The 56,629-nt window shown below is 63.3% G+C and carries 53 protein-coding genes and 7 tRNA genes (2 of these 60 only partly in view); 12 read left to right on the top strand and 48 right to left on the bottom strand.

Translation table 11 applies throughout. The features are described 5' to 3' along the window. From nusB to aspS, 15 genes are all read right to left on the bottom strand, one after another. A protein-coding gene (gene nusB, locus JQ46_RS10085; RefSeq protein WP_034987930.1) for a transcription antitermination factor NusB crosses the window boundary here: on the bottom strand, positions 1-515 show its 5' portion. 94 nt of this gene lie to the left of the window's left edge; the window shows 515 of its 609 coding nt (coding positions 1-515); its start codon is at positions 513-515; its stop codon lies off the left edge, out of view. A gap of 21 nt (positions 516-536) precedes the next feature. Further along, positions 537-1,100 carry an elongation factor P gene (gene efp, locus JQ46_RS10080; protein WP_034987927.1) on the bottom strand — a complete coding sequence of 188 codons (564 nt, stop codon included), beginning with the start codon at positions 1,098-1,100 and terminating at the stop codon, positions 537-539. Positions 1,101-1,175: 75 nt separating this feature from the next. Next, complete coding sequence (locus tag JQ46_RS10075; RefSeq protein WP_034987925.1) at positions 1,176-2,252, bottom strand: M24 family metallopeptidase; 1,077 nt, start codon at positions 2,250-2,252, stop codon at positions 1,176-1,178. A 28-nt stretch (positions 2,253-2,280) separates the two neighbouring features. Next, a complete protein-coding gene (gene aroQ, locus JQ46_RS10070; protein WP_034987923.1) occupies positions 2,281-2,733 on the bottom strand; it encodes a type II 3-dehydroquinate dehydratase in 453 nt (150 codons plus the stop codon). A 60-nt stretch (positions 2,734-2,793) separates the two neighbouring features. After that, positions 2,794-3,900: a 3-dehydroquinate synthase gene (gene aroB, locus JQ46_RS10065; RefSeq protein ID WP_051876328.1), complete on the bottom strand. Its 1,107-nt coding sequence runs from the start codon at positions 3,898-3,900 to the stop codon at positions 2,794-2,796. A 44-nt stretch (positions 3,901-3,944) separates the two neighbouring features. Continuing rightward, positions 3,945-4,502 carry a shikimate kinase gene (locus tag JQ46_RS10060; RefSeq protein WP_034987920.1) on the bottom strand — a complete coding sequence of 186 codons (558 nt, stop codon included), beginning with the start codon at positions 4,500-4,502 and terminating at the stop codon, positions 3,945-3,947. After that, complete coding sequence (gene aroC, locus JQ46_RS10055) at positions 4,499-5,758, bottom strand: chorismate synthase (RefSeq protein WP_034988041.1); 1,260 nt, start codon at positions 5,756-5,758, stop codon at positions 4,499-4,501. Before aroC ends, JQ46_RS10060 begins: the two co-directional genes overlap by 4 nt. Positions 5,759-5,812: 54 nt before the next feature. Then, positions 5,813-6,268, bottom strand: a complete 456-nt coding sequence (locus JQ46_RS10050) for a prepilin peptidase (protein WP_034987917.1) — start codon at positions 6,266-6,268, stop codon at positions 5,813-5,815. Between the two features lie 101 nt (positions 6,269-6,369). Next, positions 6,370-7,254: a shikimate dehydrogenase gene (locus tag JQ46_RS10045; RefSeq protein WP_034987915.1), complete on the bottom strand. Its 885-nt coding sequence runs from the start codon at positions 7,252-7,254 to the stop codon at positions 6,370-6,372. 92 nt (positions 7,255-7,346) lie between these two features. After that, the gene (gene mltG, locus JQ46_RS10040) at positions 7,347-8,483 is read right to left on the bottom strand and encodes an endolytic transglycosylase MltG (RefSeq protein ID WP_034987913.1); all 1,137 of its coding nucleotides are present in this window, start codon (positions 8,481-8,483) and stop codon (positions 7,347-7,349) included. Positions 8,484-8,617: 134 nt separating this feature from the next. After that, positions 8,618-9,085 carry a Holliday junction resolvase RuvX gene (gene ruvX, locus JQ46_RS10035; RefSeq protein WP_034987911.1) on the bottom strand — a complete coding sequence of 156 codons (468 nt, stop codon included), beginning with the start codon at positions 9,083-9,085 and terminating at the stop codon, positions 8,618-8,620. Positions 9,086-9,106: 21 nt separating this feature from the next. Further along, entirely contained in the window at positions 9,107-11,770 is a 2,664-nt protein-coding gene (alaS, locus tag JQ46_RS10030; RefSeq protein ID WP_034987908.1) for an alanine--tRNA ligase, read from the bottom strand. Positions 11,771-11,823: 53 nt separating this feature from the next. Continuing rightward, a complete protein-coding gene (locus tag JQ46_RS10025) occupies positions 11,824-13,218 on the bottom strand; it encodes a replication-associated recombination protein A (protein ID WP_034987906.1) in 1,395 nt (464 codons plus the stop codon). Between the two features lie 19 nt (positions 13,219-13,237). Continuing rightward, entirely contained in the window at positions 13,238-14,524 is a 1,287-nt protein-coding gene (locus JQ46_RS10020; protein ID WP_034987904.1) for a phosphotransferase, read from the bottom strand. Between the two features lie 10 nt (positions 14,525-14,534). Beyond that, positions 14,535-16,337 carry an aspartate--tRNA ligase gene (aspS, locus tag JQ46_RS10015; RefSeq protein WP_034987902.1) on the bottom strand — a complete coding sequence of 601 codons (1,803 nt, stop codon included), beginning with the start codon at positions 16,335-16,337 and terminating at the stop codon, positions 14,535-14,537. A gap of 100 nt (positions 16,338-16,437) precedes the next feature. Between aspS and ypfJ the strand changes: the two genes are divergently transcribed. Then, positions 16,438-17,397 carry a KPN_02809 family neutral zinc metallopeptidase gene (ypfJ, locus tag JQ46_RS10010; protein ID WP_080719539.1) on the top strand — a complete coding sequence of 320 codons (960 nt, stop codon included), beginning with the start codon at positions 16,438-16,440 and terminating at the stop codon, positions 17,395-17,397. A gap of 94 nt (positions 17,398-17,491) precedes the next feature. On the opposite strand, the gene hisS is transcribed toward ypfJ, so the two are convergent. Together hisS and JQ46_RS10000 are read right to left on the bottom strand one after the other, a co-directional pair. Beyond that, positions 17,492-18,832 (bottom strand): histidine--tRNA ligase, encoded by a 1,341-nt coding sequence (hisS, locus tag JQ46_RS10005; protein ID WP_034987900.1) that lies wholly within the window; start codon positions 18,830-18,832, stop codon positions 17,492-17,494. Between the two features lie 22 nt (positions 18,833-18,854). Next, positions 18,855-19,529, bottom strand: coding sequence for an MBL fold metallo-hydrolase (locus tag JQ46_RS10000; protein ID WP_034987898.1), 675 nt, complete (start codon positions 19,527-19,529; stop codon positions 18,855-18,857). A 113-nt stretch (positions 19,530-19,642) separates the two neighbouring features. On the opposite strand from JQ46_RS10000, the gene JQ46_RS09995 reads away from it, so the two are divergent. Beyond that, positions 19,643-20,509, top strand: a complete 867-nt coding sequence (locus JQ46_RS09995) for a peptidylprolyl isomerase (protein WP_034987896.1) — start codon at positions 19,643-19,645, stop codon at positions 20,507-20,509. 36 nt (positions 20,510-20,545) lie between these two features. Here JQ46_RS09995 and JQ46_RS09990 read toward each other — a convergent pair whose 3' ends face one another. The 24 genes from JQ46_RS09990 to JQ46_RS09875 all read right to left on the bottom strand — a co-directional run bounded on the left by JQ46_RS09990 (position 20,546) and on the right by JQ46_RS09875 (position 44,114). Then, positions 20,546-22,813 (bottom strand): RelA/SpoT family protein, encoded by a 2,268-nt coding sequence (locus tag JQ46_RS09990; protein WP_034987894.1) that lies wholly within the window; start codon positions 22,811-22,813, stop codon positions 20,546-20,548. 74 nt (positions 22,814-22,887) lie between these two features. Continuing rightward, positions 22,888-23,487: an adenine phosphoribosyltransferase gene (locus JQ46_RS09985; protein ID WP_080719538.1), complete on the bottom strand. Its 600-nt coding sequence runs from the start codon at positions 23,485-23,487 to the stop codon at positions 22,888-22,890. A 95-nt stretch (positions 23,488-23,582) separates the two neighbouring features. Further along, entirely contained in the window at positions 23,583-25,268 is a 1,686-nt protein-coding gene (locus tag JQ46_RS09980) for an ABC transporter substrate-binding protein (RefSeq protein WP_034987892.1), read from the bottom strand. Between the two features lie 57 nt (positions 25,269-25,325). Further along, positions 25,326-26,660, bottom strand: a complete 1,335-nt coding sequence (secF, locus tag JQ46_RS09975) for a protein translocase subunit SecF (protein ID WP_034987889.1) — start codon at positions 26,658-26,660, stop codon at positions 25,326-25,328. Next, positions 26,661-28,568 carry a protein translocase subunit SecD gene (gene secD / locus JQ46_RS09970; RefSeq protein WP_034987886.1) on the bottom strand — a complete coding sequence of 636 codons (1,908 nt, stop codon included), beginning with the start codon at positions 28,566-28,568 and terminating at the stop codon, positions 26,661-26,663. A 114-nt stretch (positions 28,569-28,682) separates the two neighbouring features. Then, positions 28,683-28,997: a preprotein translocase subunit YajC gene (yajC, locus tag JQ46_RS09965; RefSeq protein WP_034987884.1), complete on the bottom strand. Its 315-nt coding sequence runs from the start codon at positions 28,995-28,997 to the stop codon at positions 28,683-28,685. A 45-nt stretch (positions 28,998-29,042) separates the two neighbouring features. Continuing rightward, the gene (gene ruvB, locus JQ46_RS09960) at positions 29,043-30,134 is read right to left on the bottom strand and encodes a Holliday junction branch migration DNA helicase RuvB (RefSeq protein ID WP_034987881.1); all 1,092 of its coding nucleotides are present in this window, start codon (positions 30,132-30,134) and stop codon (positions 29,043-29,045) included. A 50-nt stretch (positions 30,135-30,184) separates the two neighbouring features. Then, positions 30,185-30,817, bottom strand: coding sequence for a Holliday junction branch migration protein RuvA (gene ruvA / locus JQ46_RS09955; protein WP_034987877.1), 633 nt, complete (start codon positions 30,815-30,817; stop codon positions 30,185-30,187). Further along, positions 30,814-31,377, bottom strand: coding sequence for a crossover junction endodeoxyribonuclease RuvC (ruvC, locus tag JQ46_RS09950; RefSeq protein WP_051876326.1), 564 nt, complete (start codon positions 31,375-31,377; stop codon positions 30,814-30,816). The genes ruvA and ruvC overlap by 4 nt, the downstream gene beginning before the upstream one ends. A 31-nt stretch (positions 31,378-31,408) precedes the next feature. Continuing rightward, positions 31,409-32,164, bottom strand: a complete 756-nt coding sequence (locus JQ46_RS09945; protein ID WP_034987874.1) for a YebC/PmpR family DNA-binding transcriptional regulator — start codon at positions 32,162-32,164, stop codon at positions 31,409-31,411. A gap of 129 nt (positions 32,165-32,293) precedes the next feature. Then, the gene (pdxT, locus tag JQ46_RS09940; protein WP_034987872.1) at positions 32,294-32,881 is read right to left on the bottom strand and encodes a pyridoxal 5'-phosphate synthase glutaminase subunit PdxT; all 588 of its coding nucleotides are present in this window, start codon (positions 32,879-32,881) and stop codon (positions 32,294-32,296) included. A 4-nt stretch (positions 32,882-32,885) separates the two neighbouring features. Beyond that, positions 32,886-33,749, bottom strand: a complete 864-nt coding sequence (locus JQ46_RS09935) for an acyl-CoA thioesterase (RefSeq protein ID WP_034987869.1) — start codon at positions 33,747-33,749, stop codon at positions 32,886-32,888. Further along, positions 33,749-34,651 carry a pyridoxal 5'-phosphate synthase lyase subunit PdxS gene (gene pdxS / locus JQ46_RS09930; RefSeq protein ID WP_141741116.1) on the bottom strand — a complete coding sequence of 301 codons (903 nt, stop codon included), beginning with the start codon at positions 34,649-34,651 and terminating at the stop codon, positions 33,749-33,751. The genes JQ46_RS09935 and pdxS overlap by 1 nt, the downstream gene beginning before the upstream one ends. Before the next feature lie 90 nt (positions 34,652-34,741). After that, positions 34,742-35,260 (bottom strand): hypothetical protein, encoded by a 519-nt coding sequence (locus JQ46_RS09925; protein ID WP_034987863.1) that lies wholly within the window; start codon positions 35,258-35,260, stop codon positions 34,742-34,744. Beyond that, positions 35,257-36,438: a glycosyltransferase family 4 protein gene (locus JQ46_RS09920; RefSeq protein WP_034987860.1), complete on the bottom strand. Its 1,182-nt coding sequence runs from the start codon at positions 36,436-36,438 to the stop codon at positions 35,257-35,259. The genes JQ46_RS09925 and JQ46_RS09920 overlap by 4 nt, the downstream gene beginning before the upstream one ends. Continuing rightward, on the bottom strand, positions 36,435-37,403 hold the full coding sequence (locus tag JQ46_RS09915) for a phosphatidylinositol mannoside acyltransferase (RefSeq protein WP_034987858.1): 969 nt from the start codon (positions 37,401-37,403) through the stop codon (positions 36,435-36,437). The genes JQ46_RS09920 and JQ46_RS09915 overlap by 4 nt, the downstream gene beginning before the upstream one ends. Continuing rightward, positions 37,403-38,068, bottom strand: a complete 666-nt coding sequence (pgsA, locus tag JQ46_RS09910; protein ID WP_034987857.1) for a phosphatidylinositol phosphate synthase — start codon at positions 38,066-38,068, stop codon at positions 37,403-37,405. The genes JQ46_RS09915 and pgsA overlap by 1 nt, the downstream gene beginning before the upstream one ends. Before the next feature lie 33 nt (positions 38,069-38,101). Further along, complete coding sequence (locus JQ46_RS09905; protein ID WP_034987855.1) at positions 38,102-38,692, bottom strand: HIT family protein; 591 nt, start codon at positions 38,690-38,692, stop codon at positions 38,102-38,104. A gap of 7 nt (positions 38,693-38,699) precedes the next feature. Continuing rightward, on the bottom strand, positions 38,700-40,703 hold the full coding sequence (gene thrS, locus JQ46_RS09900) for a threonine--tRNA ligase (RefSeq protein ID WP_034988032.1): 2,004 nt from the start codon (positions 40,701-40,703) through the stop codon (positions 38,700-38,702). Between the two features lie 145 nt (positions 40,704-40,848). After that, positions 40,849-42,102, bottom strand: coding sequence for a Dyp-type peroxidase (locus tag JQ46_RS09895; RefSeq protein ID WP_237744801.1), 1,254 nt, complete (start codon positions 42,100-42,102; stop codon positions 40,849-40,851). Positions 42,103-42,107: 5 nt separating this feature from the next. After that, the gene (locus JQ46_RS09890) at positions 42,108-42,782 is read right to left on the bottom strand and encodes a copper chaperone PCu(A)C (RefSeq protein ID WP_034987853.1); all 675 of its coding nucleotides are present in this window, start codon (positions 42,780-42,782) and stop codon (positions 42,108-42,110) included. A 100-nt stretch (positions 42,783-42,882) separates the two neighbouring features. After that, positions 42,883-43,203, bottom strand: coding sequence for a hypothetical protein (locus JQ46_RS09885; RefSeq protein WP_034987851.1), 321 nt, complete (start codon positions 43,201-43,203; stop codon positions 42,883-42,885). Between the two features lie 69 nt (positions 43,204-43,272). After that, positions 43,273-43,845, bottom strand: a complete 573-nt coding sequence (locus JQ46_RS09880; RefSeq protein ID WP_080719536.1) for a copper resistance CopC family protein — start codon at positions 43,843-43,845, stop codon at positions 43,273-43,275. 197 nt (positions 43,846-44,042) lie between these two features. Then, positions 44,043-44,114: transfer RNA gene (locus JQ46_RS09875), tRNA-Val, on the bottom strand. Between the two features lie 256 nt (positions 44,115-44,370). Here JQ46_RS09875 and JQ46_RS09870 point away from each other — a divergent pair. The 8 genes from JQ46_RS09870 to msrB all read left to right on the top strand — a co-directional run bounded on the left by JQ46_RS09870 (position 44,371) and on the right by msrB (position 46,821). Further along, positions 44,371-44,446, top strand: a tRNA-Gly gene (locus JQ46_RS09870). Between the two features lie 49 nt (positions 44,447-44,495). Further along, positions 44,496-44,567 (top strand) — tRNA-Val (locus tag JQ46_RS09865). Positions 44,568-44,615: 48 nt separating this feature from the next. After that, a tRNA-Gly gene (locus JQ46_RS09860) sits at positions 44,616-44,691 on the top strand. Positions 44,692-44,732: 41 nt separating this feature from the next. Continuing rightward, positions 44,733-44,807, top strand: a tRNA-Cys gene (locus tag JQ46_RS09855). A gap of 27 nt (positions 44,808-44,834) precedes the next feature. Then, positions 44,835-44,906 (top strand) — tRNA-Val (locus tag JQ46_RS09850). 50 nt (positions 44,907-44,956) lie between these two features. Then, a tRNA-Gly gene (locus JQ46_RS09845) sits at positions 44,957-45,032 on the top strand. Between the two features lie 120 nt (positions 45,033-45,152). Beyond that, positions 45,153-46,394: a glycosyltransferase family 87 protein gene (locus JQ46_RS09840; protein ID WP_237744800.1), complete on the top strand. Its 1,242-nt coding sequence runs from the start codon at positions 45,153-45,155 to the stop codon at positions 46,392-46,394. Continuing rightward, positions 46,387-46,821: a peptide-methionine (R)-S-oxide reductase MsrB gene (gene msrB / locus JQ46_RS09835; RefSeq protein ID WP_034987844.1), complete on the top strand. Its 435-nt coding sequence runs from the start codon at positions 46,387-46,389 to the stop codon at positions 46,819-46,821. Before JQ46_RS09840 ends, msrB begins: the two co-directional genes overlap by 8 nt. Before the next feature lie 8 nt (positions 46,822-46,829). Here msrB and hemQ read toward each other — a convergent pair whose 3' ends face one another. The 3 genes from hemQ to hemE form a co-directional block, all read right to left on the bottom strand. Further along, positions 46,830-47,546 carry a hydrogen peroxide-dependent heme synthase gene (hemQ, locus tag JQ46_RS09830; protein ID WP_034987842.1) on the bottom strand — a complete coding sequence of 239 codons (717 nt, stop codon included), beginning with the start codon at positions 47,544-47,546 and terminating at the stop codon, positions 46,830-46,832. Positions 47,547-47,667: 121 nt separating this feature from the next. Further along, positions 47,668-49,113, bottom strand: a complete 1,446-nt coding sequence (gene hemG / locus JQ46_RS09825; RefSeq protein ID WP_034987840.1) for a protoporphyrinogen oxidase — start codon at positions 49,111-49,113, stop codon at positions 47,668-47,670. Continuing rightward, positions 49,110-50,267 (bottom strand): uroporphyrinogen decarboxylase, encoded by a 1,158-nt coding sequence (hemE, locus tag JQ46_RS09820; protein WP_034987838.1) that lies wholly within the window; start codon positions 50,265-50,267, stop codon positions 49,110-49,112. Before hemE ends, hemG begins: the two co-directional genes overlap by 4 nt. Positions 50,268-50,330: 63 nt before the next feature. Here hemE and JQ46_RS09815 point away from each other — a divergent pair, with 63 nt between their 5' ends. Together JQ46_RS09815 and JQ46_RS09810 are read left to right on the top strand one after the other, a co-directional pair. Next, positions 50,331-50,954, top strand: coding sequence for a DUF3000 domain-containing protein (locus tag JQ46_RS09815; protein ID WP_034987835.1), 624 nt, complete (start codon positions 50,331-50,333; stop codon positions 50,952-50,954). Positions 50,955-51,025: 71 nt separating this feature from the next. After that, the gene (locus JQ46_RS09810; protein ID WP_034987832.1) at positions 51,026-52,297 is read left to right on the top strand and encodes a ribonuclease D; all 1,272 of its coding nucleotides are present in this window, start codon (positions 51,026-51,028) and stop codon (positions 52,295-52,297) included. Here the strand turns inward: JQ46_RS09810 and dxs are convergent. The 4 genes from dxs to JQ46_RS09790 form a co-directional block, all read right to left on the bottom strand. Next, positions 52,294-54,186, bottom strand: a complete 1,893-nt coding sequence (dxs, locus tag JQ46_RS09805; protein WP_034987830.1) for a 1-deoxy-D-xylulose-5-phosphate synthase — start codon at positions 54,184-54,186, stop codon at positions 52,294-52,296. The genes JQ46_RS09810 and dxs overlap by 4 nt on opposite strands. Positions 54,187-54,284: 98 nt before the next feature. Next, the gene (locus tag JQ46_RS09800; protein WP_034987828.1) at positions 54,285-55,652 is read right to left on the bottom strand and encodes a class I SAM-dependent RNA methyltransferase; all 1,368 of its coding nucleotides are present in this window, start codon (positions 55,650-55,652) and stop codon (positions 54,285-54,287) included. Next, positions 55,639-56,370 carry a DUF3159 domain-containing protein gene (locus tag JQ46_RS09795; protein WP_051876323.1) on the bottom strand — a complete coding sequence of 244 codons (732 nt, stop codon included), beginning with the start codon at positions 56,368-56,370 and terminating at the stop codon, positions 55,639-55,641. The genes JQ46_RS09800 and JQ46_RS09795 overlap by 14 nt, the downstream gene beginning before the upstream one ends. Next, positions 56,370-56,629 carry the 3' portion of a DUF3710 domain-containing protein gene (locus JQ46_RS09790; protein WP_034987825.1) on the bottom strand. 433 nt of this gene lie beyond the right edge of the window, so 260 of the gene's 693 nt are visible here — the last part of the coding sequence; its start codon lies off the right edge, out of view; the stop codon is at positions 56,370-56,372. Before JQ46_RS09790 ends, JQ46_RS09795 begins: the two co-directional genes overlap by 1 nt.

Genomic DNA, 56,629 nt, shown 5'->3' with positions numbered 1-56,629 from the left:
GCGATCTTCATATCCGCCTGCAGCTGCAGATCCTTGTTAATACCATCCAGCACCGCATGGATATAGCTAGGTGCCTTGTCGTGGGAGTACTCGCTGGCCAGCTCCACTCCCTCGACCACGGCCACCTGCGGGGGCACGTCGTCGTTGAACTTCAGCTCCCACGCCGCCACCCGCAGAACCGCGCGGTCGACGGCGGGCAGGCGATCCAGCTGCCAATCGCTGGACAGATGCAGGGCGATGGCCTCGTCCAGCGCATCCAGGTTCGTCGCCACGCCGGGCACAATCTGCTGGGTGTACTCCGGCACGGGCTTGACCTGGTTCGCCGAGTCCTTCGCCAAGGAGATGCGCTCCTCGACGATCTCCACCGGGTCGATGTCGCGAAACTCGGCCTCGAACAGGATGTCTACGGCGCGACGGCGCGCCTTGTAGCGCGAGCCGTGGCGCTTGAAGGAAGCGGCATTAGCCGACTTAGCTGCGTTAGCTGCGTTGCTATCAGCTGTACGTTCTTCAGTCATGGGTGAAAAACAGTCGCTGCCTTAGTTGTTTACGCGGGACAGGTACTCGCCCGTGCGGGTGTCCACCTTAACGACGTTGCCGGTCTCGAGGAACAGCGGCACCTGAATCTCGGCGCCGGTCTCCAGGGTGGCGGGCTTGGAGCCGCCGGTGGAGCGGTCGCCCTGCAGGCCCGGGTCGGTGTGCTCGATCTTCAGTTCAACGGATACCGGCAGTTCAGCGAACAGCGGCTCGCCCTCGTGGAAAGAAACCTGGACGCTGGTGTTCTCCAGCAGGAACTTCGCGCCCTCGCCCATCAGGTGCGGGGCCAGCTCGATCTGGTCGTAGGTCTTCTCATCCATCAGAACGAAGCTGGTGCCGTCGTTGTACAGGTAGGTCATGTCGCGGCGGTCCACCGTAGCGGTCTCCACCTTCACACCTGCGTTCCAGGTCTTGTCGATGGTCTTGCCGGAGACGACATCCTTGAGCTTCGTGCGCACGAATGCGGGCCCCTTGCCCGGCTTGACGTGCTGGAATTCGACGATTTGCTGGAGCTTGCCATCAACCTTGAGCACAAGGCCGTTCTTGAAGTCAGCGGTGGTTGCCACGAATGGTCTCCTTATTGAGATTGCGATTGCGAGTAAAAAATTTTTTGGCTGCTACAGTCTAGCAGCCAGCCAAACCTAAACGACGATGAGTTCCGTCGGCGAGGCGTTGAAGCTACGCGCCCCGTCGGCGGTGATGACGTACGTGTTCTCGATGCGCAGGCCCGTCTTGCCGGGGATGTAGATGCCCGGCTCGACCGTCACGGTCATGCCTTCCACTAGCTCTTCTTCGGGATTGACGCCCGCCGCTGCCCGCGGGGCCTCATGCACGTCGAGACCCACGCCGTGTCCCGTGGAGTGCACGAAGAACTCCCCGTAGCCGGCTTCGGTAATCACGTCGCGGCAGGCGGCATCCACGTTGCGCAGCGCCACCCCCGGGCCCAGGATCGCCTCGCCGGCCTTCTGGGCGCGGTAGACCACGTCGTAGAGCTCGCGGGACAGTTCGTCGGGCTCGCCCACGCAGACCGTGCGGGTCTGGTCGGAGGCGTAGCCGTCCAGATACACGCCGAAGTCCACGGTCACCAGACCGGGAACGATTTTGTCGTGAGAGACCCCGGCGTGCGGCTTGGTGGCGTTTTGGCCGCTGGCCAGAATCGTGTCGAAGCTTAGCCCGTCGGCTCCGGCGGTGCGCAGCTGGAACTCCAGCTCCGCCGCCGCCTGGATCTCTGGAATTCCCTCGCGGATTCCATCGTCCTCAATGAAGGAGCGCCACACGCTATCGGCCAGCTCGCCGGCCGCAGCCAGAGCCTCAATCTCCAGTTCGTCCTTGACCAGGCGCAAATCCTCCACCGCTGAGGAAAGCACCGGCGGGTTGTCCAGTGCCCGGGCCTGCCCGTAGTCCAGGCTGGGCTCCACGGCGAAGTCCTTCCCCGCAAACTCGGCGGCGCGCTCAAACAGCTTGCCGCCGATTTCAATAGCGACGTCTTCCGGCTCGCCGGTTTCCAGGCGGATCTGCGTATCGTAGCGCCCGTCCGTCAGCAGCAGATGTTGGCCGTCTTCGCGGATCACCATAAGCGCGTTGGAACCGGAGAATCCGGTCAGGTAGCGGACGTTCTTCAGGTCACTGATCAGCAGGGCCGCATGCGCTGAGTCTTGGATTCTTGCTGTGGCTTTATTGCGGCGGGTGCGGTAGGCGTCAAAAAATACTTTAGACATAAACTTCCAACTCTCCTTCCGACAGTTTCTACTGTGCGAAGAACCGCAGGGCGGCGACGTAACCGTAGATGCCCAGGCCGGCGATCACTCCGCTGGCCAGGGGGCTTAGGTAGCTGTGGTGGCGGAACTCCTCGCGCGCGTGCACGTTCGAGATGTGCACCTCCACGAAGCCCGCTCCATCGGCGATCTCCGCCAGCGCGTCGCGCAGAGCGACGGACGTGTGGGTAAAGCCACCGGGGTTGATGATTACCGCGGCTCCCTCGTCGGCAGCGCGGTGCACGCGATCCAGCAGCTCGCCTTCGTGGTTGGACTGGAAGAAGTCTACCTCGATGCCCAAGGACGCCGCCTCGCGGGCCAGCAGATCCTCCACGTCGGCCAGCGTAGTGCTGCCGTAGACTTCCGGCTGGCGCTTACCCAGGCGGTTGAGGTTCGGGCCGTTGATCACGCACACCTTCGGCGCCTGCGGCTGTGCTGCATTCATCGCTGTCTCCTCCTAGTTAGTTGTCTCTCGTTGGCTGTCTCTAATTGGCTGTCGGCCCTTTTAGGCTTCCACGCTAGCGGTGTAGGCCGCGCGCAGCAGCTCCTCGCTGGGGCCTTCCAGGCGGGTGGGCTTGCCGATCTGCTCGAGCACCACGAAGCGGATCTTGCCGCCCTTGTTCTTCTTGTCGCGGCCCATCGCCGCCAGCAGCTCGCCGAGCTCGGCGCCGTCGTAGCTGGTCGCCAAACCTATCGAGTTAAGGATGTCGCGGTGACGCCGAACGTCTGCCTCGCTCAGCAGCCCAGCGGCCTTGGCCAGCTCAGCCTCGAAGATCATGCCCACGGCAACAGCCTGCCCGTGGCGCCAACGGTAGTCCTCGTGGTGTTCGACCGCGTGGCCGTAAGTGTGGCCGTAGTTGAGGATCTCGCGCAGGCTGGATTCCTTCAGATCCACCGCCACCACGTCGGCCTTCACCTGGATGGCGCGGGCGATCAGTTCCGGCAGGCTGCCGTGCGGATGCAGCGCGGCCTGCGGGTCGGCCTCGTAGATGTCCAGGATCTCCGTGTCCGCAATGAAGCCCGCCTTGACGATCTCCGCCGAACCGGCGACCATCTCTGCTTCCGGCAGCGTCTCCAGGACCTCCAGGTCGACGATGACCGCGCTAGGCTCGTGGAAAGCGCCCACCAGGTTCTTGCCGGCGGGGGTGTTGATGCCGGTCTTGCCGCCGACTGCGGCGTCCACCATCGCCAACAAGGTGGTGGGATAGTGCACGACCTTGATCCCGCGCATCCAGGTGGCGGCGATGAATCCAGCCAGATCCGTAGCGGCGCCGCCACCGAGGCCAATAATCGTATCGGCGCGGGTCAGGCCGACCTCCGCGCAGACATCCCAACACTCGGCAGCGGACTGTGCCGTCTTCGCCGATTCCGCGTCCTCGATCTGGTGGGTGTGCGTGGCGTAGCCAGCATCGGTCAGGCGGCGGGACAGCTCGGCGGCGCGGTCTGCAAGGGCGGGCTGGTGGATGATCAGGTAATTTGCGGTGGTTCCCGCGGCCTTTAGGATCTCCTCGGTGGCGAAGTCGATGCCACGGTCGATGACCACCTCGTAGGGCGACTGGGAGGCCACCTTGATGCGCTGCTGCTTAATGCCTGCGGGCTGTGTGTTGGTCATGGTTGGAGAGGATCCTTATGTGGGGTTCTGATTACTGGGCCGGATTAGTGGCTTCGCGTTGGGTGGGAAGCATCGCGCTCGTTGAGGCGCTCCAGACGCACTTCTTCGATGAACATCAAGATGTCGGTGACCACTCTGCGGGGCTCCTTGCCGTCGCAGCGCACCATGAAGTTGGAGACTTCCTCGTAGTACGCCGAACGCTGTGCGAAAAGCTGCGCGTATTTGCTGCGCGGGTCGGCTACGTTCAGCAGCGGCCTGGTGTTCGAGCCGGAGGTGCGCCGCACGCCTTCGTCGATGGAGACGTTGAGGTACACCACCGTGTGGTCGGCGAGCAGTTTCCGGGTGCTTTCGGTCACCACTGCCCCGCCGCCGAGGGAAACGATCCCGTCGGTCTGCAGAGCCTCGGCCACCACGATGGCCTCTTGCTCGCGGAAACCCGGTTCCCCGAGCTCGCCCATGATCTGGTTGCAGGTCTTCCCGAATTCTTTCTCGAGCATGTGGTCGGTGTCCACAAGCTGCAGGTTCAGCGCATTGGCCAGGCGCTTACCGATGGTCGTCTTACCGGAGCCCGGAAGCCCCACCAGCACTGCTCGGGGACTCATCGGATTTCTCCGTCCGCCACTTCCCCGTCAGCCACATCGCTGGCCACGCCGGACCAGTCGAGGCGGGTATCCACGTACTCCAGGTAGGACTGCACGTTACGCTTCGTCTCCTCCACAGAGTCGCCGCCGAACTTCTTCAGCACTGCGCGAGCCAGCACTAGGGCAACCATGGTCTCGGCCACCACGCCGGCAGCCGGCACGGCGCACACGTCGGAGCGCTGGTGGATGCCCGTGGCGGCCTCGCCGGTGGCCATGTCGACGGTCTTCAGCGCGCGCGGGACGGTGCTGATGGGCTTCATTGCAGCACGCACGCGCAGCTCCTCGCCGTTCGTCATGCCACCCTCCAGGCCACCGGCGCGGTTGCTCAGGCGCTGCACGCCGCCGCCAGCAGCTGCCTCCATCTCGTCGTGCGCCTCGGAGCCACGGCGGCGAGCCTCTTCGAAGCCATCGCCGATCTCCACGCCCTTGATCGCCTGAATACCCATGAGGGCGGCAGCCAGCTGGGCATCCAGTCGCTCGTCACCGGAAACGTGGGAGCCCAGGCCGATCGGCAGGCCCTTAACAACGACCTCGACGATGCCGCCGAGGGTATCGCCGGACTTCTTTGCGGCCTTGATCTCGTCGATCATGGATTCTTCAGCAGCGGAATCGAAGGCACGCACCGGAGAAGCATCGATGCTCTCCAAGTCGGAGAATTCCGGGCTCGGTCCCTCGTATGGCTCGGAGCGGCCGATGCTGATGACGTGCGAGAGCACCTCCACCCCCAGCACTTCGCGCAGCAGGGCGCGGGCAAAAGTTCCGGCGGCCACGCGGGCGGCGGTCTCGCGGGCGGAGGAGCGCTCCAGAATGGGGCGGGCTTCCTCGTGGTCGTACTTCACCATGCCGGAGAAATCGGCGTGGCCCGGTCGCGGGCGGGTCAGCTTCGCACCGCGACCACTGGCCATCTCCTTTGCCACTTCCGGATCGGACTCGTCGATCGGATCTGCGGACATGATCGTCGTCCACTTTGGCCACTCAGTGTTGCCGATCATGACGGCCACCGGGCTGCCGAGGGTCTTGCCGTGGCGCACGCCGCCGACGAAGGTCACTTCGTCGGCTTCGAACTTCATGCGCGCTCCGCGGCCGTAGCCAAGACGGCGGCGAGCCAGCTGATAAGAAACGTCTTCCCGAGTTACCGACAAACCGGCCGGGAGGTTCTCGATCATCGAAATGAGGGCCTGGCCGTGCGATTCACCTGCAGTAGTCCAACGAAGCATAAAGAGCATGATACAGGCCATATGCAGCCTTAGCTTCAATGACGTCCCGGATTATTAACGGAAGATTAATGACGCCACCACCACCGCCCCCGTCGCCACCAACATCGCCGGGCCGTGGGGGCTGGCCTTATCGCGGCCTGCTCTTTGCCCACCGCGAAGGAAGCAGTGCATCACACCGCTCAATCCCAGCGCGGCCAGAGCGCCCAAAGGAGCGACGATAGCGGCCAGTGTTCCCGTCGTCAGCGCGAGCTTTGCATCCCCGCCACCGGCCGCCAGCCGAGGATGTAGCAGCGGAAGTCCGAAGGCCACCGCCCACCAGGTCAACCCGCCGAGCAGAGCCCAGCCGTTAGCGCCGGGAAGAAGCACGGGCACGACTCCTGCGGCGGGTATCGCGGGAAGCGTCAGATAGTTGGGCAAGCGGGAGGTGCGGGCGTCAATAATAAAAAGGGCGATAGCCCACGGCACGAAAAGCAGCAGCGGCCACCAGGAAAGAAGCGAAGTCGCATACACGCTTCGGAAGAATAGTCAGGCGCGAGGACAGACTCCCGTGCGCACTGCCTCCCGAAGGATCGGCCTGTGGATAGCGAAAACTTATCCACAAGGGCGAGAAACTAGGCTTGCCCCTTCGCTCGCAGCACGGTATCCAGCATCAGCCCATCCGGAGCCGGGTGGCCTGTGAACAGGCGGAACTGTTCCTCAGCCTGGCCCGCCAACATGCGCAGACCGTCGGCGTGTGGGATCGACCTCGCTTGAGCCGCGGAAAGCAACGGCGTGGGATAGGGGTCATAGATCACGTCCACGATGCCCGCGGCGGCGCACAGCCCCTCGGCCAACGCCTCGGCGGCGTGGGCCGGGATCGTGGAGATCACGGCGGCGGCATCGGCGCAGGTCCCGGCGATGTCGGCTTCCTCGAAGCGGGCCCAGGAGAACTCCATGCCCATGGTCTCCACCACGGCCTGCAGGTTCAGGGCGCGCTCGGAACGCGCCAGCACCGTCACCTCGGTGACGCCGGCAGCCGCCAGCGCCGCAACGGCCGGGCGGGCAGTGCCGCCGTTGCCGACGATCACCGCTTTGGCGCCCTGCAGAGCGGAGGTGTCCCCGCCGTACAGGTGTTCCAGGCAGCGAGTCACACCGTCCACGTCCGTGTTGTCGGCCAGCCACCTCCCATCGCCTTGTGGCACGAGAGTATTGGCGGAGCCGATCTCTTGCGCACGGTTCGTTGCCAGGTCAGCCAACTCCAAGGCGGCCTGCTTGCCGGGCATAGTCACGGAGAAGCCACGAATCTGATCGCCAGACTCGCTCAGCAGTCGGCGCATGTCGCGCGACTCCCCCGCCTCCACGCGGTAGTAGTCCATCTCTAGCCCCAGCGCGCGGTATCCGGCGTTGTGCAGCTGCGGGGACAGCGAGTGTTCGATCGGGCTACCCAGCACCGCACAGCGCATGCCGGGCGTCTCCAGGAATTCATCTACCGACAGCACATGGCCTGCGGCGGACATACTTATTCACCCTTTGCTTTTGAGTTTGGCTTGTTCTGGCTTGTTCTGGGTTGAACTGGCTTGCACAGCCTTGCACAACCTTGCCTCGAGGGCTAGCGGTTCGAATCCAGCACACCGTTGCGGCGGGATTCCTCGATGGCTCGCTCGTGCGCGTCGAAGTCGCGGTTGAAGACGGTTCGTCCGTCGCGGTCGACGGTAACGAAGTACAACCAGTCACCCTCTGCCGGGTTCTCGATCGCGTGGAGTGCCTGCAGGCCGGGCGAGGAAATCGGGGTGTCCGGCAGCCCCTCCTTGGCATAAGTATTCCACGGAGTCGGGCGCTTACGATCCTCGTCGGTGGTGGCGACCTCAACCTCGCTCAGGTCGTAGTTCACCGTCGAGTCGAACTCGAGCTTCTGGTTCTCATGCAGGCGGTTCAGGATCACGCGCGCGACCTTGTCGAAGTCGCCCTCCGGCGCCTCGCGCTCCACCAGGGATGCCGCCACCAGCATGTCATAGGGGCTCAAGCCGACCTTCTCCGCGGAAGTCAGCAGTCCGGTGTTCTCGTACTGCTCCTTAGAGGTATTCAGCAAGGACTTCAGGATCTCCTCCGGGCTACTGGTTGGGTCGAACAGATGCACGCCGGGGGAAATCAGGCCTTCGATACGCTTCGGGTCATCGCCGCGCGCATTCACCTTATCCACGGCCCAATCCGCAATCTCCAGCTGCTCTGGCGGGGTCTGCGCCGCAGCCTTCTGCAGGTCTTCGACGGACACACAGGTGTGCTCGTCCTGGCAGGTCTGTTCGGAGATCAGAGTGAATATACCCTTACGGTTATCACCGTCGACTACCTGGACGTCTTGCAGAGTCAAGCCGTTGGGAATATCGACCACGCCGCGGCGGCGCTCATCGCTAGACAGCCACTCCAGGGCCTTGTCCGCGGACATTTGCTCTTGCAGCGGGTAGTAGCCCGCCTGCAGCTCCGGCTCCTTGCGTTCCGCGGCGGACATCAGGGCACGGCGGGAGCCCACCACGTCCTTTTCCACCAGCTGCTCGGACAGGCTATCCACGGAGTCGCCGGGCCCCACGCGCACCATGACGACGTTGCCGTTGCCCTCCCCTTCGTAATCGCGCACGGCTACAACGTCGCGCTGGTACCAGACGTAGGCGCAGGTACCGATCAACAGGACGACCAGAGCGATAGCCAGTGCGGCGGCGAGTTGCCGGCGCCTTCTAAACTTCGGCTGCATGTTACGGGTCGGTCCCATAGATCCGTGTGGCCTTTCGTACTGGTTTACTCTTGGGTTTGCTCTATAACGTCAATTACAAGCTGAGCCCAACAACGTTAAGCGTCGCCCGTCATTTTCTCACGAATTGATAAATTTTAGGAAAGCACGCGCCGCCGCGTGTCTAACCACCCCTGCAGAATATGTACTGCTGCGGCCTGGTCGATCTTCTTTCTGCCTTTTTTACTATTGACGCCGGAGGCGTGAAAAGCCTGCGTAGCGGCCATCGTAGACATTCTTTCGTCCACCATGCGCAGTGGAATATCCGGCAATTCCTCTTTAACCAGCCGCGCAAATTCCTCTGCATTCAGGGTGCTTTGTGTATGGTTTCCGCGCAGCGCGACCGGTAGGCCCACCACAATCTCCACCACGAAATTCTCCCGGCAGATCTCCGCCACACGCTGTACATCCGCGTCGTCCGCGGTGGCCTGAACGGTCTCCACGGGTGTGGCGAGGATGCAGTCCGGGTCCGAGATCGCCACTCCAATGCGCACGGTGCCTACGTCGAGGCCGAGCCTCCGCCCGCGGCCGGGGTCGGTGGCTGGATCTGGCTTCTCGGTCTGCATCAGCGAAAACTCCCCGCGCGACTATCCGCGCAGTGCGCTCTTGACGGCTTCGATGCCGGCGGGGATGCCGGCGGCGTCCGAACCAGAGCCCTGCGCCATGGCCGGCTTACCGCCACCGCGACCAGAAACCTTCTCCCCGAAGGCCTTGACGAGCTCGCCGGCCTTAATGCCCTTGTCCACAGCAGCGTCGTTTGCAGCGGCGACGAAAGGTACCTTCTCGCCGTCTACGGAAGCAAAGACCACGACGGCGGGCTCGGAGCCCAGGCGGTTCTTCGCATCCATGGCCAGGGTGCGCAGGTCACCGGCGGCCACACCTTCGGGCAGCCGCTCGGCCAGAACCTTGACCTCGCCGATAGTTTCGGCCTTCTCCACCAGCTGGCCGACCTGCCCCTGCAGCTGCTGCGCACGCAGCTGCTGGATCTGCTTCTCGGCGGCCTTCAGTTTGGCAGTAAGCGCGTCGATGCGCTCCGGTAGTTCCTCGCTCGGGGTCTTCAGGCTGGTTGCCAGGCCAGCCACCAGAGACTTCTCGGTACTCAGGAAGCGGAAGGAATCCATGCCCGTGTAGGCCTCGATGCGGCGCACGCCGGAGCCGACGGAGGACTCGCCGAGCACTGAGATCGGGCCGACCTGGGAAGAGTGCTCCACGTGGATACCGCCGCACAGCTCCATGGAGAACGGGCCGCCGATCTCCACGACGCGCACCTCGGAACCGTAATTCTCGCCGAACAGGGCCATAGCGCCCATCGCCTTGGCCTCCTCCAGGGAGGTCTCGATGGTGTTCACCTGGTAGTCGCTATCCACCGCGCCGTTGGCGATCTCCTCGATCTGGTTCAGCTGGTTTTCGGTCAGCTGCTCGCCGTAGTTGAAGTCGAAGCGCAGGTAGCCCGGCTTGTTCATGGAGCCGGCCTGCACGGCTGTTGGCCCCAGCACCTCGCGCAGGGCGGCGTGAATCAGGTGCGTGCCGGAGTGCGCCTGGCGAGCCTGGTGGCGCCACGCCTTGTCCACCGTTGCCTGTACCTTTTGGCCCACGGCCAGCTCGCCGCCGCTCACGGTCACGTGGTGTACCCAGACCTTCTTGCCGACCTTCTGCACGTCCTCCACACGGGCGGAGCCCGAGGTGGTGGTCATCTCGCCGCGATCAGCCATCTGGCCGCCGGCCTCGGCGTAGAACGGGGTGCGGTCCAGGATCACCTGAGCGGCAGCGCCCTCCGGGGCAGTCTCCACCAGCGCGCCGTCGCGGATGATGCCCAGCACGGAGGCCTCGTCAGCCAGGTTCTCGTAGCCGGTGAACACGGTCGGGTGGTTATCCACGAACGGACGGTAGATCGTCTGATCCACGTGGCCCAGCTTCTTGGCGTTGTTATCGGCCTTGGCGCGGGCCTTCTGCTCCGCCATCAGGTCGTGGAAGCCGTCGATGTCCACCTTCAGGCCGGCCTCGGCGGCCATCTCCTGGGTCAGGTCGATCGGGAAGCCATGGGTGTCGTGCAGGGAGAAAGCAACGTCGCCCGGGACGGTATCCTCGCCGCGTTCCTTGGCACCGTGGGCCCAGATGTCGAACATCTGGGATCCGGATTCCAGGGTCTTCAGGAAGGACTTCTCCTCTGCCAGAGCTACGGCGCGAATGCGCTCGTAGTTCTCGGCGATTTCCGGGTAGGAGGGCGTCATGGTCTCGCGCACGGTGTCCATGAACCTCTCCAGGGTCTCCCCCGTTGCGCCCAGCAGGCGGGCGGAGCGGATGATTCGGCGCAGTAGGCGGCGCAGGATGTAGCCGCGGCCCTCGTTGCCGGGAGTCACGCCGTCCAGCATCAGCATCAGACCGGTGCGGGAGTGATCGGCGATCACGCGGAAGCGCACGTCGTTAGCCTGGTCGGCTCCGTACTTGGCGCCGGTGACCTCCTGGGCCACGTCGATCACGGGGCGCAGAAGGTCAGTTTCGTACACGTTGTCCACGTCCTGCAGGATGCAGGCGACACGCTCGATGCCCAGGCCGGTATCGATGTTCTTCTTCGGCAGCTTGCCGACGATCTCGAAGTTGCCCTTGCCCAGCCCCTCGCCGCGCTCGTTCTCCATGAAAACGAGGTTCCAGATCTCGATGTAGCGGGTGTCATCGACGATCGGGCCGCCCTCCTGGCCGTGCTCCGGGCCGCGGTCGTAGTAGATCTCCGAGCAGGGACCACACGGGCCGGGAATGCCCATGGACCAGTAGTTATCCTCCATGCCGAGGCGTTGGATCTTGTGCTCGGGCACCCCGATCTTCTTGTTCCAGATCTCCGCCGCTTCGTCGTCGTCGGTAAAAACTGTAACCCACAGGCGCTCCGGGTCCAGGCCCAGTCCGCCTTCTTCCACCGGATCGGTCAGCAGCGTCCAGGCGTGCGTGATCGCACCTTCCTTGAAGTAAGCGCCGAAGGAGAAGTTTCCCGCCATCTGAAAGAACGTGTTGTGGCGGGTGGTGATGCCGACCTCGTCGATGTCCAGGGTGCGCACGCACTTCTGGATGGAGGTCGCCGTGCCGTTTTCAAACGGTGGGTTCTGCTGGCCCAGGAAGTAGGGCTTGAACGGAACCATGCCGGCGTTCACGAACAGAAGGTTCGGGTCGTCCAGGATCAGCGATGCGCTGGGTACCTCGGTGTGCCCGGCCTTGGTGAAGTGCTCGATGAAGCGCTGGCGGATCTCATGCGTTTGCACGGTGGCTTTACCTCGTAGAGTTCTATGTCGACTGTAAATGGAATGCGTACATTCTACCCCCGGGTTAAGAAGGAGCGAACGATAGCCCTAAGGCTACTCAAGCGCGCAGCAATGGTCTTTTCGTGGCCGTGGGTTGTCGGCTGGTAGTACACCGCGTCCTTCAGATCGTCCGGCAGGTACTGCTGCGGCACCACGCCCTTGGGGTCGTCGTGCGGATAGACGTATCCCACCGCGTTGCCGAGTGCCTTCGCCCCCTGGTAGTGGCCGTCGCGCAAGTGAGCCGGTACTGTCCCGCCCTTGCCTGCCTGCACGTCCCCGATGGCAGAGTTGATGGCTGCGATCACCCCGTTGGACTTCGGCGCGGTCGCCAGGTGGATCGTGGCCTGCGCCAGGTTGAGCCGTGCCTCCGGCATGCCGATGAAGCTCACCGCGTGATATGCCGCCACCGCCACCTGCAGCGCCTGCGGGTCGGCCATGCCGATGTCCTCGCTGGCATGGATAACCAGTCTGCGGGCGATGAAGCGCGGATCTTCGCCGCCTTCCAGCATGCGGGCTAGGTAGTGCAGCGCGGCGTCCGGATCCGAACCACGGATGGATTTAATGAAGGCACTGGTGATGTCGTAGTGCTGGTCGCCGTCGCGGTCGTACCGCGCCACTGCCTTGTTGAGGGACTTTTTTACTTGTGACGCCACCAGCTCCGCCACGCCGTTCTCCCCATCCGGCTCGACTCCCTCGGCCGCGGCCTCCAGGTACGTCAGACTACGGCGGGCATCCCCGGCCGCCATGGCGACGAGCTGATCCATCGCCTCGGAGGTCACCCGCAGACGGCCAGCGTAGCCGCGCTCGTCGTCGAGGGCACGCTGCAGTACGGTGCGAATGTCGGCGTCACTAAGAGAAGACAGTTGGACAAGCAACGACCGCGACAAGAGCGGCGAAACCACAGAGAACGAGGGGTTTTCGGTGGTGGCGGCAACCAGTAGGACGGTGCGGTTCTCGACGGCGGAGAGCAGCGCATCCTGCTGGGTCTTGGAAAAGCGGTGGACCTCGTCGATGAACAGCACGGTGTGCTCGCCCAAGACCAGGCGCTTGCGAGCTTGTTCGATGATTGCGCGGACTTCCTTCACGCCGGAGTTCAGGGCGCTCAAGGCTTCGAAGCGGCGGCCAGAAGCCTGGGAGATGAGGCTGGCGATAGTGGTCTTGCCGGTGCCGGGCGGGCCGTAGAGGATGACGGAGGTATCGCCCTGGCCCTCGATTAGTCGGCGAAGCGGCGAACCAGGGCCGAGAACTTTGTCCTGGCCGACCACCTCGTCGAGGCTGCGGGGGCGCATGCGAACCGCCAGTGGGGCGTGGGAGCCAGGGTGAAAGTACGCCTCCGCGGCGTTCTCGTCGGTTCCGTTTGTCGCAGCGGCGCCACGGCCCTGCTGACCTTGGGAAAACAGATCGTCCATCGGCTTTAAGCGTCGGGCGTTAGTCTTCGCGCTCGTTCGGGAAGGCTCCCAGCTGCGACAGCACCTTCAAAAGAACCTGCGCAAACTCGCCGATCGCCGCGAAGCTCTTGGACTCGCGTCGGCGGGAGAAGCGCTGGATGGCCTCCACAGTCGTAGCCAGATCCTCAAGCTGCTCCTCCGACATATGGCGGATAGAGCGCGAAACCTCCTGGTTATCGGACTCATCGCCGAAGACGAACGAAGAGTGCTTGGCCACGGAAAGCCGACCGTAGTACATCATGATCAGCGACAGGAAAGCCCAGCCGATGAGGGCGGACATTACCCAGTCGTGGAAGACCTTGTCTTCAGAGATGGCGGGCCAGATCTGCTGTGCTTCCGCACGCCAGGCGGCGAGGAACTCCGTGGTCTCCGACTCGTCCAAAGCCGGGGTGGAATTATCCTGCGGGAAGCCCGCCACCACGCAGGCGACGTCGAATGCTGCGTCTCGGAACCCGGCCCATTCATAGTCCAGCAGCACGATGTCGTCCGTGAGCATGACGTTGTCCGGCGCCAGGTCGAAGGGTGTGAAGACCAGGAATTCGGACTTGTTCTGGCGCTCGACGGCCTTGGTGGCGTAGCGCTGTACCACCGGGTCGATAGTCAGCCCGTTGGAAATCATGAGGTCCACGCCAGACTGGACGAGCTCGCCGACGTCGATGTCCGATTCTTCAATCGCCTCGGGGCTGATGCTATGGCGCTGGCACTGGCGGCGCATAAGGGTGGAGTACGACTGCGCGCCACCAAACGTGGCGGCATGCATCTTGCCTAGCGAACGGCCGAGCTTGCGCAGGGCTCCAATGCGGGACTTGGAATCTTGCAGAGTCAGCACGTCGGTAAAGCTCGTGCCATCGCCCGCGTCCGACAGGATAAGCAGGCGCTGGTCGATGTCATAAGCCAGCAGCACCGGGCCGGGGCGCACCGTCTCCGCCAGAGTATTGGTGTACTGGTAGGCCACAACCTCGCGGAGCATGCCCAGGGCATCCGGACCGAACTCCCCTGCGTCGCCGGAACCCTCGTTGGAGCCATCGCCGCCCCCACCGCTGCCGACACCACCCGCGGCGGGCGCATCCCCTTCGCTTTCCGGCGGCAGCTGTTTAATCACCACCGTGCGTTCCTGCAGGAAGGGGTCGGCGGAAATCCGGCAGCGCAGAACCATCGAGGAGCCACTCCCACCCAGATCCTGCGGATCGCTGAGTTCGGGTGAACCTCCGAAGCGGGTCGCCAAAACCTGGGTTGCCGCCTCGACAGTGGACTCGACTGATTGCACTACTACTCGCCTACTTTTCCTTCTGGCCCTTGGGGCCCTTCTTCGGCTTGAAATCGATACCGGATTCCTTACGCTGCTCCGCGGAGATCTCGCCCGGGGCGTCGGTCAGCGGATCCACGCCGCCGCCGGACTTCGGGAAGGCGATGACGTCGCGGATGGATTCGAAGCCACCCAGCAGGGAGACGATGCGGTCCCAACCGAAGGCGATGCCGCCGTGCGGCGGAGCGCCGAAGGCGAACGCATCCAGCAGGAAGCCGAACTTCTCGCGAGCCTCCTCCTCGGTGATGCCCATGACCTTGAACACGCGCTCCTGAACGTCCGGCTGGTGGATACGAATAGAACCGCCGCCGATCTCGTTGCCATTACACACGATGTCGTAGGCGTAGGCCAGCGCCTCGCCCGGGTTCTCGTCGAAGTTGTCCAGGTACTCCGGCTTCGGGGAGGTAAAGGCGTGGTGCACGGCAGTCCAGGCGGAGTGGCCCAGAGCCACGTCGCCAGACGCGGTGGCATCCGCAGCCGGTTCGAACAGTGGGGCGTCGACAACCCAGGTGAAGGCCCAGTCGCCTTCCTTGATCAGGCCCAGCTTGTTAGCGATCTCGCCACGGGCAGCACCTAGCAGGGCGCGGGACGGCTTGGTCTCGCCTGCGGCGAAGAAGATGCAGTCGCCTGGCTTGGCGCCGACGTGCTCGGCAATGCCCGCGCGCTCTTCGTCGGTGATGTTCTTGGCCACCGGGCCGGACAGCTCGCCATCCTCGCCCACCAGAATGTAGGCCAGGCCCTTCGCGCCGCGCTGCTTGGCCCACTCCTGCCAGGCATCCAGCTGGCGGCGGGGCTGGTCAGCTCCGCCATCCATAACCACTGCGCCGACGTATTCGTTTTGGAACACGCGGAAGGTGGTGTTCTTGAAGAAGTCGGTGCACTCGGTGATCTGGATGTCGAAGCGCAGATCCGGCTTATCGGAGCCGTAGTACTTCATCGCCTCGGCGTAGGTCATGCGCGGGATCGGGGTGGAGATCTCGTAGCCGATCTCCTTCCAAATGGCCACCAGGATCTCCTCTGCCAGGGAGATCACGTCTTCCTGGTCCACGAAGGACATCTCGACGTCTAGCTGGGTGAACTCCGGCTGGCGGTCGGCGCGGAAGTCCTCGTCGCGGTAGCAGCGGGCGATCTGGTAGTAGCGCTCCATGCCAGCGACCATCAGCAGCTGTTTAAACAGCTGCGGGGACTGTGGCAGGGCGTAGAACGTCCCCGGGCGCAGGCGTGCGGGTACCAGGAAGTCGCGGGCGCCCTCCGGGGTGGAGCGGGTCAGCGTCGGGGTCTCGATTTCCGTGAAGTCGTGCTCAGCGAGAACCCCGCGGGCAGCCTGGTTCACACGGGAGCGCAGGCGCAGCGCATCGCCCTGGGTTTTGCGGCGCAGATCCAGGTAGCGGTACTTCAGGCGGGTCTCCTCGCCTACCTCGCCAGAGGAGGACGGATCGTCAATCTGGAACGGCAGCGCCGCCGCCGCGTTCAAAACCTCAAGCTCGGAGACGTTAACCTCGATACCGCCGGAAGCCAGGTTCGGGTTCTCCGACCCCTCCGGGCGAGCCTCCACCACACCGGTGACCTTGAGGCAGTACTCGCTGCGCAGGTCGTGTGCGCGCTCGGCTACCTCGGACTCACGGAAGACGACCTGTGCCACGCCGGTGCGGTCGCGCAGATCGATGAAAATGACGCCACCGTGGTCACGTCGACGACCAACCCAGCCGGTCAGGGTCACTTCATCACCGATATTCTCTGGGCGCAGTTCGCCCGCCAGGTGTGTGCGCAGCACGTTCCTATAATCCTTCCTCGATTTTTAGCCTTTTCGGCCTTACAGCTTACCTTGTCCGCAATAGGGTGTATACGTCGCCCGGGTATGGCACGATTCACTTGTGACTTTTAACAACAATCTGAACAACTATTCCGACCGTGGACAGCGCGGGGGTACTGGCTCCGGCGGAGGCGGTTTCGGCCTCGGGGGCGGGGGTGGCAACCAAGGTGGGGGCGGCGGCCTGTTTACTGGCCTACTTTTTGGCGCCCTCGCCCGTCGCTTCGGCATTCCGGGAATCATCGTTGCCGCCATTCTGGTGTTCCTCTTTAACGGCGGACTCGGCATGTTGGGTGGAAACGGTGGCTCCGATCAGCGTGCGGGCGTCAGTAGCAGTCAGGGCGGCGAGGGCTTCGAGCACTGCCAGACTGCCGAGGACGCCAACAACAACGACGATTGCCGCGTGTTGGCTACGGCGAAGTCAGTCGACCAGTTCTGGGGATCGGCGTTGCCGGACGAGGCTGGGAAAAAGTACAGGGAGCCGGGCCTGGTGCTCGCCGAAGGGCAGACCAGCACCCGCTGTGGCTCCGCGAACCTAGCCAGCACCGGCCCGTTCTACTGCCCCGGCGACGAGACGGTCTACATGTCCGTCCCATTCTTCGACGAGCTGAAGCAGATGGGCGGATCCAACGGCCCGTTCGCGCAGATGTACGTCACCGCCCACGAGTTCGGCCACCACATCCAGAACCTGGAGGGCAACCTGGGCTTGAGCGACTACGACAACCCGGGTGAGGATTCCAACGCGGTGAAGATGGAGGTCCAGGCCGACTGCTACGCCGGAGTTTGGGCCCAGAACGCCGACAAGGGTGAGGACGCTCTGTTGGAGCCCCTCACCCAAGAACAGGTCGAGCAGGCTATTGCGACTGCTCGTTCTATTGGCGATGACGCCATCCAGTCCAGCTCCGGACAGGAAGTAGATCCCGACAAGTGGACCCACGGGTCATCCGAAATGCGCGTGGACTGGTTCATGCGCGGCTACCAGGGCGGCACCATGAAATCCTGCCACCAGGACTTCCAGCGCTAAACTCCGCGCACGTTGCCCCGCGGCGCCCCGCCTGCAGCGCTCTTAGCGCTGCGGCGGCAGGTAAGGGCGCAGCCAGTTCGGCAAAGCCGTTCTACTAAGCGCCTGTCGTCCTCTCTGCCGTCTTCTCCGTCTTCTCGGCCAGCAGTTCCACGACTGCGGCCAGATCCACTTCGTGCTGTTCATGAGCGCCGAGATCCTTCACCGTCACCGTCCCCTCGGCGAGCTCCTTATCGCCCAGCACCAGGGCATACAGTGCACCGGCACGGTCGGCACCCTTCATGGCACCCTTCAACCCGCGGTCGCCGTAGGACATATCGGCGGCGACCCCGCGCTCGCGCAGGTCGTCCACGATGCCCACCATGCGCCGCTTGGCCTCCGCGCCGAGTGCCACGCCGTAGACATCAACCCTTCTTCCTGTTGACGCCCTCTTCTCCTCCGCCTCGAGCGCCAGCAGCGCCCTATCAACTCCCAGCCCGAAGCCGATTCCGGAAAGATCCTGCCCGCCCAGCTGCGCCATCAGGCCGTCGTAGCGTCCGCCGCCGCCGATACCAGACTGCGCGCCCAGGCCGTCGTGTACGAACTCAAAGCAGGTCTTCGTGTAGTAGTCCAGGCCGCGCACCATCCGCGGGTTGATGGTGTACCCCACGCCCAGGTCGTCCAGCAGCCCGGTCACGGTCTCGAAGTGTTCGCGGGAGGAATCGCTGAGGTGGTCCAGCATCAAGGGAGCCTCGGCCAGCATCTCCTGCATCTCAGGGCGCTTATCATCCAGTACTCGCAGCGGGTTCAGCTGCGCACGGCGCTGGGTCTCCTCGTCCAGCGGCAGCGTGGCCAGGAAGTCCTGCAGCTTCTGCCGGTAGGCGGGGCGGTCGTCCCAGTCGCCCAGGCTGGTCAGCTCCAGGCGGAAGCCGTTCAAGCCAATGGAGCTAAAGCAGCGGTGCGCCAGTGCGATAACCTCGGCGTCCAGCGCCGGATCGTCCACGCCGATGGCTTCCACGCCCACCTGCTGCAACTGGCGGTAGCGGCCGGCCTGCGGTCGCTCGTAGCGGAAGAAGGGGCCGTTGTAGACCAGCTTTACTGGTAGCTGCCCGCGATCCAGGTTGTGCTCAATGACGGCACGCATGACGCCCGCCGTGCCCTCCGGCCGCAGGGTCACCGAACGGCCGCCTCGGTCGGCGAAGGTGTACATTTCCTTCGACACGACGTCGGTAGATTCGCCAACACCACGGGCGAACAGAGAGGTCTCCTCGAAGATCGGCAGCTCCACGTGCTCGTAGCCTGCGGCGTGCGCGGCAGAGGTGAACGCATCCTTGACAGCCTTGAACTCCGCCGATGTCGGCGGCACGTAGTCCGGCACGCCCTTCGGCGCACTCAGCGCCTTAAACTTCCCGGCCTTAGCCTTCTGGGGCTTCTGTTGCTTCTTCTCGCTCTCAGTCACAAGAGAACAGTCTACTAAACGGCTATTGCACTGCCGCCAGGAAGCTATTGGTGAGCTTTTCTTCCCCGATGGTCGTGTGCGGGCCGTGGCCCGGCAGCACAATGTCCTCGTCGGCGAAATCTGTGGTGAGCTTCTTGAGGCTCAGCATCATGTCCTCAGGCGAACACCCTGGAAGGTCGGTGCGGCCCACTCCCCCGCGGAACAGCACGTCACCGCCGAAGATCAGCCCATTCACGCGGAACATAACATGCCCCGGCGAGTGGCCCGGCATGTGGTGAATCTCGAACTCCGCGCCACCGATGCTGATGGAATCTCCCAGGTGACGGATGTCCTCGATCGCGGGCATGTTGGCCACGTCGAAAGGCTGCGCCAGCGGGCTGGCCGCCTGATCCATCTCCAGCATGAAGCGATCCAACTCGTGAACGTACACCGGCACCCCGAACGCTCCCGCGTCGCGGATGTGGTCGATGTGCCCGTGGGTCAGCACGACCTTCTCGACGAAGAACTTGTGCTCGTCGGCGAGCCTTTGGATGTTCTCAAAGGCACCCAAACCCGGGTCTATAACGACCGCCGGGGAGTTTTCCCCGCTGGTGGCGTCCGAACCATCAATCACCACATAGCAATTGGTTTCGAAAGGGCCGGCAGGAAAAGAAAGGATCTGCGTCGTTTCCGGCAGGAGGGTTGCGTCTGTGCTCATGCCACTAAACCCTAGCGAAAGTAGCAACGAGCGCGTGCCCCTTCACCCGAATCGGCCAGTATATAGGGCATAATGGATCACCGTATCTAGCACAAGAAAGGTCCTAGAAAAACGTGTCTGACAACAACTATCCGAACGCGACTCAGCGCGATCAGGCGCTGTCGGAGCTAGAGAAAGCTCTGAAGTCCCGCGAGCGCAAGGCCAAGATCGCACCGCTGGGCGTGGTCGCAGCAACCCTCGCCGTGCTGGTGGTCATCGTCGGCGGAATCTGGTTTGCCGCCACCTACTCCTCTGACGAGGAGGAAGATCAGGTCGCCGAAAGCGAGCAGCAGCAGTCCGAAGAGCCGGACGTGAAGCCCGTGGCGCTGCCGGCAGGCCCCAAGGAGCCCTACGGCGAGACCGTGAAGTGCGAGTACAAGAAGGATCCGGAGGGCGAGCTCAGCGACGCCGGACTGCCCAACGGCAAGAACGTGACCGCCAAGGGAACCGAGAAGGTCACCTTGACCATAAACGGCAAAGAGGTCGGCCTGGAGCTAGCCAACGACAAGTCTCCGTGCTCCACCAACTCCTTCAAGCACCTGGTAGAGAAGAAGTTCTACGACTCCACCAAGTGCCACCGTTCTGTGAAGTCCGATTCCATGACGATCCTGCAGTGTGGCGACCCCGAGGGCACCGGCGCAGGCGGCCCGGGCTACTCCTTCGCGGATGAATTCCCGAGCAACGGTGTGGACAAGGACAAGGCTGAAACGCCGGTCAACTACAAGCGAGGCACCCTGGCGATGGCCAACAGCGGCCCGGATACCAACGGCAGCCAGTTCTTCCTGGTCACCGGCGACACCACCCTGCCGCCGAGCTACAACGTATTCGGCACCATCGACGAGGCCGGCCTGAAGGTGCTGGACAGGCTAATGGAAAAGGCACCTGAGGGCGATGCCTCCCCGTCCGAGGACATCAACATCGAGTCCGCGGTGCTGGGTTAGTCTTCTTGGGTTAGTTTTCTGGGCTAGCCTCCTGGGCTAGCCGCCCGTCGTGACGCGATAGACGTCGTAGACACCCTCGACATTGCGCAGCTGGTTCATCATGTAGCCCAGCTGCTTCGTGTCCGACACCTCGAAGGTGAAGCGGATCGTCGCCACCCTATCGCCCGCGGTGTGCGAATTCGTGGCGATGATCGGCACCTTCTGGTCAGAGACAACGCGCGTAACCTCAGAGAGCAAACCGTTGCGATCCAGCCCCTCGATCTGGATCGTGACCATAAACACCGCATTGTGGAAGCTGCTGGCCCACGAGACCTCGATGATCCGCTGCGGCTCCTGGTGCAGCTTCTCAGCGTTGGTGCAATCCGTGCGGTGTACGCTTACTCCCCCGCCCTTGGTGATGAACCCGAAGATCTTATCGCCCGGAACCGGGGTGCAGCACTTCGCCAGCTTCGCTGAGAAGTCGGCCTCCCCCTGCACGAGAATGCCGGAGCCATCGCCGCGGCCTTCCTGCGGAGTGTTCGCAATCTTCGAGGTCGCCGAGCCCGACTGCAAAACGTCGTCGGTCTCGGATTCAGGCTCCGCCCCCTCCACCAGGCGGTGGCAGACGTGCCCGGCCGTGACCTCACCCCGACCAATGGCAGTGTAGAGTGCCTCGACATTCTGGTAGTTCATGTCGCTGGCCAGCAGGCGCAGGGATTCGTGAGTAAACAGGCGGTGCACCGCCAGGCCACCCCGCTGCGCTTCGGCAGCCAGCAGATCGCGGCCCTTCTCCGCTGCTTCCTCGCGGCGCTCCTTCGCGAACCACTGCCGGATCTTCGCCTTGGCGCGCGGTGAGACGACGATGTTCATCCAGTCCTTCGACGGCCCGGAGTTTTGATCCTTCGAGGTAAAGACCTCCACCTTGTCGCCGGTATTCAACTTGGATTCCAGGGCCACCAGCTTGCCATTGACCTTCGCACCAATACAGCGGTGCCCGATCTCCGTGTGCACCGCATAGGCAAAGTCAATCGGCGTGGACCCATTCGGCAGGGTGATGGCATCGCCCTTCGGCGTGAACACGAAAATCTGGTTCGTGGACAGATCGTAGCGCAGCGAGTCCAGGAACTCGTTCGGGTCGGCGGCCTCCTTCTGCCAATCCAGCAGCTGGCGCATCCACGCCATCTGATCCACCTCTGCGGACTCGCTGTTGTTGTTGCCGCGGGTTTCCTTGTACCGCCAGTGCGCCGCGATGCCGTACTCGGCGTTGTGGTGCATCTCGTGGGTGCGGATCTGCACTTCCAGCGGCTTAGTGTCCGGGCCGATCACGGTGGTGTGCAGCGACTGGTACACGCCGAAACGCGGGGAGGAAATATAGTCCTTGAACCGCCCCGGCATCGGCTGATACAGGGTGTGGATGGCACCCACGGCCGCGTAGCAATCCTGCACGCTATCCACCAGGATGCGCACGCCCACCAGGTCAAAGATCTCATCAAAGTCGCGGCCGCGCACGATCATCTTCTGGTAGATCGACCAGTAGTGTTTCGGGCGGCCCTCAACGGTGGCGTGTAGCGAGCTGCGCGACATGGCCAGCTCGATCTCCTGCTTCACCTTCGCCAGGTACTGGTCGCGCTTCGGGGCACGGTCGGCCACCAGGCGCACGATCTCGTCGTACTTCTTCGGATACAGGATGGCGAAAGCCAGATCTTCCAGCTCCCACTTCACAGTCGCCATTCCCAGGCGGTGGGCCAGCGGGGCGATCACCTCGAGCGTCTCGCGTGCCTTCTTCGCCTGCTTTTCCGGCGGCAGGAAGCGCATGGTGCGCATGTTGTGCAGGCGGTCGGAGACCTTGATCACTAGCACGCGCGGGTCCTCTGCCATGGCGACGATCATCTTGCGGATGGTTTCCGCCTCCGCCGCGGAGCCCAGCACCACCTTGTCCAGCTTCGTCACGCCGTCCACCAGGCGAGCAACCTCACTGCCGAAGTCGCGGGACAGCTCCTCCAGGGAGTAGTCCGTATCCTCCACCGTGTCGTGCAGCAGCGCTGCGACCACGGTGGTTGTGTCCATGCCGATCTCCGCGGCGATGGTCGCCACCGCCAGCGGGTGCGTGATATACGGTTCGCCGGACTTGCGCTTGACACCCTCGTGCAGCTTCTCGGCGGTAGCATAGGCGCGGTTTAAAAGGGCCAGGTCGGCGCGCGGGTGAAAGCGCCTGTGCACGGAAAGGAGCGGCCCGAGTACGGGGTTGATCTTTGGCTTACCGGTGCCGGTGAGGCTTCGCGCAATGCGAGCCGCCATCCACAGCGAACCCTTTTCGTTGCTCATAGCCGCTTAAAGTCCTGCCTGTTTCTTCTCTTCTTTTTGTTGACGCCACCTGCGCCAATTACCCCTCGGGGCTATCAGACGGCCTGGTCGACCACGTAGAGCGGAAGATCCTTGAGACGATCGCGACCGTCCAACGCGGATACCTCTAGCACCACGCCCAGCCCGCAGACTTTCGCCCCGGCGTTTTCCAACAGCTCGCGCGAAGCGGCGAGCGTACCGCCCGTGGCGAGAACGTCGTCGATGAGGAAGACGTTCTTGCCCTGCAGCGGAATGGCGTTGTCAGCCGGGATCTCTAGGGAGGCCGTGCCGTACTCCAAAGCGTAGTCCACGTGGTGGACAGGGGGCGGCAGTTTGCCGCCTTTTCGAACTGCCAGGATGCCCACGCCCAGCTCGTAGGCAACGGCACTTCCAAGCAAGAAGCCGCGTGCATCCAATCCGCCGATCAGATCGATGTCGAAATTGCGGCAGTGCTCCGCCAGGTCTTCCACCAAGAGCTTGAAGGAGTGCGGGTCTGCCAGCACGGGGGTCAGGTCTTCGAAGACAATGCCGCGGGAGGGAAAATCCGGGACGACCCGGATGCTGCGGCGCAGCGCGCTTGCTGCGGTTTCTGCTCGCTGCGGTTTGCTATCTTGGCCGGAGTGGTCAGGGTGGTCGGCGTGGGGGGCGGAAGTCAAGCTCTTGGGTCTCTTTCTCTCTTTTGCCTGGGAGGGATCTGCGGCGGCAGGGGCATTTCCTACCTTAACGCCCCAGCCAGTCTTACAGGTGGGGCTTACTTGCTGGGCTCTTCCTCTTCGGGAGCTACCGGGGACTCGCTAGCATCAGTTCCCTCTGCCCCGTCGTCGCCTTCGTCAGAGGCACGTCCGGTTGCCACTGGCTCGTCGGACTCCACCCAGCGATCCATATTCCAGCTCACCCCGGTATCCGAGGAGCTATCCAGCACGTTAGCCGCATGAACCTCGGCAAGGATGGTGCGCGGTTCGGTGACCAGAGGCAGGGTCATGGCGTCGTCAGCCAACGCCGTCTCCGCGCCCCGGATCTCCTTGAGCCCAGAGCCCGGCGTGGCGTTCGCCGCCGAATTCCGACCGTTAGCGGATCGGGTGTCAAGGGCTACGTCGTAATCCACGCCCAGTAGGCCGTAGTCATCGGCCGAGCGGGGCACGGGTTCGATGTTTACGCCGGCCTCCGCGCACTTAGACTTAAGGGCGTCAACAATTTTCTTATATCGCGGCACCGAATCGAGGAAGCCAACGCGGATAGTCATCCCGTTGAGCTTAGAGCGAGCCTCCTCGACATTGACCTTGGTGTTCCGCCCATTGATGTCGTCCAAGTAAGCGCGCAGCGGGTGCTCGGTGCCGATAACCCGCAGGCCGGTTGGTTGCACAGCGGCGCCGGTCTCCTCCTCCACGGCCTTAGCAATGCCCTCGCGGTCGATGCAGGCATTCAGGGCCTTGCGGGAGTCGGGATTCTGCAGCAGGCCAAGGTCAGAGATCCGCAGAGTATCCACGCGCTCCGAGTTGCTCTCCACCACGCGCAACTCATCACTGTTGAGCCCCAGCTCCTCGGCTACCTTTCCAGGGGTTTCACCGGCGCCGCGGTTGGTATCCACCACGGAAAGCTGGTTATGCTCCCCCAGCTTCTTTACGTCCGCCCCTTGCGGCCAGAGGTACACCGGAGACTGGGCAGGTTCTACGCCTTTCCATTCAGGATTCTTCTCCAGCTTCAGCGAGCCATCATCTTTCCGCGCGGCAATCTTGTACGGCCCGGAGGTCGGCACCTGGGATGGATCAGTCTTCGAGAAGGTGAATACGTCTTGCCAGGCCTTACCCAGCTCCGTCAGTGCTTGTTCGTCCTTAGTGTCGACGGCGGATACGACGTCTTCCACCCCGGCCTTCTCGGCCACAGTGTGGGAAGGCAGCACCGTGCCGGGCCCAAACAGTTCCCGGTAGCGTTCACCGCGCTTGTCGGCGAAGTGCACGCTGAACTGTTTCGCGCCCGCTTCGCAGTCAATGTTCTCCACCTGGCCGAACAGCGGCATGTCGGATCCGAAGAGATCCGGGCGAGAGCTGGCCTGCAAGCTCAGCAAAAAGTCATCGCAGACTACCGGCTTGGAATCCGAGTAGGTGGCCTCCTCGTTGATGGTGTAGTCCACCTGTCGAGGATTCCCGGGGGTCGGCTTGGCCGTCACCAGGTCGCCGTTGGGCAGGTTCTGTCCGCGTGGTCCGGCGATGAAAGCGCCCGGGTAGAGGCGGGCGGAAACCTTCGCAGCATCTGTCGCCACACCCACCGCTGTGCCCGCGTTGGAGGTCACCAGGTCGCTCGTCAGCACGTACCCAAACTGCTCCGGAGGGTTACTCAGCGGGGAGTCCCCGGAACAGGCAGCCAGCCCCGCAGCAGCGAGGGCTGCGGAGAGCGTCAAAGCTGCGGTAGACCGTACTGCATGCCGCTTGCGGTTCACTGGTCGCCTTCCTTTATCCAATACATCTCGGTGGTATAGAGCCTGCGGGCTTCCCAGTTACATGCCCGGACGCCAGGACCTTCCGGCGTCTTCGTTGTGGGTCTCACGCTTGAAGTCCTCCGTGGAATCATCCGCTAGACGGGCATTCGGGCTGGATACGCCGCGCTTTCCGCTCTTCTTCGTCTTATCTGCATCCGAGCCTGCACCCGTGCCTGCGGCGGAAACTTCTACCTTTTCGCTGGTTCCTTCAGCGGTCTCCACTGCGGCGTCCTCATCAGAAGAACCATCCTTCGACGCAGCGAGGGAACGGGCGCGCTCCACGCGGGCCTCGTGCTGCTTGTACTTCTGCTGGCGCATCTTGAACGTCACCAGCAGCGGTGCGGCGAAGAAGATCGAGCTAAACGTACCGGCAATCACGCCGATGAACTGCACCAGAGCCAGATCCTTTAGCGTGCCCACACCCATGATGCCCACTGCCACGACCAGTAGAGAGGCGATCGGCACCAGGGAAAAGATGGAGGTGTTGATCGAGCGCATGATCGTCTGGTTGATGGCGAGGTTCGTTTCCTCGGCATAGGTGGCGCGCGTCGAGCCGAACAGGCCGGACTTGTTTTCTTGCACCTTGTCGAATACCACAACCGTGTCGTAAAGCGAGTACGCCAGAATCGTCAGCAGGCCGATCACAGTAGCCGGCGAAACCTCGAAGCCAACCAGCGCGTAGATACCGGAGACGACGGTGAGGTCGATCAACAGACAGATGATGGCCGCGGCCGCCATGTCGCGCTCCATGCGGATCGCGATGTAGAGGAAAACCGTCAGCAGGAATACGCCGAGGGCGATGAGCATCTTCTTGGTGATGCTGCTACCCCACGACTCAGAGACGGTGGAATCGCTAATCGCGTCCTGGGTGACCTCACCGACGTTGTTCTTCGGGTGGTACTCGTTGAACAACGCCGACCGAGCCTCGCGGATCTGCTCCTCGCTCAAGCGCTCGGAGGTGATCTCGATGGATTCGGCATCGCCGCTACCGACAGTCTGGGTGGACTGCGGGGCGATACCCGTGGCCTCCTCGAAAACTTCGGAAACGCTGGATTCGGTGGCCCCGCCTGCCGGAGGCATCGTCATGCGCGTGCCGCCCTCGAAGTCGATGCCCAGCGTGAAGCCACGCACGAGAATGGACAGCAGACACGCCACGACTACCGCAACGAGGATGCCATAGAGGCGACGGCGGTTCTGCACGATGGGGAACCCGCCATTGCCGTTGTAGAGCTTCTCGAAGAAGCCCGCCGCCTCGGTATCCGGTGCGTCGACCGGGGTGGCCTCGGCCGCCGAAAGCTCCGTGGACTCCACGGCCTCGGATTCTTTCGCGCTTAGGGTTTCGGGGTTACTCATTTACTTCCCCTCCTTGTCGTCAGTGGCCGGGGTGTCTGCCTTTGTGGACGCCTTAGATTGCGCATCATCCGGGTCTTCAGCCTGCTCTGGCTTCTCTGCCTTGCTGGCCTTGTCGGCCTTCTTGGCCGACTTAGCCCGCACGGCATGCTCGTGGGGTTTCCGCCCGTACTTGCGCTCCGCAACGCGGTAGGCCGCACCCAGGCCGTTGAGCTTCGGCGAGGCGAAGTGCGGTCGACGGGACATCAGGATCAGCAGTGGCGCGGTCAGCAGGAATGCCACCACCAGGTCAAACACGGTCGTCAGACCCAAGGTGAACGCGAAGCCCTTGACGTCGCCGACAGCCAGGAAGTAAAGGATCACAGCGGCGATTAGGGAGACGATGTTACCGGTGACGATCGTGCTGCGAGCCCGCTGCCAGGCGCGTGGCACTGCGGAGCGGAACGTAGCACCATTCTTGATCTCGTCCTTGATCCTCTCGAAGTAGATCACGAAGGAGTCGGCCGTGGTGCCCAGGCCGATAATCAGGCCGGCGATGCCCGCCAGATCCAGGCTGTACCCGATCCAACGCCCCAGCAAAACAATGAATCCGTACACGAGAGCGAACGCAGCGACGAGGGAAACGATAGCCACAACACCAAGTCCGCGGTAGTAGGCCAGTGCGTAGAGGCCTACCAGAACCAGCCCCACCAGACCGGCGATGATGCCGGCCTTCAGGGAGGCAGCACCCAACGACGGGGAGATTGTGGTGGTAGTGCCGCCCGGCTCGCCGTTCTCACCGACGAAGCTCAGCGGCAGCGCTCCGTAGCGCAGGTTGTTAGCTAGGTCCTGGGCCTCCTTCTCGGAGAAGCTACCCGTGATCTGGGAGACTTCGCCCGGAGGTGTCGGCGACTGGATCTCCGGCGCGGAGATGACCTTGGAGTCCAAGGTGATGGCTACACGCTTACCCATCATCTGCTGGCCAAGTGCGTACCAGGTTTCGCCACCCGGGGTCTGCTCGCCGGTCTTGAACTTGAAGGTAATGGCCATCTGCGCAGAGTTCGGCTGCAGGCCGCCGGTAATCTGCGAGTTCGTGTCGATCATCTCACCCGTCAGGCGTTCACCGTTCTTCTCATCGGTCTCGCCCTTCAGCAGCGGCGCAGGCCCCAGAACCATCGGCCCCTGCTCGCTACAGGTGACCAGCGGCTTGTCTGCATCATCGGAGCCCGCCATCGGGTCGTTAGCTTCACAGTTCAACAAAGCACCGGCTGCCTGCTGCTTGTTTCCGTCTGTGCTCTGGCGGTCCGCCTCCAGCACCTCGACCTGCTTGTCGCGGCGCTCCTGCTCCTCGACCGAATCCTTCGGCTCCGCCGGTGGCTTGGCGGAGACCTTCAGCTCCTTCGGCGCATCCTTCAGGCCGAGCTGTGGGAATGCCTTAACCATTTGCCCAAGGCGCTCGTTTGCGAAATCAGGGGTGATAATTCCGTTCTCCACCCAGCGATTCGCCATCTTCTTCAATGCCTGGGGGAAGTCCTTGGTGGGCTGACCCGGCTGTGCTTCGGGGCGGAACAGCAGCTGCGAGGTCCTGCCCAGCGAGCGCGCCTCGCCTGCATCCGAACCGGGCACGGTAATAACCAGGTTGTTGCCGTCCGACACCACGGAGGCGCCGGAAACGCCCATGCCGTTCACGCGGTTTTCCAGAATTGTACGCGCCTGGCTCAGCTGGTCCGGCGTGGGCGTATCCCCCTGCGGAACCAACGTCACACGGGTGCCGCCCTGCAGGTCGATGCCCAGCTTGGGCTCGAAGGATTTGTTTCCCGTAAACATGATCAAGCCCAGCACGATGAGGACGACCACCACGAATGCGGCGAGCGCCCGCTTCGGCCACGCGAAGCCGCCCTGTGCAGCAGTTCTCTTTTTCTTCTTTGCCACCGCTTTAAGTCTCCTGCAATCCAGTCGCGAGCATGCGCGACCGGTGTACTAAAAAAATCTAACCCCGTGATACTAACGCTTGGGTTCGGACAAACGGAATACCGAACCAGCTAGTTAGTCGTCTTTTTCTTCCGTCAGCTGCGTCTCTTGCTGCGAGCCAGGCTCCACAGAGTCGACGGTCTCCAGGATGGACACCTTCTCCCAGGTGGTCACAACCCCCGTTGCGATCTCCAGGTCGATGGTCGTATCCCCCACGTGGACCACACGACCGTGGATGCCGGAGGTCGTCTTCACGACCATGCCTGGACCCAGCTGATCCTGAAACTGCCGGATCTCCTGAACCCGCTTGTTTTGCTTGCGGATCTGGATCAGCGGCAAGCCGACGAACACAAGTAGGACAAGGACGATGAGAATAATGTCAATTGGCATAGTGACAATTTTGCCATATGGCCTTCCCACATCCCCTTTGCCCCGCTATAGCCCGATTGTGCCTTCCGGTGGTTCTAAGCCGATGTGTCGCCACGCCGCCGCCGTCGCCACGCGCCCACGCGGGGTACGGCTCACCATTCCGGCTCGGACGAGGTAAGGCTCGCAGACTTCCTCGACCGTTGACGGTTCTTCACCTACCGCCAGCGCAAGGGTATTGACGCCCACAGGTCCACCGCCGTGGCCCTTCACCAGGGCTTCAATGACCGCCCGGTCGAGCCTATCCAGACCAGATTCGTCCACGTCGAAGACCAGCAGCGCGGCACGCGCCACCTCGACGGTGATCTTTCCGTCGGCATTTACATCCGCGAAGTCGCGCACTCGGCGCAGCAGTCGGTTGGCGATACGCGGGGTTCCGCGGGAACGGGAGGCAATCTCCGCTGCGGCGTCACCAGTAATCTCAACTCCCAAGATTCCCGCTGCGCGCGTGACCACCCGGGTCAGGTCGGCGATGTCGTAGAACTCCATCTGGGCGGTGAAGCCAAAGCGGTCGCGCAGCGGGCCGGTGAGCATGCCCGCGCGAGTGGTGGCGCCCACCAGGGTGAACGGGGCGATCTCGATGGGGATGGACGTGGCACCGGGCCCCTTGCCGACGATCACATCGATGCGGAAGTCCTCCATCGCCATATAGAGCATCTCCTCGGCGGGGCGGGCCATGCGGTGGATCTCGTCGATAAACAGTACGTCGCCCTCCATCAGGTTGGAGAGCATGGCGGCCAGATCGCCAGCACGCTCCAGGGCGGGGCCGGAGGTCATGCGCAGGGAACTGCCGAGCTCCTGGGCGATGATCATGGCCATCGTGGTCTTGCCCAAGCCGGGAGGGCCGGCCAACAGCACGTGGTCGGGAGCTACTCCGCGGGAACGCGCGCCGCCCAGCACTAGGTCCAGCTGCGTACGTACCTTCGGCTGGCCGATGAACTCATCCAGTGACTTGGGGCGCAGCGAAGTATCAATGTCCGATTCCCCGGCGGATTGCTGCGGGTCCAGATCCGCGTTCTGGGGAAAGCCTTGACCGCCGGGTACGGCGCCCGGCCCCACGCCCGGTGGAAGTTCAAACTCTGTGCGCTCGGTGTCGCTCATAGTCTCCAGTCTCCCCTATTCTTCAGCCGTGTACTAGCGCTTGCCTGTGCCTATTTAATTGCCGCCAGCGAAGCGCGTAGCAGCCCGGAAGCATCCGGGGCTTGCGGGGCGGACCACTGGGCCAATACTGCATCAATGGTGGTGCCGGCCTTGGACTCCGTGAACCCGAGCCCCACGAGCGCTTCGAGGACCTGTTCCCGCACGTCCGCCGCCACAGCCTGGCTCCCGGCAACGCCGGAGGCACCGGCGACCCCAGAATCCCCAGATCCCGCGACTTCTCCCAGATCCGCCACCTTGCCCTTCAGATCCACAGCCATGCGTTCGGCCAGGCGCTTGCCTACGCCCGGCGCCTTCTGCAGCGTCTTGTGATCGCCGTTGGATACCGCCCGGGCGAGTTCCTGCGGGCTAATAACCGACAGGATCGCCAACGCCAGCCGGGCGCCCACACCGGAGACGGACTGCAGGGTGGCGAAGGCGCGCTTCTCATCCGCATCCTTGAACACGTACAGCGTCTGCGAGTCCTCGCGCACCACCATCGTGGTCGTCACGAAGACTTCCTCGCCCCGCGGCAGCTCCGCGATGGTGGTGGCGGTGCCGGTGCACTGGTAGCCCACACCCGCACACTCGATGGTCACGTAGTCCAGGCCCTTATCAATCACAGTTCCGCGCAGCGATGCGATCATGGTTTCCCCTTTACTAGATGGTTCAGTGGCGCCCGCCAGCAATGGCACACGGCCAGCGCCAGCGCATCGGCCGCATCCGGCGGCTTGGGTGCTTCGCTCAGCCCCAAGATACGGGTAATCATGCGCGTCATCTGCGCCTTATCCGCCCGGCCGTTGCCGCTGATGGACTTCTTCACCTCACTGGGTGTGTACATGTGCACATCTACCCCGCGCCTGGCGGCGGCCAGCATCAACACGCCGGAGGCGTGGGCGGTGTTCATCACCGTGGAAACATTGGAGCGCTCGAACACGCGCTCCAGCGCCACTACGTGCGGCTGATAGTCGTCAAACCACTCCTCCACCGCGTCGAAGAGCTTGTTGAGGCGCCGCTCCACCGGCATGTCCGACGGAGTGCGCACCACTCCCACGGCCACGGGGTACACAGCGCGCCCCTTCCCCGCCTGCACCACGGATAGTCCGCAGCGCGTCAGCCCAGGGTCTATCCCCATCACGCGCAGCCCGGCCAGCGAGGTCGGGCCACCAGTGGGGCTGCCCCAGGCGGAATTATGTGGAGTGTTCATCGTGTAGCTAAGAATAGCACACGTGTTTTAATTATTCGCTGTCCAGATCCGCCAGCACGTCATCCGGCACGTTCATGTTGGTGAACACGTTCTGCACGTCGTCGGAATCCTCCAGCGCGTCGATCAGGTTGAACACCTTCTTCGCGGTGGTGGCATCCGCCGGAACCTCCATGGACGCGCGGAAGTCCAGCTCGATGGAGTCGTAGTCGATCTCGGCTTCCTTCAGCGCATCGCGCACGGCGTTGATGTCGGAGGATTCGCACACGACCTCGAACTTTTCGCCGATGTCATTGACTTCTTCCGCACCGGCGTCCAGCACGGCGAGCAGGATGTCGTCCTCGGTGTTCTCGCCCTTGTCCAGCACTGCCACGCCCTTGCGGGTGAACAGGTAGGAAACGGAGCCCGCGTCCGCCATATTGCCGCCGTTCTTGTTCATGGCGGTGCGCACGTCGGTGGTGGCGCGGTTGCGGTTATCGGTCAGGCACTCGATGAGCATAGCCACACCGTTGGGGCCGTAGCCTTCGTACATCACGGTTTCCCAGTTTGCGCCGCCGGCCTCTTCGCCGGAGCCGCGCTTGCGAGCGCGCTCGATGTTGTCGTTGGGCACCGAGGACTTCTTGGCCTTGGTGATCGCGTCCTGCAGCGTCGGGTTTGCGCTGGGGTCACCACCACCGGTACGGGCCGCCACTTCGATGTTCTTAATCAGCTTGGCGAATTCCTTGCCACGCTTTGCGTCGTTGGCAGCCTTCTTGTGCTTGGTAGTTGCCCATTTGGAGTGGCCGGCCATGATCCTCTTTCGGTAGTCGGGTTCGTCTGTTTCGCTTCCATACTAGACCCCCACGGTGTAGCTGCCGTCACGCACGTCGCTTTTTCTTTATGACGCCCCCACGCCCCAACCGCCGAAGCTATCCAGCAGCTATTCCACGCCGTACTGCTTAACCATCCCGAGGAAGTACTCGTGCACGCGGTCATCCTCGGAAAGCTCCGGGTGGAAGCTGCATCCCAGCACGTGCCCCTGCCGCACGCCGACGACCGTGCCATCCGGCAAGGTGGACACAACTTCTACCCCGTCGCCCACTTCCTCCACCTTGGGAGCGCGGATGAAAACGGCCTCGACGGGCGTGTCGATGTCCCCGAACGGCAGCTGGGTCTCGAAGGAGTCCACCTGCCGGCCGAAGGCGTTGCGCCGCACTGTGATGTCCATGGCGTGCAAGCTGTGGGCGTCACTACGAGTATCCAAGACCCGATCGGCCAGCAGAATCAGCCCGGCGCACGTACCGAACACGGGTAGGCCGTCGGCAACCAGGGTCCGCAGGGGTTCCAGCATGCCGCCTAGCTCCAGCAACTTGGACATGGTGGTGGACTCGCCGCCGGGCATGATCAGCCCGTCGAGGCCCTCCAGGTGCTCGGGACGGCGAACGGCGCGAGCCTCGTGGCCCAGGCGTTCGATGCTGCGCATGTGCTCGACGAACCCGCCTTGCACGCTCAACACGCCAATGATCATCGGCCTACTGCTCCTTCAGTGGCACCGATTGGGCGCCGTCGCGCAAGGTGCGGGTCAGCCCCTCCTGGGTGACCACGGCCACCAGGTCGCCCTGCTGGTTGAAGATCCGCCCGTGGGTCAGCGCACGGCCGCCGTGGGCGGACGGGGAAACCTGGTCGTACAACAGCCACTCGTCGGCACGGAAGGGGCGCAGGAACCACATGGCGTGGTCCAGCGAGGCCTCCTGAAACTCCGCCGGTCGGTGTGGCACCAGCGCGGACGACAACAGGGTCATGTCCGACATGTAGGCCAGGGTGCAGACGTGCAGGGTGTCGATGTCCGGCAGCTTGGACTTCGTGCGGAACCACACCACCTGCTGAGAGGCAGTGTACTTGTTGTGCTCGTAGTCCTCCGGCGGGACGATGCGCACGTCCCAGTCGGCCCACTCGTCGCGGAACAGGCGCTGGACGCGGGTCAGCGACTCGGTATCCACTGCGATGGACTCGGGGTCCGGCACCGCGCGCATCTCGTCGGAGTGCTGCGGGCCGTGGTCGTCGCGGATGTGGAAGCTGGCCTGCATGCTGAAGATCGCCTTGCCGTCCTGCACTACCTTCACAGAACGGGAGACGAAGGATCGACCGTCGCGCACACGGTCGACCAAGAACACCGTCGAGGCATCAGGGTTGCCCGGGCCAACGAAGTAGCCGTGCAGGGAGTGCACGGCGAAATCCTCGCTGACGGTGCGGGTGGCCGCCACCAAAGCTTGCGCGGCAACCTGGCCGCCGTACGTGCGCGCCAGCTTCGACGGCAGCGGGCTGCCGCGGAAGATGTCGCGGTCGATGCGCTCTAGATCCAGGACATCCAGGATCTTCGGACGGTGAGGAGACATTACCAGCCGCGCTCCGCGAGGCGGTGCGGCTGCGGGATCTCGTCGACGTTGATGCCGACCATGGCCTCACCCAGGCCGCGAGAAACCTTAGCGATGGTCGCCGGGTCGTCGTAGTTCTGGGTGGCCTGCACGATAGCGCGGGCGCGCTGCTCCGGGTTGCCGGACTTGAAGATGCCGGAGCCGACGAATACACCCTCGGCGCCCAGCTGCATCATCATCGCAGCGTCGGCCGGGGTGGCGATGCCACCGGCGGTGAACAGAACGACCGGCAGCTTGCCGTTGGCAGCAACCTCGCGCACCAGCTCGTAGGGAGCCTGCAGCTCCTTGGCCGCCACGTACAGCTCGTCCTCGGCCATAGAGGTCAGGCGGTTGATCTCCGCACGGATGGTGCGCATGTGGGTGACGGCGTTCGAGACGTCACCAGTGCCGGCCTCGCCCTTGGAGCGGATCATAGCCGCGCCCTCGTTCACGCGGCGCAGCGCCTCGCCCAGGTTGGTAGCACCGCAGACGAAAGGAACCTCGAAGTCGAACTTGTCGATGTGGTTCTTGTAGTCGGCCGGGGTAAGCACCTCGGACTCGTCAATGAAGTCCACGCCCAGGGACTGCAGAACCTGTGCCTCGACGAAGTGGCCGATACGGGCCTTGGCCATAACGGGGATCGAGACGGCATTAATGATGCCCTCGATCATGTCCGGGTCGGACATGCGGGAAACGCCACCTTCGGCACGAATATCGGCGGGCACGCGCTCCAGAGCCATCACGGCGGTGGCGCCGGCATCCTCGGCGATCTTTGCCTGCTCCGGGGTAACGACGTCCATAATCACGCCGCCCTTGAGCATGTCGGCCAGGCCGCGCTTCACGCGAGCGGTGCCGGTGTTCGCAGCAGAAGAGTTATTGGTCACGATGCTTAGCTTCCCATCTATGAAGAGTTTTAGATCGGCTCTAGTCTAACCTGTCTACTTTCCAATCCCACTATCGGGATTGAATTAAAACTAGCCCTCCGCCAAGCCCCCGTTATCGGCGGAATCTTCGTTGGGTGCGGGGCTGGACAGAAGGGCTTCGTAATACTCCGGCAGCGGCGCCCGGCCGGCCAGGCGCAGGGCGCGCACCAGCGGGCGGGAACGCACGCTCAAGGTGTCGGAGACCGCGTCGTTGTAGAAGCGGGCCGCCAGGTCCACCTTCGCCGACGCCTCCAGGAAGTTCGGGTTGGTCCACACCTGTGAGTCCAGCTCGCTCAGCAGCTCGTTCTCTGCCTCGCTGCGCGCGCCCATGTCGGTGGCCCGCAGCGCCACGCGGTTCACGTGCGCCACATCCTGCCCTAGCTCCGGCTGCAGCGTTGCGACCACGCTCGAGCGGGAGTGCAGCGCCCCCTCCAAGCTCACGCGGGCAGAGTCCGTGCGAATGTGCAACCGGTTCAGCCGGCTGGCCATGCCGGAGGCCCACACGCCCGCGACGATCGCGAGGATCAAAACCACCGCGACAATGAAGACCCACACGGGAATCGTGATCATGCCAGTGTCACCTTTCGCCCCTTGACCGTCACCGTGTCATACACCTGTTCCACCTGGTCGGTAACGGTCTGCCAATCGAAATCCACGGCCCGCTGCGCCCCGGCTGCGATGAGCCTGCCGCGACCCTCATCGTCGCGTAGCAGGCCAATAGCCTTCTCCGCCAGGTCCTCGGCCGAACCATTCCGGAATAGGCGCGCGGACTTTCCGTGCTGGCCGACGGCTTCAAAAGCCGGGATGTCGCTGGCCAGCACCGCCGCCCCGGCTGCCATTCCCTCCACCAGGACGATGCCGAAGCTCTCGCCGCCGGTATTCGGAGCCACGTAGACATCACTTGCGCTCAACGCGCTGGCCTTGTCCGCGTCACTGACGCGCCCGAGAACGCGCACGTGGGCGTCAATAGGCTTCGCGCTGGGGCCCAACCCTACACAGACGGACAGGCCGAGCTTCCTTACGCGCTCGACCAGAGCGTCGATGTCGCCGCCACCGGCGATGATCAGCTCCACGTCTGGCACGTCCGCGACGATCCGCGGCATGGCCTCCAGCAGGATCTGCAGGCCCTTGCGGGGTTCTTCGAAACGGCCCAGGAACATCAAACGAGGACGCGGCCGGGGCTGCTCGAGCGTGCCCAGCCCGGCCAGGGGTTCAGCGTTCCGGTAGACGGAGGTCTCCACGCCATTGGGGATCAGCACCGGGTCGCCTGCCAGGTTCTCCACCTGCCAACGGCGGGCCTCCTCGGAAACCGCGATGCCACCGTGAATGCGCTCCAAGTAGGGGCGCAGGAAAGGCAGCGCCACTTTAAGGATCTTCGACTCGCTGGCCGAGGCGTGATACGTCGCCACGATCGGCCCTTCCGCCACGGCCATGGCCATCATCGAATAGGACGGGGAGTTCGGCTCGTGGATATGCAGCAGGTCGAACTGGTTATCGCGGATCCACTGCTTTAAGTGCTTCTTCGTCCGCGGGCCGAAGCTCAGCCGCGCGACCGAGCCGTTGTAGCGGATCGGAATGCTGGAGCCACCCAGCTCCACAAAATCCGGCAGCCCCTCAGTGGATTTGCCGGGGCCGATCAGGCTGACCTCGTGGCCGCGCTTGCGCAGCTCGGTGCACAGGTCGATGGCGTGGATCTGCACGCCGCCCGGTTCGTCGAAGGAATACGGGCAGACCATTCCTATCCTCATTGGTCCTGCCCTTCCGTCTGGTTGTCTTCACTCAACCCCATGCGTTTGCGGCGCGCCTCCGATAGGTCCGAGAACCACAATGGCTGCAGCATGTGCCAATCCTGCGGATCCATGGCGATACCGCGGGCGAAGTTATCCGCCATCTGCTGCACGATCTGCTGCAGGCTCCGCCCCTCCACCTCTACGGGCGTGACCTCGTGCTCCCAGGTCTCCGGCGTGTCTCGACGCTCAGGACGGGGGTCCGTAGAACCGCCGCGGAACGCCACTCGTGCAGTAAACAAGTTCGCCCCAGTGCGCTGTGCCAGCAGCGCCGCCCCGGCGGGCATGGAGGTCTTCTCCCCGAAGAACTCCACCTCTACCCCGTGGCCAGTCAGGTCGCGCTCCCCCATCAGGCACACGGTCCCGCCACCGCGCAGCACTTCCTCCATCCGCTCCAGGGGAGGCACGTCCGCGCCCGTCAGCGCGATGATTTCAAAGCCTAGCGACTCGCGGTACTCCACGAAAGCTTCGAACAGGATCTCCGGCTTCAGGCGCTCCGCCACGGTGGTAAAGGTCCCGTAATGGTGCACCAGCCACACCCCGGCCATGTCCCAGTTGCCCGCGTGTGGCAAGGCGATGACGGTGCCCCGGCCGGATTCGGCGCTCGCGTGCAGCAGCTCCAGCGAGCCGGGTACGAAGTTGCGGTTGAGCTCCTCCGCCAGCTCGCGCCCGGCCATCGCCGGAAGCTGGAAGGCCTCGCGCCAATAGCGCATATAGCTGCGCATGGAGCGACGCACCAGGTCGCGCGTGACGTTCTCCGGCCCGACGATGCGGGCGAGGTTGCGGCGCAGTTGTTCTGGGCCTTTACCCTTTTTGGACGCCACGTCTGCGCCCCATTCGAACAAAGCTTTCGCCACCGGCTTCGGCAGCTTGGAGGTTATCTTCCAGCCGGCGATATAAGCCGCGGCGGACAGCCGCTCACCCATTAATCCTCACTCCCCTCGGCGGGGAACTCGCGGGCTCCTTCTGGAGCGGCGATGGTCTGGGACGCGGCGTCCGAACGAGCAACAATCACCAGTCGCTCGACGACCGTGTACAGCGAACCAGCGGCGAGGATCCACAGACCCCACGCCAGAACGTGCGGCACGCCGAGGCCACCGATACCGACGGCGACCAGGGAGATGATGAGGCGCTCCGGGCGCTCGATGAGCCCTCCCACGACCTTGATGCCCGAGGCCTCCGCGCGGGCTTTGACGTAGCTGGTGACCTGGGCGGTGACAAGGATAACCAGGCAGACGCTCATCATCACCACGTTCGCGGGCTCCTGCAGGCCAAACCAGAGAACCAGGGCGCCGAAGATGGCGCCGTCGCTGAGGCGGTCGCAGGTGGCATCTAGCGTGGCGCCGAAGCGAGTGCCGCCGCCACGCATGCGAGCCATCGTGCCGTCGACCATGTCGGTGGCTACCGTAAGGCCGATGAGTACGGCGGCGGCGAAGTGGTGACCGGAGGGAATCAGCCAGAGTGCGAAACCGATCGCCAGCAGGGTGCCGAAAACGGTTACTGCGTTGGGAGTAATCCCCATCTTGTGCAGCACCCGGGCGATCGGTTCAATGATGACCGCGGCGGGGCCACGGCCGTGCACGCTAAGCATCGCTGAAGTTTTTCTCCCTAATGGTTTGAACCGCTAGTCGGTGGAACGGGTAACGCTTTCCCAAGCTTCTGCCAGCAGCGCTCGGGTCTCCCGCAGCGTCTGCGGCAGTACCTTGGTGCCCGTCATGACTGTCATGAAGTTAGCATCACCAGCCCACCGAGGCACTATATGTTGGTGCAGGTGTGTCGGAATGGATCCGCCGGAGGCCTTGCCCAAGTTAAGGCCTACGTTCACCGCCTCGGGCTTGGAAACCGCCCGCAGCGTCTTCAGCGCAATCTTCGTAAACTCCGCTAGCTCAGCGGTTTCTTCAGCGCTGAGCTCCGTATAGTCGGCAACCTGGCGATAAGGAATCACCAGCATGTGGCCGGGGTTATACGGGTACAGGTTCAGCACGCAATAGACAGACTCTCCCCGGGCGACGATCAGCGCCTCTTCGTCCGACAGCTCCGGCAGCGTGGCAAAGGGATCGGCGGATCGCTTGGATTTGGCGATGTACTGGGAGCGATAGGGTGCCCACAGTCGCTCCAGCCCGCCTTGCAGATCCGGTTGGGAGCCTACGCCTGAATCCACATACGGTTCGGTCTGCTCTTCCAGTTGTCGCTGCTGCTCCGTTGGCTGCCCCACTGCTGTCTTAAGCCTCCACCAGCGGCTGGATCAGCTCCGAGCTCGGCTGCTCATTGCGGCGCTCAGTGATCCAGGTGGAGATGATGCGCAGCGCATCCTCGCGCGGTACGCCGTTGACCTGGGTACCGTCCAGGAAGCGGAAGCTCACGGCGTTTGCCTCCACATCGCGGCCACCGACCAGCAGCATGAAAGGTATCTTGCCGGTGGTGTGGTTGCGAATCTTCTTCTGCATGCGGTCGTCGGAGGTGTCTACCTCCGCACGGATGCCCTGGGCGCGCAGGTCTGCGGCGAAGTTCTCCAGGTACTCATTGAACTCGTCGGCAACCGGGATGCCGACGACCTGGTGCGGGGCCAGCCATGCGGGGAACGCACCGGCGTAGTGCTCCAAAAGCACGCCGAAGAATCGCTCGATGGAGCCGAAGAGCGCGCGGTGAATCATGATCGGGCGCTGCTTGGATCCGTCCGGGGCGGTGTACTCCAGGTTGAAGCGCTCCGGCAGGTTGAAGTCCAACTGCACGGTGGACATCTGCCAGGTACGCCCGATGGCGTCACGAGCCTGGACGGAGATCTTCGGGCCGTAGAAGGCCGCACCCGCCGGGTCCGGCACCAGTTCCAGGCCGGACTTGGTGGCCACGCGCTCCAGGATTTCGGTAGAGCGATCCCAGATCTCGTCGGTGCCCACAAATTTGTTCGGATCCTTGGTGGAGAGCTCCAGGTAGAAGTCATCCAGTCCGTAGTCGCGCAGCAGGGAGATGATGAACTCCAGCACCGTGGTCAGCTCCTGCTCTAGCTGATCCTCGGTGCAGTAGATGTGCGCGTCGTCCTGGGTGAAGCCACGCGCACGGGTGAGGCCATGAATCACACCGGACTTTTCGTAGCGGTACACAGTGCCGAACTCGAACAGGCGCAGCGGCAGCTCGCGATAGGAGCGTCCGCGGGAGGCGAAAATCAGGTTGTGCATCGGGCAGTTCATGGGCTTGGCGTAGTAGTCCTGTGCCGGCTTGGTCACGTTGCCCTCGTCGTCAGTTTCCCCATCCAGCTGCATGGGCGGGAACATGCCATCGGCGTAGAAGTCCAGGTGCCCGGATTTCTGGAACAGGTCGCCCTTCGTGATGTGCGGGGTGTTGACGAAGCTGTAGCCGGAGGCGATGTGGCGCTTGCGGGAGTGCTCCTCCATCTCCAGGCGTACGATGCCGCCGTCCGGATGGAACACCGGGAAGCCGGAGCCAATCTCGTCGGGGAAGCTGAACAGATCCAGCTCCTGGCCCAGGCGCCGGTGGTCGCGCTTCTCGGCTTCTTCCATCATCGTCTGGTATTCCGCCAGGGCTTCCTTCGACTCCCAGGCGGTGCCGTAGATGCGCTGCAGCCCGGCCTTGGACTGGTCACCGCGCCAGTAGGCGGCGGAGGAACGGGTCAGGGCGAAAGCCGGGATGTAACGGGTCGTCGGCACGTGCGGGCCGCGGCAGAGGTCGTACCACTCGACCTCCCCGGTGCGCGGATTCACGTTGCTGTAAGCGGTCAACTCGCCGCTTCCGACCTCGGTGGCCTCGTCAGAGTCCGGGTCCACGTTGCCCTTGTCCGCGATTAGCTCGGTCTTGAAGGGCTCGTCTGCGTACTCCGCGCGAGCCTGCTCTGCGTCGGCATAAGCCTTGCGCTCGAACTTCTGGCCGGACTTGATGATCTTCTTCATGACCTTTTCCAGCTTGTTCAGATCCTCCGGGGTGAAGGGCTCTGCAACCTGGAAGTCGTAATAGAAGCCGTTGTCGATGGCCGGGCCGATTCCCAACTTGGTGCCCGGAAATTCCTTCTGTACTGCCTGCGCGAGCACGTGGGCGCAGGAGTGGCGGATTACGCCCCGGCCCTCATCGGTGTTCGCCGGAACGGCGGTCACTTCCGCGTCCTGCTGGGGCGCCCAGGAGAGGTCGCGCAGCTGGCCGGCATCCTCCCCCTCGGTCTCCTTCACACAAACGATTGCTTCCGGACCCTTGTTGGGAAGGCCCAGCTCACGCATAGCGGCGCCGGCCGGGGTACCGGCCGGAACTCGGAAACTAACGGCGGCTGGGGTGATTTCGGGGGTACTCACTTGTGGATCGTGCTCCTTCTCGGGCTTTAGTGACGGTCACATACCTGGTGACAGTCCTCAACGCCCGTAGATTCTACCCCTCCAGGATCTCTTGCCCCCAGTACGCCCCGTTTTGCGTGCCGGGCAGCACCCAGAAGACTGCTGAACCGACGTGCGTGATCCACGTATTCAGCCGGTCCTTCTCCGCTAGCCGCTTCTGCAGAGGCGTGAATGCCTCGTCCGGGTCGGCCTGGAAGCAGATGAAAATCAGCCCGCTGTTGCCCAGTGGGGTGACCTCGTTGTCCCAGTTGTAGGCGCGGCGCCTCATGTGGGTGCCCTCGCCCGCAGTAATTCCAACGTGGCTGCGCTCGTCGATCAGCGGCAAGCCGTCATCGCCGGTCTTGTTGAGGTCCACCGGGTCGAACTCATCCTTCGCGCCCAGCGGCGCGCCGGTGTCCGCGTGTCGGCCGAACACGACCTCTCGGGACTTCCTATCCAGCTGTTCCCACCCCGGCATGTCGAACACGACTCGGCGGACCACCATTGCGCTGCCGCCCTGATCGTCCCAAATGGATTCGTCGTACTCTTCGTCGGTGCGGGGAATGGCGGTGCCATCCTTGAAGCCCATCAGGTTGCGCGGGGTTTCGCCTGTCGGAGAATCCACGAATCCGCGCTGGGTCCACTTCGGCGTCGCATAATCACGACCGCCGCGGGTCAGCACACGCGCAGCATGGCTCACGGCCGTGAGATCATCGCCACAGATCTGCAGCACCACGTCAGCACCGCCGAAGTCCGGGTCGAGCTTGTCTCCCTTGAACTTCGGCAGCCCGTTGAGGTTCTTCTTCACCCAGGAAGGAGCCGCGCCAATCAAGTCCGCATCCTTGATCAACTTGGGTCCCCACCCCGCAGTCACCGTCAGGTTCTGCGGGGCTATAGATAGCTCGTGTTCCAGGTCCGCCAGGGCAACCTGCCCCTGGGTTAGGGAACGCGCATCACCGGTCCAGATGCGCATCAGGCGCTCCAGGTTCTTCTTCAGCCCACCGCGCGGTAGCCCGTCCCTCTTGAGGTTAAAAGCCACCAACAGCGCGTGGTTCTGCGAGTCTTCCCGGATACCCGCCTGGTGCGGGCCATCGAAATCAATCTTTCTTATTGACGCCCCATCGCCAGCACCACCGTTTTCAGCTGTAGAAGCAGAGTCTTCTGCTGTGCTGCAAGCTGCCAGGACGGAGGCGGCGCCGCTCATCCCCAGTCCCGCAAAGAAGCCACGGCGAGTGATCTTCGCACCTTGGGTGGGCTCGGGGGTGGGGGCGTCAGAAATGGAAGGAAGAAAACGTGCGGAGTCAGGCATGGGTATTAGTGCTCGTGTCCGTGATCTTCACCGTGCTGCATGCCGTCCATGCCATCCATGTCGCCATGTTCCATGCCGTCCATGCCTTCCATGTTGCCGCCGTCTTCGTCACCGTAGTGCTCGTGGGTGGACTGCTGAACACGCACCGGAACGTTCTCCAGCTTGTACTCGTTGCCATCCTCGTCGACCAGGGTGAAAGACAGGGAATCGCCAGCGGCGATCTCGTCGGGAACTTCCATGATCATGATGTGGTTTCCGCCCGGCTCCAGCACGCTATCCTCGCCCGCGGGAATAGTCAGGCTGGAGATCTCCTGCATCTCGCCGTCAGCGTTGACCTCGTGCAGCTCGTACTTCGCACCGTCAATGTCGCCCTTCACCTCGGTGATGGTGATGTCCTTGTCGGTGGTGTTGTGCAGAGTGCCAAACACAGACGTCATGTTCTTGTCTGCAGGCTTGGCGGTGACATAGGAGTCGTTGAACTCCAAAGCCTGCTCGTCCGCAGCCTTGTCGTCGGCGGAATCAGCGGACTCAGCGGACTGAGTAGTCTCCGCCGAGGTGGAAGCGTCGTTCTTATCTTCCCCATCGTCCGAGCATGCAGAAAGGAACAGCGCACTGCTCAACGCAACGGCAGCCGCGGCTGCGGCACGCTTCTTGGTGTTGTTCAGGGAGGTCAGGGACATAACAAACCTTTCAATTAAAAGGCGTGCGGGCTTCCCAACCATTTGTGTGCCCGGGGCTATATCCCGGACACGCTATACGCGATCTCTAGCGTTTCGCGTGCTAGTTGGTGGCACCCGACGCGGATGCTGCGCCGGTGGCGGTTGCCTCGGCGTTATCGGTGGCCACTTCAGCGCCGCCCATCTCAGTCTCTACGGAAGCGTCGGTCTCCTCCGCATCGGTAGCGTCGGTCTCTTCAGCCTCGGACTCGGACGAGTCGGTAGCTGCTTCCTCGGTGGACTGGATGCTCGGGCTAGCCGGGCCGGTGGTTGCGGTGTCCTCGCGCTGGCCGCCGTCATTCTCGTTAGGAGGGGTGCAAGCGGACAGTGCAAGGGCGGTGGTCAGAGCCAGAGCGGCAGCGGTTGCAGAGCGGAACTTCTTCACGGGAAATCTCCTGATCAGGTAATCGTCAACTAATCGGACATGACGGACGCTCTATCCAACCGCTGTCGGCTAGTCGTCCTTCAAGTCGCGAAAGCGTGCGATGGCGATTGCCAAAGCACCCACAACTACGACGATACCGCCCAATGGCAATAACCAAGAAGGAACACTCGGGGACTGCTCCCCCTGTGCCCCCTCTTCGGACTGGCTTTCGTCACTGCTGCTGCCTTCGCCGCCATCCGCGGAAGCCAGATTGAACTTCAGGCTGCCACGGGTGGAGTGACCGTCGGAGCTAGTGATCTGGTAGCCGACGATGTACTCACCACCGTCCTTTTTCTCCTGCACCTCAGCCGGAACATCGACGGACAGCTCCCGACCATCGGCCGCTGGCTCGTCGCGGAAGAGTACCTCACCATCGTGCGACAGCGCGATGGTGTTGAAGCCCTCCTGCGGCTCGCCTGAGAAGTTCAGTACGATCTTCTCCGGCAGGTGATCGACCGTAGAGTTGGCCTCCGGGGTGGACTTCACCACGACGTCATGGGCAAAAGCTGGAGCACCAAAACCAACGGAAACGGCGGCAACCATTCCAGATGCCGCCAGGATGCGGGCGAGGGGGCGTCCAAAAGAAGAAAAACGGCGAGGCATGTAAACGGTGAACCTTTCTGTCACGACACTGCTAACACCATAGCGCCGAAAAGATTTGCCTTAACCCTGCGAGGCTTTCCAGCGCTATTCAAGTAGTCGGGCGCCGCGGGGAAAGAGTTCCCGGAGCCTACCCCTCGGGGGCACCTTGAGGGAGAGAAAAAGAAAACCGCCCGGCGAAACTGCCAGGCGGTGAACTGTGGTTCCAACTGGGTTCGAACCAGCGACCTTTCCGGTGTGAGCGGAACGCTCTTCCACTGAGCTATGGAACCTTCAAGAGGGAAAGGTACCACTAGCCTCTAAGCAAGACCAAAAACCGTAGGCAGGCGACACATTCATGCCGCATTCATGCCATGTTCATGCCACATTGGTGAATTGCAAGACTGTAGTTCAACAGTGTTTGACGGGCGCTATAACACGCTACCGAAGCCCGGATCTACCTGGGGATTTGTGAACTAGGTGACTAACAGGCTAGTGTTTGTTGTCGCAGCGACGAAGAATTGCTTTTAAGCGTTCAGGGTTGCTTGTGCGGATGTAGCGCAGTTGGTAGCGCATCACCTTGCCAAGGTGAGGGTCGCGAGTTCGAGTCTCGTCATCCGCTCCACGCTCAAGCAATATCCCGGGCTAGTTTCGGGGCTTGGGTTGTTGTTTTAGCGCGTTTAGCTCAGCGGGAGAGCGCTTCCCTGACACGGAAGAGGTCACTGGTTCGATCCCAGTATCGCGCACAGGATCCCCTTAGGATCCACCTGCGAAGGCTGAAAAGCCTTTCGCACGCGGATGTAGCGCAGTTGGTAGCGCATCACCTTGCCAAGGTGAGGGTCGCGAGTTCGAGTCTCGTCATCCGCTCCACGGTTCACTAAAGTGGGCCACGAGCAAGAGTTTCTTGCCGCGGTGGAATGGCTGAGTGGCTTAGGCAACGGTCTGCAAAACCGTGTACACGGGTTCGATTCCCGTTTCCACCTCCACATTCTTTTACCCATAGTGAACTTTAGGCGCGTTTAGCTCAGCGGGAGAGCGCTTCCCTGACACGGAAGAGGTCACTGGTTCGATCCCAGTATCGCGCACAGGATCCCATTGCAGGATCCACCTGCGAAGGCTGAAAAGCCTTTCGCACGCGGATGTAGCGCAGTTGGTAGCGCATCACCTTGCCAAGGTGAGGGTCGCGAGTTCGAGTCTCGTCATCCGCTCCAAACTTTTTTGGGGGCGCACATGCCCCCCTTTTTTCATGCCTTAGCAGCGGCGTGGCAGCTCTCTTGGGGAAATTCGGGGTCTAAAATTAGTCGGCGATGAATGCCGAAAAACTTTCCTCTATGCGTGCAGATAGCCGTGTGGACACCTCCCAGATCCTCTGCTGGGTGTTCTGGCCGCTGGCTGTAATGACCTTTATCCAGCGCGTATTCGTTCACCCTTGGAACTCGCGCCTCACCGATGACTTCGGAACGGTCATCTCAGCGCTATACAAGTTCCGCGCCCAGGAGGCGATCTACGACCAGGACTACTCCTCCACGGATCCGCACTACCTCTACTCCCCCGGCGCCACACTGCTGCTGAGCCCCCTGTCATTACAGACGAACATCGACCTGGCACGCGCAGTGTACGTGGTCGGCAACGGCGTTGCGGCGGTGTTGGCGGTCGTAGTGCTCACGAAGCTCTTTGGCTATTCCCTGCGATCCTGGGTCCTGCCCGTCGGCATCTTCTTCCTCTTCAGCTCCGAATCGATCGCCAACACCCTCGGGTTCGGCAACATCAACGGCGTGCTGCTGCTGGCCGAGGCACTGTTCCTGTGGCTGCTGATCAACAACCGAGGGGTGCTAGCGGGCATTGTCATCGGCCTGGCCATCACGATCAAGCCACAGTTCCTGCCGCTGCTCTTCATTCCCTTGATGCGCCGCCAGCTGTCCACCATTGCCACTGGACTGGCGATCCCGGTCGCCATGAACGTCATCGCCTGGCCGCTCACCACAAACGCGGGCGATTACTTCGACAAGCTACTGCCCTACCTCGGCGGGGTGCGGGATTTCGCCAATTCGTCGATCCCCGGCGTGGGCGTGTATTTCGGCTTCCCGGACTGGACGATCTGGCTGTGGCGCATCCTGGCCGCGATCTGCGTCCTCGTGGCGCTGGCGATGCTGCTGCGCTTCCGCGACCGCGATCCGGTGATGTGGGCCGCAAGCACCGCCGGCGTGCTTCTGACCGGCGTGTTCCTGATTAGCAGCCTGGGCCAGATGTACTACTCAATGCTACTGCTGCCGCTGCTCTTCACGGTTCTGTCCCCCCGCTCCGTGATGCACACCCCCGTGGCGTGGCTGGGCGTGTACTTCTTCTTCAGCCACGACTCCTGGTCCTCGGATCGGTGGGTCAACTACGGCCGGGTGGCGGAATATACGCGCGGCACTATTGGTTGGTCACTGTTACTGGTCGCCGCTGCGGTGGCCTCTACGATGTGGTTCTTTAGAGAACGACGCCACAACGTCCACCCCCTAGGCGATGTACACACGAACGGTCTTTTCTACCGGGACAAGACTAGGACAGGAGAAGCTACTGATGGCTGAGTTGAACCCGACCGCTGATTTCCGCAAGCTCACTGACGAGCAGTGGCGCGAGCGTCTGACCCCCGAGGAGTTCGCTGTGCTCCGCCGGGCCGGGACTGAGGCTCCCTTCAAGGGCGAGTACACGGACACGGAGACGGAGGGTGTGTACGCCTGCAAGGGCTGCGGGGCAGAGCTGTTCCGCTCGACCGAGAAGTTCCATTCGCACTGCGGCTGGCCGAGCTTTTTTGACCCGAAGGATTCGGAAGCGGTCATTACCCGCGTCGACGATTCCCTCGGCATGCGCCGCATCGAGGTTCTCTGTGCGCAGTGCGAGGGCCACCTGGGCCACGTTTTCGAGGGCGAGGGTTACCCCACGCCCACCGATCTGCGCTATTGCATCAACAGCATTGCTTTGACGCTGCAGCCGGCCGCAGATCCGGCCGATTAACTAGGCGGCTAGGCCAGCGACTCCACGAAGCTGGCCAGCTCCTCCTTGTCGCCGTTGACACGGCGGCCGGTGAAGAACGGGATTTCCTCGCGCACGTGGTGACGCGCCTCCGTGTAGCGCATCTTATACATCAGCTCGACGATGCGCTCCAGCGTCGGGGACTCGAAGGCCAGGATCCACTCGTAGTCACCCAGTGCGAAGGCGGGGACGGTGTTAGCACGAACCTCGTCGAAGCCGAGAGCGGCCTTGCCGTGCTCGCGCAGCAGGCGGGAGCGCTCCGCGCGATCCATGGTGTACCAGTCGTAGCTGCGGACGAACGGGTAAACGCAGATCCAATCACCCGGCTCCTCGCCCATGATGAAGGACGGCAGGTGAGCCTTGTTGAATTCGCTCGGGCGGTGCAGGCAGGTGTTGGACCATACCGGCTCGCAGGCCTGTCCCAGCTTGGTTTCCTTGAGGAAGCGGCGGTAGGCCACCTGCAGATCCTGCATCTTCTCCGCGTGCCACCAGATCATGACGTCGGCCTCGGCGCGCAGTGCGGACAGGTCGTAGACACCGCGGATCACCAGGTCCTCATCCTCAAAGGAATCAATGAATGCCTGAAAATCAGCAGCTACCTCCGCGCGATCCCCCAGCACACCCGGCTCGATCTTGAAGACCGAGTAGGTGGCGAAGCGAACGACGGCGTTGAGACGCTTGATTTCCTGCGCGTTCAGTTCAGTCATGGTGTTTAGCCTCTTTAGCCTTTCTGAGTTCCATTCATAGGTTCTATGGCAGCCGTTAACGGCTTATACGAAGTCCAATCTACGCGAGATCACCCTCCTGAGGAGCAAGGCGTGGGGTGGATCACGCCATCTCGCGGATGATCTCCCGCGCGGCCTCCACGCCCGAGGCGGCGGTAGCGGGCACGCCCACACCGTTGAGCATCGAACCGGCCAGCGCCAGCCCGCGGATGCCCAGTACCTCGTCGTAGGCCTGGGACATTGCATCCATGTAGCCCACGCCATAGCGCGGCAGTCCACCCCACCAGCGCTGCACGAAATACTCCTCCGGGGTCTTCCGCTCGCCGGTGATGCGTTCCAGATCCTCGACCGCGAAGCTCAGCAGGGCACGGTTATCTACGTCCAGGTGCCACGGGTTGCCGAAGCTGCCGAAGCTAGCTCGCACAAAGGCTCCCCCGCGCTCGGCCAAGTGTGGCCATTTACGAGACGAGAACGTGAAGGCCTTCGCCTCCGTGGGGGCGTCACTTCCCGAAAGAACGCCCGAACGCTCCGGGATGCCGTGGGCGGAAGCCATGCGCATGCCGACGACTACGCTGCTGGCGAGATCGATCTCGCCCAGCACGTCCGCGGCAGTGGGAGCCATGTACTGCAGGATGGCCGACGCGGTGGGCGCCGGAGTGGCGACGATGACGGCATCGAACTCGCCGATCGGATCGATGTAGTAGCCGCCGCGAGTGCGGCCAATGGATTCTACTGCAGTGTTGCGCAGGAGCTCCGGGTCGGCGTGGCGCACCAGCGCGTCTACCAGGCTGGCGTAACCCCCGCGCAAGCTGCGAAAAACGGGCTTCGGCTTCTCCCCCTCCTTGGGCGCGGGGCGTTGGGAAAGAAGGTGCTCAATGGCATCCACCAGGAAGAACGGCTGACCTAACGCGCCGCGGCGGTCCAGCTCCGCCGCCAGCTGTGGAAGCGTAGCCCGCACTCCCAGGTCAAAAGCGTTGCAGGAATACACGCCGCCCAGCAGCGGAGACACCAAACGGTCGACCACGATGCGACCTAGGCGAGCCTCTACCAATTGCCCGACAGAGGTGTCCTGGCCTGGCGTCCACGTCATCGGCTGGCCGTTCCGCTCAGCGTCGATGCGGGCAGCGCCGTCCTGCCCCACCACCTCGGCAACGTCCGCGCCGCGGGAAGGGATGCCCATCAACGTGCGCCGCGGAATATCCACCAGCGCGCCGTCCACATAGAAACCGCTCGGCAGGCCGGAGGGCACACACAGCTGGTCGCCCAGCCCGACGGACTCAACCAGTTCAGTGAAATCCTGGCGGAACCCCATGTAGGCCTCCGCTCCCATGTCCACCGGACCATTGGCGTAGTTCACGGTCTTGAGCTTTCCGCCCAGGCGATCGTAAGCCTCAGTCAGTAGGATCCGGGCGTTCGGCCCCAGCTGACGGCGCAGCTCCCATGCCGCGGCCAGGCCGGCGATGCCACCGCCGATAATGGCGACGCGCAGCCCCTCCAGCCCGGAGGTATCTAGCTTCTCGAAGTGGCAGGAAAACTGGTTGGCCTTCATCGCTTGTGTACCTCCTCGAAGGCGCGGGTGATGGCATCGGGATCGGTGTTCGGCAAAACCCCGTGCCCCAGGTTGAAGATGTGTCCGCGGGCCTGGCCACGCTCGATGGCGCGGTCGGCCTCGGCACAGATGCGGGCGATCTGCGCCTCTACAACGTCCGGACCGGCGAACAGCACAGCCGGATCCAGGTTGCCTTGCAGCGCCTTGGCGCGGGTGGTCGGCTCCGCCGTCGGGTCAGCCTCTTGCAACGCGGCGGATACGCGGGTGGCGGCGGAATCCAGCGGCACGCGCCAATCCACGCCCACCACATCGGGGCCGGCCAGGGCCATGTCGCCGAGAAGTTCGCCGGTACCCACGCCGAAGTGGATCATCGGCACGCCGTAGGCGCGCATCGCATTGAAAATCTCGGTGGAGTACGGGCGGACGAACTCGCGGTAATCCCGCGCCGTCAGATAGCCGGCCCAGGAGTCAAACAGCTGCAGGGCATCCACGCCAGCCTCCGCCTGAACCTGCAGGAAGCGGATAATAGTGGGCGTCAATTGGCGCATCAGGGCATGCCACACATCCGGCTGCGAGTACATCAGGGCCTTCGTGACCTCGTGGTTCTTCGAGGGACCACCCTCAACGAGGTAGGAGGCGAGGGTAAAGGGCGCACCTGCGAAACCGATGAGGACCTGGTCGTCGCGCAGCCCCTCCAGCACACCGCCGATGCCTTCGACGATGCTATCGAGCTGACTGCTCTCCACGATCGGCAGCGCAGCTACCTCCTCTGCCGTGCGCACGGGGTGCTGTAGGACGGGACCGCGGCCGGCCACAATATCCAAATCCACTCCTGCGGCCTTGAGCGGCACCACGATGTCGGAGAACAGGATCGCCGCGTCCGCGTCGTGCCGGCGGACCGGCTGCAGGGTGATCTCCGCGAGCAGCTCCGGGTTAAAGCAGGATTCCAGCATCCCGTAGTCCTTACGGATCTCGCGGTATTCCGGCAGGGAGCGGCCGGCCTGGCGCATCATCCACACCGGGCGGCGACTTGGGGTTTCTCCGCGCGCTGCGGCGAGGAACGGTGCGTCCTTGTGGGCGCGACGCTTTGCCTCCGCGGCAGCGGTGTCAGCTTGGATGGGGCAATCAAAAGGCTCACTCGTCATAGATGCCATTATGCCAGCGCCCTCGGCGCGCCTCACAAACGCGACAAACCTTAAAGGCTAGGTTTAGACCTTGTGAGCCAAGAGACTGAGATCCCAGAGTACTTCCACGAAGCGGTGCGCTCCATGTCGGAAGCACAAGTGCGTCGCGGCATCAGCGTCGGAGACATCCGACCGCCCCGCAACCTCGCACCCCTCAGCCACGCCATCGGCCTCGAGGTGCTGCCCGCCGACGAAGACAGCGACGACAGCACCGGAACCCCCGCCGGCGATGCCTTCGGGCGCCTGATCCTACTACACGACCCGCAGGGCGAAGAGCAGTGGCAAGGCAAGCGCATGCGCATGGTCGCCTACATCCAGGCGGACATGGATGCCGCCGTGGCCTCCGATCCACTGCTGCCGGACGTGGCGTGGGATTGGCTCAAGGAACAGCTGGACTCCCCCAGCTGCGAATACACAGACCTCGGCGGCACGGTGACTTCTACTGCTTCCGTCCGCTACGGCGAGATCGGCGGCCCACCGCGCGCCTTCCAACTGGAGATGCGCGCCTCCTGGACCGCCACTGGTTCCGACCTCACGGGCCACGTCCAAGCCTTCGCGGAGGTGCTGGCTAACGTCGCCGGGCTGCCGCCCGAGGGCGTGACCAGCCTGGCCTTTGGCGCCCGTCCGGCAAGCACCGCAGCCGCAAACGACTCCTAATAAAACGACTCCTAGTACAGGCGAGAGGCTCCGAAGCGAGGCTAGCGGCGGGCTGACGTATCGTTATAGCCGTGAGTTTTGTCTCTGTCCCCGCCGCCGGCACACCAGTTCTGCGGGATACCCCGCAGAACATCGACGCCGCCGCCCGCGCACTCGCCGCGGGCACTGGCCCCATCGCGATCGATACGGAGCGCGCCTCTGCCTACCGCTACGACGATCGTGCGTTCCTCATCCAGCTGCGTCGCCACGGCTCCGGCACCTTCCTGATTGATCCCGAGGCCGAACCCCAAGCCACCCGTCGCATGGCCAACGTCGTGAACGAAGCCGAATGGGTGCTCCACGCCGCGCACACCGACCTGCCGTGCCTGTTGGCGTTGGGTTGGCGCCCGCGCGTGCTGCACGATACGCAAATTGCCGGGCAGATCCTCGGCACCGAGCGTATCGGCCTTTCCGGCATGCTGGAGACCTACTTCGACATTGAGGTGCCCAAGGATAAGGGCAACGCCGATTGGTCGCGCAGGCCGCTGACCGAGGCGATGCTCAACTACGCCGCCCTGGACGTCGAATGGCTGCTGGAGCTACTGGATCGCTGCCTGGATGACCTCGCCGAGACCGGCCGCACTGATTGGTATGTTCAGGAGTGCGAGTACGTGCTGGCCTCTGCCTCTCCCCTGTCCGCCAACGACTGGACGGGGCTGAAGGGTTTGAGTTCGCTGCGCCGCGCCCTGCCCCGCCGGATCGCCCACGACCTCTGGGAATCCCGCGACGTCATGGCCCGCCGCGGCGATATCTCCCCGGAGGCGATCTTGCGCAGCCGCGACCTCGTGGACATCGCCGGCCGCGCCGATCGTGACCGCGCCGGCGCGCTGCGGCAGTTGAACTCCTGCCTGCATCACTCACGGGCGCGCATGAAACCTCGGGCTCGCAGGCAATTAGCCGAGCTTCTTTCGGACGCCCTCATGTCCGATCCTCAGGATCTCGAGACCCAGCAGTTCCATCCGCCGCGTAACCCCACGAGAGGCACCCCTGACCACAAGGTCTGGCCGGAAGAATACCCCCGCGCGGCTGCCTACTCCGAAGCGATTCTCTCCGCGGCCGATAACGCAGCGGATGCCCTACAGATCCGCCTGGACACGATTGTGACCAGGAAGAATCTGCGCCAAGCCGCCTGGTCTTGCTGGCTGGCCGAAGACACCGGCGCGCTGGACGGCGCCGAGGACCCGGTCGCGGAATGGGAGCAGCTGCTCGGCGACAAGTGGACCGCTCTGGGGCTGCGGCCCTGGCAGGTGGAGGTGTTGCTTAACGCAACAACACCCGCCGTCGCGGCGGTGTACGCGGGCTAAAGCTTCTCCGCGTGTCCAACAACGGTCTGGGCGACCGTCTCGACGTCCAGGCCAAGCTCCTCCAGCACCTCGCCGCGCGAGGCATGGGCCAGGAATTCCTGCGGCACGCCCAGGTTGCGGACGGGCACGTCGATACCCGCCTGGGACAGGTCGTAGTGCAGGCGACTGCCCGCTCCGCCGTGCACGCCGTTGTCCTCGATCGTGACGATAAGGTCGAAGTCGCGAGCGAGCTCCAGCAAGCTTTCCGCGGTGGGGACTACCCAGTGGGGATCCACGACGGTGGCGGAGAAGTTGGCGTCACAAAGAGCCTGCGCAGCGCCCAAAGCCTGGTCCGTCAGAGCTCCGAAAGAAACAATGAGCACGCGACCGTCGGTCTGCTCCCCGCCCTGCTCGAACAACACGTCGAAGTCGGCTTCTTCTCGAACCGCAGGCACATCGGCGGGGGCATTGCCCTTCGGGAAGCGCACGACAGTCGGAGCATCGTCGATGGCCACTGCGCGGTCGAGGGCCAGCTCCAGAGTTCGCGCGTCTCGCGGGGCGGCCACGTGGATGCCAGGGACGATGCCCGTGATCGACAGGTCCCACATGCCGTTGTGGCTCGCACCGTCGGAGCCGGTGATGCCCGCGCGGTCGAGGACGATGGTGACGCCCAGCTTCAGCAGAGCAACGTCCATCAAAAGCTGGTCGAATGCGCGGTTGAGGAACGTCGAATAAACGGCCACTACCGGATGCAGGCCGCCGAGAGCCAGGCCGGCGGCGGAGGTCACCGCATGCTGCTCGGCGATACCGACGTCGTAGGTGCGGCTGGGGTGCACCTTCGCAAAGTCTGCCAGGCCGGTCGGGCCAGCCATGGCGGCGGTAATGGCGACGATGTCCTCACGTTCATTGGCAATGTCGATCAGGTGGTTAGAGAACACCTTGGTCCAGCTGATCGCGCCCTCGGTCTTCTTCGCCATCGACTCACCGGTGATCGGGTCGATCACCCCGGTGGAGTGCATCTGGTCGGCCTCGTCCTGCTCGGCGGGATCGAATCCCTTGCCCTTCTGTGTGACGGTGTGGACGATCACGGGGCCGCCGTAGTCCTTGGCGTAACGCAGGGCATTCTCAACCTGCGTCAGGTCGTGGCCATCGACGGGACCGATGTACTTCAGCCCCAGCTCCGGGAACATTTCGTGCGGGATGACGGTGTGCTTCACGCCCTCCTTGAGCCCGTGAATCACCTGGAAAGCGCGGTCGCCTACCCAGCCCATACGGCCCAGGGCGTTCTTGCCCGTATCCATCACCCGGTCGTACATCGGCTGCAGGCGTAGGGCGGCAAGGTTTTCGGCCAGGCCGCCGATCGTGGGCGAATAGGAACGGCCGTTGTCGTTGACGACGATAACCAGGCTGCGCTTCTTCGCGGCGGCGATGTTGTTCAGCGCCTCCCACGTCATGCCACCGGTCAACGCGCCATCGCCGACTAAGGCGACGACATGGCGGTGGACCTGGCCGGTCAGCTCGAAAGCCTTGGCCAGACCGTCAGCATAGGACAGCGAAGCCGAGGCGTGGGAGGACTCGGTCCAGTCGTGGGGGGACTCCGCCCGGTCCGGGTAGCCGGAGAGCCCGTCCTTCTGACGCAGCGTGTCGAAAAGATCCTGTCGCCCCGTCAGGATCTTGTGCACGTAGGACTGGTGGCCGGTGTCGAAAATCAACGGATCCGAAGGCGAGTCGAATACCCGGTGCATAGCGATCGTCAGCTCGACAACGCCCAGGTTTGGGCCCAGGTGGCCACCGGTTGCGGAGACCTTCTGGATAAGAAACTCGCGGATCTCCGCGGCCAGCTGCTCTAGCTGGTTTGTGTCCAGCCCCTTGAGGTCAGCAGGCGAAGACACCTTGTCGAGAATTCCCATATGAAACTACTCTTCTCCGTCCTCATGTCTCGCGCCGAATGTTGTGTCCGTCCATTCTAACTGCGCTCAAGTGTTTTGAAAGAATCCCCTACCGGGGTTTAGGAGCCCGCGCGACCGCGGCGGTCTGGAACCAGATATGCCAACAGCTCTACGTGGTGGTTCAGGCCGAAGGCATCCACCACGCACAGCTCCTTGATTGCGTATCCGTTGTCGATCCAGGCAGCGAGGTCGCGGGCAGCGGTGGCCGGGTCGCAACCCACGTGTACGACGTGTCGCGGGCGGGCCTTGGCGATGTCAGCGACCGTCTGTGTGCCCGCGCCCGTGCGCGGCGGATCCAGCACCACGGCGTGCACGGAGCCACCGCGTGGCAGTTGGGGGACTTGGCGCGCCACATCGCCGCCGACGAACTCGACATTGTCGATGCCAGCCGCCGCCAGGGCCTGCGCCCCTGCCTCGCTGGCGCTACCAGCCACGTCCACGCATACCACTCGGTCGGCCTTGCGGGACAGCGCTGCACTAAACACCCCAGCGCCGCCGTACAGATCCCACGCGATCATCTGCTTACGCTTTACCCCTTGGGATTTCTCCCCCTGTGCCACCGGCGGGATGTGGCGGGCGATCCAGGCGGAGTAGAACTCCGGGGCGGCGCGGTGCGCCTGCCAGAAATCCTGCACCTGGCTCTCCCACCGCACGTCGAACTCCCTGTCAAGGCCGGCTCCAAAGTGCACGGTACGGGAGATTGTGGGAAGCTCGCCCGCACCACCAGTTGGGTCGCCGCCGGATGAGCCGAATGCCTCGACGCGCAGGTCGGAGGAATTTCCTTGCAGCTGCACCATCTTGCGGGTGCCGTCATCTGCCACGGCAACAGCGATCTCGGAGTTGGGAACCAGCTTCCCGGCTGCTCGCAGCTGCTCGATCTCTTCTGCCAACCCTTGTCGCAACGCCTCGCTCCACTGCGCACAGGGGTGCTCAACCGGCACCACCTGGTGCGAGCCGCGTGCCCGCTGGCCAACATTGCATTCCTCGTCCACGGCCAACCGCACGCGCGTGCGCGAGCCAGCGAAAGGCTGCAGACTCTCGGTATTGATAGTGACTGTCTGCAATGCTTCGGCGTCGATCTTGCCCACACGCGCCAGCTGGTCCAGCACCACTTGCTTCTTATAGTCCAGCGACCCCGCGGCGTCCACGAAATCCAGGTCGCAGCATCCCGCCCCGGCCTGCGCTGCCGGACATACAGGTGCAACACGGTGGGCGTTCGGCTGCCCGATGGCTACGGCCTCGCCGTTACGGAAACCCTTCTTAGACTTCGAGTTCCGCGCCGGATCCAGCGCCACCGTGACATCCTTTTCGCCCGGCAGGCCTCCACGCACGAACACGATTTGCCCGTCCAGCCGGCCGATCACGGTGCCGCCGTTGGCCGGCCCTGCCAGGTCGATCACTACTTCTTCATTCTTAGTGACGCCCATCGGCCTCCACCTCTTCGTTGACTTCCTCTATGCTTTCCGCTTCGACCTGCTCTGGGTCTTGCGTGTCTTCGACCGGCTTCTCCAGGTGCCGCCCCTCCGCTCGGTTCGCTGCCTTCACCGCCCATACGGTGACCGCCACCGCCACCAGAGTCAGGGGCCATCCCATTGCGATGCGGGTGTAGCCAAGGGCGTCAGTCATATCGGCAGCATAGAGCCACTGCTGGACGGCGAAGCGGGCGAAGAACACCACGGCCCATGCGAAGGTGGCGATGTTGAAGGCCCGCACTGCCCTCCGGTTAGTGCGCCAACGGTGATCGTCGCCATTGATTCCGCGCCATACCGCGCCGACCAATGGCCAGCGGAAGAAAATCGAAATGATTGATGCGATGCCCGCCACCAGCGAGTACCAGATGCCGTAGGCGAAGTATCCCTTCGCGTCCCCCATGATCCAGGCGATCGCTGCGCACAGTGCGACCGCGAGGAAGCCGGAAATCGCCGGTTGCAGGTTCTCCTTGCGAGCCACGCGCCACACCAGGATCAACACCGCAACTGCCAGCGCGGAGACCAGCGCAGGCCCCAGACCCCACTGGCTGTTTACCGGCACCAAAACCAGCACCGGCAGTGTGGAGGAGACCAGTCCGGAAAGACCGCCCATTTGCTCCAGCAGGGTGGCCTGAGCTGCATCGCCGCCCTGTTGCGGCTCTGTCTTTCCTGCCATTACTGCAGGTCCTCGCCCGGATTCTGGGTAGCCCCCTGGGAATCGGCATTCTGGCGGTGCGCCAACTGCTGCAGCTGCTCCTGCAGAGCATCCGCCATGGCCTGCGGCATCAACACCGGCAACGGCTGTCCAGCCGGAATTGGATCTTTGCCGCGACGAATAAAAGTACGTGCGATTATCTCCCGGGCAACCTTGGCCAGCTCGTCCGCCTTGGACTTTTCACCGGCCAGTGTCGCCCGGAACATCCAACGTGGCCCGT

This window comes from Corynebacterium jeikeium (genome assembly GCF_000738175.1).
GTDB classification, from domain to species: domain Bacteria; phylum Actinomycetota; class Actinomycetes; order Mycobacteriales; family Mycobacteriaceae; genus Corynebacterium; species Corynebacterium jeikeium_C.
This window is presented reverse-complemented; position numbering and strand designations above follow the sequence as displayed.

What these genes read in the sequence shown, in the direction of transcription:
- ruvB (WP_034987881.1), bottom strand. Translation starts at nt 30,134, where the DNA reads ATGAGCGACACCGAGCGCACAGAGTTTGAACTTCCACCGGGCGTGGGG.
- mltG (WP_034987913.1), bottom strand. Translation starts at nt 8,483, where the DNA reads ATGCAGCCGAAGTTTAGAAGGCGCCGGCAACTCGCCGCCGCACTGGCT.
- pdxT (WP_034987872.1), bottom strand. Translation starts at nt 32,881, where the DNA reads ATGATCATTGGCGTGTTGAGCGTGCAAGGCGGGTTCGTCGAGCACATG.
- JQ46_RS09920 (WP_034987860.1), bottom strand. Translation starts at nt 36,438, where the DNA reads ATGAGGATAGGAATGGTCTGCCCGTATTCCTTCGACGAACCGGGCGGC.
- JQ46_RS09935 (WP_034987869.1), bottom strand. Translation starts at nt 33,749, where the DNA reads ATGTCTCCTCACCGTCCGAAGATCCTGGATGTCCTGGATCTAGAGCGC.
- JQ46_RS10045 (WP_034987915.1), bottom strand. Translation starts at nt 7,254, where the DNA reads ATGTCCGCCGCAGGCCATGTGCTGTCGGTAGATGAATTCCTGGAGACG.
- aroB (WP_051876328.1), bottom strand. Translation starts at nt 3,900, where the DNA reads ATGACCAACACACAGCCCGCAGGCATTAAGCAGCAGCGCATCAAGGTG.
- hemG (WP_034987840.1), bottom strand. Translation starts at nt 49,113, where the DNA reads ATGAAGGCCAACCAGTTTTCCTGCCACTTCGAGAAGCTAGATACCTCC.
- JQ46_RS10000 (WP_034987898.1), bottom strand. Translation starts at nt 19,529, where the DNA reads ATGAGCACAGACGCAACCCTCCTGCCGGAAACGACGCAGATCCTTTCT.
- hemQ (WP_034987842.1), bottom strand. Translation starts at nt 47,546, where the DNA reads ATGACTGAACTGAACGCGCAGGAAATCAAGCGTCTCAACGCCGTCGTT.
- aroQ (WP_034987923.1), bottom strand. Translation starts at nt 2,733, where the DNA reads ATGAATGCAGCACAGCCGCAGGCGCCGAAGGTGTGCGTGATCAACGGC.
- dxs (WP_034987830.1), bottom strand. Translation starts at nt 54,186, where the DNA reads ATGGGAATTCTCGACAAGGTGTCTTCGCCTGCTGACCTCAAGGGGCTG.
- JQ46_RS10075 (WP_034987925.1), bottom strand. Translation starts at nt 2,252, where the DNA reads ATGTCTAAAGTATTTTTTGACGCCTACCGCACCCGCCGCAATAAAGCC.
- JQ46_RS09925 (WP_034987863.1), bottom strand. Translation starts at nt 35,260, where the DNA reads ATGATCACGATTCCCGTGTGGGTCTTCATTGTCGCGGTGGTTTTGATC.
- JQ46_RS09915 (WP_034987858.1), bottom strand. Translation starts at nt 37,403, where the DNA reads ATGGGTGAGCGGCTGTCCGCCGCGGCTTATATCGCCGGCTGGAAGATA.
- aroC (WP_034988041.1), bottom strand. Translation starts at nt 5,758, where the DNA reads ATGCTTCGTTGGACTACTGCAGGTGAATCGCACGGCCAGGCCCTCATT.
- pgsA (WP_034987857.1), bottom strand. Translation starts at nt 38,068, where the DNA reads ATGCTTAGCGTGCACGGCCGTGGCCCCGCCGCGGTCATCATTGAACCG.
- JQ46_RS09840 (WP_237744800.1), top strand. Translation starts at nt 45,153, where the DNA reads ATGCGTGCAGATAGCCGTGTGGACACCTCCCAGATCCTCTGCTGGGTG.
- ruvC (WP_051876326.1), bottom strand. Translation starts at nt 31,377, where the DNA reads ATGAACACTCCACATAATTCCGCCTGGGGCAGCCCCACTGGTGGCCCG.
- hemE (WP_034987838.1), bottom strand. Translation starts at nt 50,267, where the DNA reads ATGGCATCTATGACGAGTGAGCCTTTTGATTGCCCCATCCAAGCTGAC.
- JQ46_RS09795 (WP_051876323.1), bottom strand. Translation starts at nt 56,370, where the DNA reads ATGGCAGGAAAGACAGAGCCGCAACAGGGCGGCGATGCAGCTCAGGCC.
- JQ46_RS09945 (WP_034987874.1), bottom strand. Translation starts at nt 32,164, where the DNA reads ATGGCCGGCCACTCCAAATGGGCAACTACCAAGCACAAGAAGGCTGCC.
- JQ46_RS09990 (WP_034987894.1), bottom strand. Translation starts at nt 22,813, where the DNA reads ATGAGCAACGAAAAGGGTTCGCTGTGGATGGCGGCTCGCATTGCGCGA.
- JQ46_RS09895 (WP_237744801.1), bottom strand. Translation starts at nt 42,102, where the DNA reads ATGCCTGACTCCGCACGTTTTCTTCCTTCCATTTCTGACGCCCCCACC.
- ruvX (WP_034987911.1), bottom strand. Translation starts at nt 9,085, where the DNA reads ATGCAGACCGAGAAGCCAGATCCAGCCACCGACCCCGGCCGCGGGCGG.
- JQ46_RS09880 (WP_080719536.1), bottom strand. Translation starts at nt 43,845, where the DNA reads ATGCCTCGCCGTTTTTCTTCTTTTGGACGCCCCCTCGCCCGCATCCTG.
- JQ46_RS10025 (WP_034987906.1), bottom strand. Translation starts at nt 13,218, where the DNA reads ATGGACGATCTGTTTTCCCAAGGTCAGCAGGGCCGTGGCGCCGCTGCG.
- ruvA (WP_034987877.1), bottom strand. Translation starts at nt 30,817, where the DNA reads ATGATCGCATCGCTGCGCGGAACTGTGATTGATAAGGGCCTGGACTAC.
- thrS (WP_034988032.1), bottom strand. Translation starts at nt 40,703, where the DNA reads ATGCGTGAGCTGGGCCTTCCCAACAAGGGTCCGGAAGCAATCGTTTGT.
- JQ46_RS10060 (WP_034987920.1), bottom strand. Translation starts at nt 4,502, where the DNA reads ATGAGTCCCCGAGCAGTGCTGGTGGGGCTTCCGGGCTCCGGTAAGACG.
- JQ46_RS09890 (WP_034987853.1), bottom strand. Translation starts at nt 42,782, where the DNA reads ATGTCCCTGACCTCCCTGAACAACACCAAGAAGCGTGCCGCAGCCGCG.
- msrB (WP_034987844.1), top strand. Translation starts at nt 46,387, where the DNA reads ATGGCTGAGTTGAACCCGACCGCTGATTTCCGCAAGCTCACTGACGAG.
- JQ46_RS09800 (WP_034987828.1), bottom strand. Translation starts at nt 55,652, where the DNA reads ATGGGCGTCACTAAGAATGAAGAAGTAGTGATCGACCTGGCAGGGCCG.
- yajC (WP_034987884.1), bottom strand. Translation starts at nt 28,997, where the DNA reads ATGCCAATTGACATTATTCTCATCGTCCTTGTCCTACTTGTGTTCGTC.
- secF (WP_034987889.1), bottom strand. Translation starts at nt 26,660, where the DNA reads ATGAGTAACCCCGAAACCCTAAGCGCGAAAGAATCCGAGGCCGTGGAG.